This window comes from Rhodopirellula baltica SH 1 (assembly GCF_000196115.1).
In the GTDB taxonomy this organism is placed as follows: domain Bacteria; phylum Planctomycetota; class Planctomycetia; order Pirellulales; family Pirellulaceae; genus Rhodopirellula; species Rhodopirellula baltica.
This window is the reverse complement of the sequence record NC_005027.1, coordinates 4,959,747-5,017,417: the sequence shown is the minus strand read 5'-3', so window position 1 is coordinate 5,017,417 and position 57,671 is coordinate 4,959,747. Positions and strand designations below refer to the sequence as shown.

General features: G+C 55.4%; 34 protein-coding genes (1 of these 34 only partly in view). 16 read left to right on the top strand and 18 right to left on the bottom strand.

The window, feature by feature from the left end; all coding sequences use genetic code 11:
* Nucleotides 1-53: 53 nt before the first annotated feature.
* Nucleotides 54-1,670, bottom strand: a complete 1,617-nt coding sequence (rtcR, locus tag RB_RS19160; RefSeq protein WP_011122266.1) for an RNA repair transcriptional activator RtcR — start codon at nucleotides 1,668-1,670, stop codon at nucleotides 54-56.
* Between the two features lie 184 nt (nucleotides 1,671-1,854).
* Here rtcR and RB_RS19155 point away from each other — a divergent pair, with 184 nt between their 5' ends.
* The 3 genes from RB_RS19155 (at nucleotide 1,855) to RB_RS19145 (ending at nucleotide 5,036) form a co-directional block, all read left to right on the top strand.
* Entirely contained in the window at nucleotides 1,855-3,387 is a 1,533-nt protein-coding gene (locus RB_RS19155) for an RtcB family protein (RefSeq protein ID WP_011122265.1), read from the top strand.
* Nucleotides 3,380-4,462 carry an RNA 3'-terminal phosphate cyclase gene (gene rtcA / locus RB_RS19150; protein WP_164922229.1) on the top strand — a complete coding sequence of 361 codons (1,083 nt, stop codon included), beginning with the start codon at nucleotides 3,380-3,382 and terminating at the stop codon, nucleotides 4,460-4,462. The genes RB_RS19155 and rtcA overlap by 8 nt, the downstream gene beginning before the upstream one ends.
* A gap of 184 nt (nucleotides 4,463-4,646) precedes the next feature.
* Nucleotides 4,647-5,036, top strand: a complete 390-nt coding sequence (locus tag RB_RS19145; RefSeq protein WP_011122263.1) for a DUF1579 family protein — start codon at nucleotides 4,647-4,649, stop codon at nucleotides 5,034-5,036.
* On the opposite strand, the gene RB_RS28170 is transcribed toward RB_RS19145, so the two are convergent.
* Complete coding sequence (locus RB_RS28170) at nucleotides 5,012-5,392, bottom strand: hypothetical protein (protein ID WP_231845793.1); 381 nt, start codon at nucleotides 5,390-5,392, stop codon at nucleotides 5,012-5,014. The genes RB_RS19145 and RB_RS28170 overlap by 25 nt on opposite strands.
* A 108-nt stretch (nucleotides 5,393-5,500) precedes the next feature.
* Here RB_RS28170 and RB_RS19135 point away from each other — a divergent pair, with 108 nt between their 5' ends.
* Nucleotides 5,501-5,665, top strand: coding sequence for a MerR family DNA-binding transcriptional regulator (locus RB_RS19135; RefSeq protein ID WP_011122261.1), 165 nt, complete (start codon nucleotides 5,501-5,503; stop codon nucleotides 5,663-5,665).
* Nucleotides 5,666-5,940: 275 nt separating this feature from the next.
* Nucleotides 5,941-8,106: a PHD finger domain-containing protein gene (locus tag RB_RS19130; protein WP_164922228.1), complete on the top strand. Its 2,166-nt coding sequence runs from the start codon at nucleotides 5,941-5,943 to the stop codon at nucleotides 8,104-8,106.
* 92 nt (nucleotides 8,107-8,198) lie between these two features.
* Here RB_RS19130 and RB_RS19125 read toward each other — a convergent pair whose 3' ends face one another.
* Complete coding sequence (locus RB_RS19125; protein ID WP_164922227.1) at nucleotides 8,199-8,582, bottom strand: hypothetical protein; 384 nt, start codon at nucleotides 8,580-8,582, stop codon at nucleotides 8,199-8,201.
* Between the two features lie 696 nt (nucleotides 8,583-9,278).
* The gene (locus RB_RS19110; RefSeq protein WP_011122252.1) at nucleotides 9,279-13,439 is read right to left on the bottom strand and encodes a DEAD/DEAH box helicase; all 4,161 of its coding nucleotides are present in this window, start codon (nucleotides 13,437-13,439) and stop codon (nucleotides 9,279-9,281) included.
* A gap of 334 nt (nucleotides 13,440-13,773) precedes the next feature.
* Here RB_RS19110 and RB_RS19105 point away from each other — a divergent pair, with 334 nt between their 5' ends.
* Entirely contained in the window at nucleotides 13,774-14,490 is a 717-nt protein-coding gene (locus RB_RS19105; RefSeq protein ID WP_007333417.1) for a HEAT repeat domain-containing protein, read from the top strand.
* A 74-nt stretch (nucleotides 14,491-14,564) separates the two neighbouring features.
* Here RB_RS19105 and fae read toward each other — a convergent pair whose 3' ends face one another.
* The 6 genes from fae to RB_RS19075 all read right to left on the bottom strand — a co-directional run bounded on the left by fae (nucleotide 14,565) and on the right by RB_RS19075 (nucleotide 24,944).
* Nucleotides 14,565-15,113 (bottom strand): formaldehyde-activating enzyme, encoded by a 549-nt coding sequence (gene fae / locus RB_RS19100; protein ID WP_011122249.1) that lies wholly within the window; start codon nucleotides 15,111-15,113, stop codon nucleotides 14,565-14,567.
* A 233-nt stretch (nucleotides 15,114-15,346) separates the two neighbouring features.
* A complete protein-coding gene (locus RB_RS19095; protein ID WP_423816383.1) occupies nucleotides 15,347-20,530 on the bottom strand; it encodes an MSCRAMM family protein in 5,184 nt (1,727 codons plus the stop codon).
* A 158-nt stretch (nucleotides 20,531-20,688) separates the two neighbouring features.
* Nucleotides 20,689-21,849 (bottom strand): WD40 repeat domain-containing protein, encoded by a 1,161-nt coding sequence (locus tag RB_RS19090; protein ID WP_231845791.1) that lies wholly within the window; start codon nucleotides 21,847-21,849, stop codon nucleotides 20,689-20,691.
* Nucleotides 21,850-22,011: 162 nt separating this feature from the next.
* Entirely contained in the window at nucleotides 22,012-23,043 is a 1,032-nt protein-coding gene (locus tag RB_RS19085) for a hypothetical protein (RefSeq protein WP_011122245.1), read from the bottom strand.
* Nucleotides 23,044-23,059: 16 nt separating this feature from the next.
* Nucleotides 23,060-23,992 (bottom strand): 3'-5' exonuclease, encoded by a 933-nt coding sequence (locus tag RB_RS19080; RefSeq protein WP_011122244.1) that lies wholly within the window; start codon nucleotides 23,990-23,992, stop codon nucleotides 23,060-23,062.
* A gap of 148 nt (nucleotides 23,993-24,140) precedes the next feature.
* Nucleotides 24,141-24,944, bottom strand: coding sequence for a hypothetical protein (locus RB_RS19075; RefSeq protein ID WP_011122243.1), 804 nt, complete (start codon nucleotides 24,942-24,944; stop codon nucleotides 24,141-24,143).
* Nucleotides 24,945-25,239: 295 nt separating this feature from the next.
* On the opposite strand from RB_RS19075, the gene RB_RS19070 reads away from it, so the two are divergent.
* On the top strand, nucleotides 25,240-27,849 hold the full coding sequence (locus tag RB_RS19070; protein ID WP_011122241.1) for a hypothetical protein: 2,610 nt from the start codon (nucleotides 25,240-25,242) through the stop codon (nucleotides 27,847-27,849).
* Complete coding sequence (locus RB_RS19065) at nucleotides 27,839-33,607, top strand: protein kinase domain-containing protein (RefSeq protein WP_011122240.1); 5,769 nt, start codon at nucleotides 27,839-27,841, stop codon at nucleotides 33,605-33,607. The genes RB_RS19070 and RB_RS19065 overlap by 11 nt, the downstream gene beginning before the upstream one ends.
* 17 nt (nucleotides 33,608-33,624) lie before the next feature.
* On the opposite strand, the gene RB_RS19060 is transcribed toward RB_RS19065, so the two are convergent.
* The 3 genes from RB_RS19060 to RB_RS19050 are packed head-to-tail and all read right to left on the bottom strand — an operon-like array spanning nucleotide 33,625 to nucleotide 38,341.
* Nucleotides 33,625-35,835, bottom strand: a complete 2,211-nt coding sequence (locus tag RB_RS19060; RefSeq protein WP_011122239.1) for an HlyD family efflux transporter periplasmic adaptor subunit — start codon at nucleotides 35,833-35,835, stop codon at nucleotides 33,625-33,627.
* Entirely contained in the window at nucleotides 35,832-36,956 is a 1,125-nt protein-coding gene (locus RB_RS19055; protein ID WP_164922225.1) for an efflux RND transporter periplasmic adaptor subunit, read from the bottom strand. Before RB_RS19055 ends, RB_RS19060 begins: the two co-directional genes overlap by 4 nt.
* The gene (locus RB_RS19050; protein ID WP_011122237.1) at nucleotides 36,956-38,341 is read right to left on the bottom strand and encodes a biotin/lipoyl-binding protein; all 1,386 of its coding nucleotides are present in this window, start codon (nucleotides 38,339-38,341) and stop codon (nucleotides 36,956-36,958) included. Before RB_RS19050 ends, RB_RS19055 begins: the two co-directional genes overlap by 1 nt.
* Nucleotides 38,342-38,601: 260 nt before the next feature.
* Here RB_RS19050 and RB_RS19040 point away from each other — a divergent pair, with 260 nt between their 5' ends.
* Nucleotides 38,602-40,458, top strand: coding sequence for a TolC family protein (locus tag RB_RS19040; protein ID WP_164922224.1), 1,857 nt, complete (start codon nucleotides 38,602-38,604; stop codon nucleotides 40,456-40,458).
* Between the two features lie 363 nt (nucleotides 40,459-40,821).
* On the opposite strand, the gene prmC is transcribed toward RB_RS19040, so the two are convergent.
* The 3 genes from prmC to rpmE are packed head-to-tail and all read right to left on the bottom strand — an operon-like array spanning nucleotide 40,822 to nucleotide 43,040.
* Nucleotides 40,822-41,712: a peptide chain release factor N(5)-glutamine methyltransferase gene (gene prmC, locus RB_RS19035; RefSeq protein WP_011122233.1), complete on the bottom strand. Its 891-nt coding sequence runs from the start codon at nucleotides 41,710-41,712 to the stop codon at nucleotides 40,822-40,824.
* Nucleotides 41,713-41,715: 3 nt separating this feature from the next.
* On the bottom strand, nucleotides 41,716-42,798 hold the full coding sequence (gene prfA, locus RB_RS19030; RefSeq protein ID WP_007328933.1) for a peptide chain release factor 1: 1,083 nt from the start codon (nucleotides 42,796-42,798) through the stop codon (nucleotides 41,716-41,718).
* Complete coding sequence (gene rpmE / locus RB_RS19025) at nucleotides 42,795-43,040, bottom strand: 50S ribosomal protein L31 (RefSeq protein ID WP_007328932.1); 246 nt, start codon at nucleotides 43,038-43,040, stop codon at nucleotides 42,795-42,797. The genes prfA and rpmE overlap by 4 nt, the downstream gene beginning before the upstream one ends.
* A gap of 436 nt (nucleotides 43,041-43,476) precedes the next feature.
* Here rpmE and RB_RS19020 point away from each other — a divergent pair, with 436 nt between their 5' ends.
* On the top strand, nucleotides 43,477-44,532 hold the full coding sequence (locus RB_RS19020; protein ID WP_164922223.1) for a DUF1559 domain-containing protein: 1,056 nt from the start codon (nucleotides 43,477-43,479) through the stop codon (nucleotides 44,530-44,532).
* 117 nt (nucleotides 44,533-44,649) lie between these two features.
* On the opposite strand, the gene RB_RS19015 is transcribed toward RB_RS19020, so the two are convergent.
* Nucleotides 44,650-45,099: a hypothetical protein gene (locus RB_RS19015; protein WP_164922222.1), complete on the bottom strand. Its 450-nt coding sequence runs from the start codon at nucleotides 45,097-45,099 to the stop codon at nucleotides 44,650-44,652.
* A gap of 390 nt (nucleotides 45,100-45,489) precedes the next feature.
* Here RB_RS19015 and glgX point away from each other — a divergent pair, with 390 nt between their 5' ends.
* Nucleotides 45,490-47,691 (top strand): glycogen debranching protein GlgX, encoded by a 2,202-nt coding sequence (gene glgX, locus RB_RS19010; protein ID WP_011122228.1) that lies wholly within the window; start codon nucleotides 45,490-45,492, stop codon nucleotides 47,689-47,691.
* A gap of 25 nt (nucleotides 47,692-47,716) precedes the next feature.
* Nucleotides 47,717-50,962, top strand: coding sequence for an FG-GAP-like repeat-containing protein (locus RB_RS19005; protein ID WP_011122227.1), 3,246 nt, complete (start codon nucleotides 47,717-47,719; stop codon nucleotides 50,960-50,962).
* Nucleotides 50,963-51,085: 123 nt separating this feature from the next.
* On the opposite strand, the gene ispH is transcribed toward RB_RS19005, so the two are convergent.
* Entirely contained in the window at nucleotides 51,086-52,036 is a 951-nt protein-coding gene (ispH, locus tag RB_RS19000; RefSeq protein ID WP_164922221.1) for a 4-hydroxy-3-methylbut-2-enyl diphosphate reductase, read from the bottom strand.
* A gap of 328 nt (nucleotides 52,037-52,364) precedes the next feature.
* Here ispH and hpnC point away from each other — a divergent pair, with 328 nt between their 5' ends.
* From hpnC to RB_RS18980, 4 genes are all read left to right on the top strand, one after another.
* Nucleotides 52,365-53,264, top strand: coding sequence for a squalene synthase HpnC (gene hpnC, locus RB_RS18995; protein ID WP_011122225.1), 900 nt, complete (start codon nucleotides 52,365-52,367; stop codon nucleotides 53,262-53,264).
* Complete coding sequence (locus RB_RS18990; protein WP_007333441.1) at nucleotides 53,261-54,271, top strand: phytoene/squalene synthase family protein; 1,011 nt, start codon at nucleotides 53,261-53,263, stop codon at nucleotides 54,269-54,271. The genes hpnC and RB_RS18990 overlap by 4 nt, the downstream gene beginning before the upstream one ends.
* Nucleotides 54,268-55,686, top strand: coding sequence for a hydroxysqualene dehydroxylase HpnE (gene hpnE, locus RB_RS18985; RefSeq protein WP_011122224.1), 1,419 nt, complete (start codon nucleotides 54,268-54,270; stop codon nucleotides 55,684-55,686). Before RB_RS18990 ends, hpnE begins: the two co-directional genes overlap by 4 nt.
* An 87-nt stretch (nucleotides 55,687-55,773) precedes the next feature.
* Nucleotides 55,774-57,671, top strand: partial view of an FAD-dependent oxidoreductase gene (locus RB_RS18980; RefSeq protein WP_011122223.1) — the 5' portion only. It continues 616 nt past the right edge of the window; only the first 1,898 of its 2,514 coding nucleotides appear in the window; its start codon is at nucleotides 55,774-55,776; its stop codon lies off the right edge, out of view.

The window sequence follows — 57,671 nt, the reverse complement described above, 5'->3', positions numbered from 1 at the left end:
AGGGCTCACGCACTGTCTTGACGGGGATGGCAGGCTGGAAGCCTATCCCACGTTCAGAGCAGCTCATCCCAGCTCAAGCCGAAGCGTTGCAGGTACTTTCGCAATCGGTCGGCGTCGTTGGGTTTTGCCTTGGCTTTTCTTGAGACCGCGAACAAGGTGCGGCCGGCTTGTGATAGCGATCGGCTTTGGCGGCAAACTCGGATGACCTCGGCGAGCTGCACGCGGTCGAAATGATCGAGCTGTGCGATTTGCGAATCATCCAAGCAACTGGTCAAGACGTCGTCGTCACCGCGAGCGTCCGTTGTTTGCCAGCTTGATCGCAGTCGGGCGATTTCTTCGGTTACCAAGTCGATTGTGATGCGCCCGCCTTCGGCCAGCGTTCCCATTCGGGTCACAGCCGCATTGAGATCACGAAAATTCGCGTTCCAAGGAGTCGCTGGATCCATGGCAAAATCAAGGAACGCTTTGCGAGCCTCTTTGCTGATCGTGATCTTCTGGCCATTGTTGCGAGTGAATTGTTGCAGTTCGTAGTCCAGGTTGGGATCGATGTCAGCTCTTCGTTCGCTCAGTCCGGGAAGTCGAAAGGACCAAAGGTTGATCCTTGCCAACAAGTCTTCACGAAATTTTCCTGCACTGACTTCGGCCATCAAATCGCGATTCGTTCCCGCGATCAATTGAAAGTCGCTGTGGATGCTTTGGTCGGAACCAACTGGTGTGAACTCCTTCTCTTCGATCGCACGCAACAACATGGCTTGTTCATCGAGTCCGAGTTCGCCGATTTCGTCGAGAAACAGCATGCCTTCATCCGCGGATTTGAGCAGTCCCGCACGGGCGGAGTTCGCCCCGGTGAAAGCTCCTTTGGTGTGACCGAACAAGGCGGACATGGCCTGTTCGCCTCGGATCGTTGCGCAGTTGACTTCGATGAATGGGCCGCTGACTTGACGCCGGCTGTGCTTGAGTTCGTAGATCAGTTTGGCGAGTTGCGTTTTGCCTGCACCGGTTGGTCCCGACATCAGGATGGGAGCTTTGGTCGCCAACGTGACTTTCTCGATTCGATCAATCAAGGCATTGAAGGATTCGTCTTTCGTTTCGATACCACGTTTCAGGATCGAGCGTGCTTCATCGTGTTCCTGCCGAAAACGCTTGGCCAGTTCGTCGTAGCGGGACAGATCCAAGTCGATGATTTGGAACGTCCCCTGAACCGAGGCGGCTTCGGCTTGTTTTGACCGGCCTCGTCCCGGTGGCGGCGACGTTTGAATCAGCCGCCCGGGCAAGTGCCGGGACTCCGTCAGCAGGAACAGGCAGATCTGTGCGACGTGCGTCCCCGTGGTGATATGCATCAAATAGTCTTCGGCGTCGGTATCAAACGCGTACTCGCGAGAGAACTGATGCAGTCCCGCGTAAACCTCCTCCAAATCCCAAGGGTCTTTGAGGGTGACCGGATGGGCTCGCACGGACGTCTCGGGTGAGACGGTTTCGATGTCCTGAATCACCTGATTGGCAAGCTTGGAATAGCGGCGTTCGACGATCAGCTCGAATCGATCGACGATCAAGTCCTCTTGCTGGCAGATCGCAACGGTCGGACGCCACGTGGCCCATCGATCACGAGATTTCCGAGGTTGATCCAAATGGACTCCGAGTAAACCGATGACGACGCATTTTTTGTTCATAGATCACAGTATAAGCAGGGATCTGGCAGGATAGGGTTTCTTTGATTTCGGTTGCTGGGTTGGAAAGCTTCGTTGTTCGTAAGTGCTTGATGAGTAGTTGCTTAGTGGAATCGTCGTTGGTTTGGCACAGGCGATGCTTTAGCTGTGTGCAACAACAAGCATCTTTCTTTGATTCGAGATTCACATGACGACTTCGACCAAGACCCGTCCGAACACGGACTCGCGGAACCTGTACTCCGGTCCTGGAATGGTTGCGACCGGCGAAGCGACCGCGTTGCTTCGGACGGAAACGACTCCACCCATTCGCGTCTTCGGAACCGAGTCGATTCGCGAAACCTTTGACGACTTGTGTTTGCAGCAAGCGGTCAACTCACGGTTGGCTCCCGGTGTGACTGATTTGGTTTTGAATCCAGACGCGCACTGTGGTTATGGAGCACCGGTCGGTTGCGTGATGGTTTCGCCCACACACATCTATCCCGGTCCGGTTGGTGTCGACATCAAGTGTTCGATGAGTTTGCTGCAATTGGATCTTCCCGCCGAAGCGATCGAGGACCGCAAGGTTCGTCGAGCGTTGATCTCGGCGATCTGCCAACGCACACCGACGGGTGCGGGCAAGGGACAACGCAGCGTGACCAAAGCACGGCACGTCAACCGAACACTCGGAAAGCAATTGGTGACCGAAGGTGCGAGTGACGATGTGTGTCACGCTCTTGGGATTCCAACCAGTTGGTCACACCGATGTGAAGACTCGTACCATGTTGGACATGATGACACGCAGTTGGCGCTGGAGAATCGCCTCGACACGATCCTAAGCCATCGTCACATGAGTAACTTCAGTGACAAGATGCAGCAATTGGGTTCGTATGGAGGCGGGAACCACTTCGGGGAATGTGAAGTGGTGGAAGTTGGCGACAACGACCGTGCTCGCGAAGTGGCTCAAACGTTTGGGTTGCGTGATGGCAACGTGGCGTTCTTGTCGCATTGTGGATCGCGAGGGTTCGGGCACAACTTGGCGTCGGGGCAATTCCGTACCTTGCAGGACAAGTTTGACCGGTGGGGGATTCCGCTTCCTGCGGGCGATCGCCAATTGGTCTACGCTCCTTTGGGAACAGATGAAGCGAATGACTACCTCGATGACATGGCATTGGGAGCGAACTTCGCGACCGTGAACCATTTGCTGATCAATGCCCTCGTATTGGAAGCGTTCCAGGAAGTGATTCCGGGAACACGCGGGAACCTGGTTTACTTCATCAGTCACAACATTGCTCGAAAGGAAATCGTGGACAATCAACCGGCATGGGTGCATCGAAAGGGAGCCACGCGAGCGATGCCAGGTGGGCATCACTCGCTTGCCAACACTCCGTTTGCAAAATCCGGACACCCGATTTTGTTGCCGGGAAATCCACGCGATGGGTCAGCCGTGATGGTGGCCGATGAAGGTGCGTCGGCATCTTGTTACAGCGTCAATCATGGTGCGGGACGGACGCTCGGACGTCGTCACGCCAAACGTGTGTTGGATCAAGCGACGGTGGATTCGGAATTCGATTCCAACGATATCTTGAGCAATTGTCGCAAGTACCCGATCGACGAAGCGCCTGCGGCATACAAAGACTTCAATGAAGTCCTGCGGTCGGTGAAGTCGGCTGGATTGGCAAGCGAGGTGGCTCGTTTGAAAGCACGGTTCGTGATCAAGGATGCGAGCAAAGCGGATGATTGAAATCAACGGAAGCGAGGGCGAGGGAGGCGGGCAGATTGTTCGCTCTTCGCTCGCCCTTGCGGCGGTGACGGGGCAACCCATCCGACTCACCAACATTCGCGGCGGTCGCAAGAAACCAGGTTTGCTTCGTCAACATCTGGCAGGTGTTCGCGCGATCCAACAGGTATGTTCTGGCGAAGTCAGCGGAGACCAGCTTGGTTCGGGCGAATTGACTTTGGTGCCCGGTCAATTGTCCGGCGGTGACCATCACTTTGAAGTGGGGTCGGCGGGCAGCGCTGTCTTGGTGGCTCAAACCATCTTGCCGGTTCTTCTGCACGCCGATGCTCCTTCCACGATCACGATCGGTGGCGGGACTCACGCCTCTTGGGCACCACCATTTGATTTCTTCTTGCGTTGCTACTTGCCATTGCTGGCTGGGATGAACGCGAAAGTCGAGGCTGAGATTGAATCTCATGGGTTCTATCCAGCCGGCGGCGGTAGAATCGTGATGAAGGTTGAGCCCTCCACAGGGATCACGGGACTGGCACTGACGGACCGAGCCGGTAGCCTGCAACCGAAAGTCACCGCATTGGTTTCCAGGATTCCAGAAACGGTTGGCCAGCGGGAGTGTGATGTGATCGCGAGGAAAACCGGATGGGGACAGAAGGCATTCCAGGTGGTCGATGTTCAGCAGTCCGGCGGTCCCGGCAACGTCGTGATGATCGAGCTGGGGTTTGACAATATCAGCGAACTGATCATTGGATTTGGCAAGGTCGGAGTCAAAGCGGAACAGGTCGCTCGTGCGGCACTTCGCGAAGCCCGTGCGTACTTGGCCAGCGATGTACCGGTTGGCGTTTACCTAGCCGATCAATTGTTGTTGCCAATGGGTTTGGCGGCACGCAATGGACACCGCAGTGAGTTTCGCACCGGACCCTTGTCGCTGCACAGCCAAACCCACATCGACGTGCTACGGAATTTTCTGGAGGTCAACATTCAGTGTGTCTCCAATGAAAATGGTTCCGTCCACGTGATCGTTGAAGGAGGCAACGACTGCATTGGTTGCAGCTCTCCATTGCGGGAAGCGAAGCGAGTATAAAAACAGGCGTTGTTGAACGCGGTTTAATTTCTTCTCAAGAGGTGGTTGCGATGCGAATGTTAAGTGTTTGCTTGATGGTTTTGGTTGGCTGGCAAGGGACGTCGGCATTGGCTCAGGAGATGTTGCCCAAGGATGTTCTTCAAATGGACGCGGGGACCTGGGATGCCAAAGTGACGATGTCGTCATGGGACAGGAAATGGTTTCCGAAGGCACGGAAGAGAACAAGATGCTGGGCCAGGTTTGGCTGGTCAGCAGTTTCAAGGGCGAATTCGGCGGGGAAGTGTTCGAAGGACGGGGCCATGTTGGCTACGACCCTGCATCGAAGCAGTACGTTGGCAGTTGGATCGATTCGATGACGCCCGTGGCCACGCAGATGAAGGGCACTTACGACCCCAAGACTAAGGCGATGACGCTGCAGACCAAGGGAGTCGACATGCAGGGCAAACCATCAACGGGCACGATGACAACGGTCTACCAAGGCACCGACAAACGCACGACAACCATGCACAGCATGATCGATGGCAAGAAGGTCAAGGTGATGGAAATCGTCTACCAGCGAGCAGCGGGCAAGTAGCTGGTTAGGACCGAGCGGGAAGCAATTCGTTGTCGTGGTGAAGAAGTTCCGGGATTTGGTGGCCGCAGACTTCCTGGGCATTCAAGTCTGGAAGGCGAAGGGAGACGCTGACTTCGCGGTCGTAGGCCTTCCGTCTGGCCGATGTAAACGATCGGCTTCGCTTCGTCTTCACCCTCGCCGAACAAAAAGTAGATGCCGGGTAGATCCAGTTCCTTGCGAAGCTTGCCTTGAGCCAGATCGCTACGAGTGATCAAAACCGCTTGCACAATACGCGTCGTGATTTCAGCGATACGAATGCCGCGTGGCTCACCGGTTGGCAAGTAGATTTGAATTGTTTTCGCAGTAGCGGTTGCCATCGATTGCTCCAAGGGTTGGCCAGCCCACCCATGACATCTTTTCGCTGCAGACTTTGATAGACTGCGTAAGCCTATGAAAAAGATCCGCGGGGCAAACGGGATGGTTCCATGACCAAGCTCAGTGACTACGTCAAAACAGCAGAAGCCGCCGAGTTTCTGGGTGGTGCCCAAAACACGCTGCGCAAGTGGGCAGAGGAAGGACAGATTCCGGTTCCGCGAAACCCAGCAAACGGCTACCGACTATTCAAACGAAGCGATTTGGAGAGATTTTGAAACAGCTTGAGCGAGCGGACAAACCAAAATCATGAACAAGCCGGCCAAGCCAATCCAAAGCAACTTTACGCAGTTAGCGGAGCACGGCGAGTAACTTGTTCGCCTCGGACTACTTGCGGAACGCTCGTCCCGCAAGACCCCAGCGACAAACCGGCTAGCGAGTTGTGTAAACGCACTCAAGCAGCCAAGCCGGCCGCCAAGAAGAAGCCTGCGAAGCGGAAAGCAAAGGCCAAATAGGCGTGGGAAGTTTGATCCAACTTCAACAGAGAAATTCAATGGGCAAGAAGACGAAGAACGATCCAGCAACTTTCAATCGCATCGCAGAGTCTCTGCGTCAATATCGACGAGCCGAACTCAAGGAGTTCGCAATTGAATTGGGCGGGAGTCCGATCGATGACCTTTACGTCGACCCGCTTCCAAGCGACGCGGTTCTTACGACCGTTCTGTCGAGCAACACCACCTTTCTCACCGGTCGAAAGGGAACCGGGAAAAGCACAGTGTTCGCTCGTGCGCAATCAGAGATCAGGAAAAGGAAGGATCTGATCTCGATCTATATCGATGTCAAAAGCCTTCATGAACTTGCAGACGGAAGTCAGCCCGTCACAACCGAGCGAACCCTGGGAGACGTCGACCCCGGAATCTTTCGCGCCCACATGTTGCGAAAGCATTTTCTCGGCGAGGTGCTTCGGCAGTTGTTGAAGGAGCTAAATCTTGCGTGCGAATCGATGGGCATCATTGAACGATTCAGCGGTCGTAAGCGAGGCTATCAAGAACTGATCAGCTCGTTGCAGAAAATTGAAAAATCTGTTTCAAGTTGTAAATTGCGTGAGGAAGAACTCCCTGTTCTTCGCCAGATCACAATTAAAGCCCGCAATCGAAGTGAGAATGAGAAACAACGCACTGCGTCCGCGAAAGCGACGGCAAGTGGATCGGCTTCTGCTCTTGGCCTATCAGGAACCGCTTCAGGCGAAGTTGCCGGATCCGACTATTCAAAAACACTGGACGACCGCGAACTGTACGAGGAGTACTCCAATGTCGTACTGAAATCGTTTCCGTTTGCATCACTAATCGAGCAGGTAACGGATTTACTTGATGAATCAAAGCTTCTCCGACTGGTCGTATTCTTCGATGACTTCTCGGAACTTGAGTGGGTAAGCCAACGTCTCTTTGTCGACGTGATTTTGTCACCACTCAACAATGCAACGAATGAACGCATCAAACTAAAGGTCGCTGGATATCCTGGTCGTGTCTACTACGGACGAATAGATCCCGGCAAAGTGGACACGGTCTGCTTGGACTTTTCTCAACTTTATAAATCGAACGAGTTGCAAACTGCCGAAGCTAGTGCAATCGATTACACACGCCGTTTGCTTGAAAAACGATTTAGTGCTTTTGGGCAGAGTATTTCGGATTACTTCGACCCCTCAGCGGATCCCGCAGAACTGTTCCGACTTCTTTTCTTTGTCTCAACGAACTCGCCTCGTTTGCTCGGATACATACTTCACTACTGCTATCTGGACCGTGTTTCCCGTGGGCTTGGAATTACCCCGTCAAGTATTCGACTTGCATCCAGTAAGTATTTCTCAACCGTTGTTTCCCAGTACTTCGATCGCGCAGGACGTTTCGCCCTTGAACCATTCGAGCAAAAGCTTGACCGACACAATCAGCAAAACCTACTTCGCGCGTTGTTAGCAGAATCAATCGAATTGAAGAAACGCATCAACCGCGGTGAAGTTGGTGGGACATATTTCGACGAACTTGGCCACAATCCGCCGGTTAGTCACTTTTACATTGATCCGAAGTTGGAGAGCGTTCTTTCGTCTCTTGAGTTCAATTTCTTGGTTACGAAGTATTCTGACACCAGAGACAAGAATGGGCGTGACGTTTCGGTATACGCTTTTCTGTATGGCCTTGCCGAAGCCGAGAATTTTGCGTGGGGGTATCCCGCAGGACGTGAATACCGAAACTATTTTGTTCAACGCTGCTTCGACTACAACCGGGTGATCCACCAGTTTCTTTCTAAGACCAGCACGATTCGCTGCAACGAATGCGGTTCGTGTTTTTCCATGGAAGACGAAGACAAGATTTCCTTTTACAAGTGGAAATGCCCAAATTGCCAGAGCGGAGTCTGCTCGGTGGTGCAACTAAGCGATGAGTTTGAAACCGAGGTCGCGCAACTTGATGAGGCATTGATGCTCGAAGAGGTTGAGCTCGAGATTTTGGCTGCACTTGAGGAATCTGATCAATGGATGCGAGCGGGCGAAATCTCGCTACTTGTCGATGCAACCTATCAATTGGTCGGAAGCCGAACCGGCAAACTACAGCAACAGGGACTTGTGCTGAAGGAGGTCGTTGACGGTCACCGACGCAGTAGAATCCGAGACGAGGCTAGAGAGATCTACTTTAAGAAGTCTGAGCTTGACGACGAAAGCTCGACGTAACTGCTTGAAGCCGTCGGGATCGCCAACCCCGACGGCGCAAATATGGCCACAACCAAATTGTCAAAGATCTGAGTCGGCCAGCGGGCTGGCGTTTACAGTTCGAGCAGTCGGTCTTCGATTTCCGACAGGCGTTCTTGCAAGGCGTTGACCGCGGCATCTGCGGGCTCAAACTTGGCTCGTAGGTCGGTCAGGATGGCTTCGTGCGTTTTGGCTTGCTCGGTGGAGCGGTTCGCTTCGTTCTTGAACGGCGTCGCCTCGGCTTTTTCTTGGTCTTGCCGCATCCAGCCTTCTCGCTTGTCCATTTCCTCGGCGAGGGAAGCTCGCGTGTGGTCGGCCGCACTGAGCTCATCGACGACCGAATCGTATTCAGCGACCAGTTCTCGGTCCTCGCGGGTGTTGCGTAGTTCCATGCGGGCCGGGGACGCTCGTTTGCGGATCGCATTGATCTCGTTTCGCCGGATGTAGAGTTGCGACATTTCTGATTCGTGCTTTGCCGTCAACGCTTCGAGGGTTTGCTCGGCAGCGTCGATCTGCGTGCCGAGCGTGGTCGCTTTGCTTTCGAGCGGACGGGAGCGCGCCCGTTGCGCGCTGTTGATTCAGTCGCATACCAAATGACAACGATTGGCCGATGGGCGTGCGCCCCAGTGGACGTCTGGTTAACCGCCGCTAACGCGGTGCGGCTGATTCAATCAACAGTCTGGTTGGCCACTCTTGGCCGACATCCGCAACTTGGACGGACAAGAGTGCCCCTACTACATGCGTCAAAACCTTGTTGACGACTCAATCGACAAGCCGCAACGGAAGCGGGCCGCGAATGGGTTGGCGAAGAGAGGCTTCGCTGGTGGACGGTGGGGAGTTGGTGGCGGGGAGGCAGAGAGGCAGAGAGGCGGGGAGGTGATTGAAAAAGTGAAATTGTAAATTGTAAGGTTCAAATTGTGCGGGCTTTCTGGGGGAGGGGAACACGCGTTACTTCTCATGCTCGGCCCTCACCCTCGCGTACGGCTGAACGGCGTCGCTCGAGCTCTCCCCAAACTTCGGTTCGGGAGAGGTGCGTCATTTTAAAATCTGCCGAAATGCGGTGTCAGAAAACTGCACGACCTCGACGCTGGGAAAGAGGTGGCGGATTGATTCGAGTCAGGTTGGCAGGCGTCTTTTGGCGACCGGCGTTCTCTCTACAGAATCAACTTCATGAGTTCTTCGGCGGAGAGTTTCGCGGATGATTCGGTGCCCTCAAGCAGGCTATCGGCGAGGTCGCGTTTGCTTTCATGGAGTTGCAGGATTCGTTCTTCAATGGTCCCTGTGGTGATGAATCGGTACACCGTGACGGGCCGCTGTTGTCCCATGCGGTGGGCGCGGTCGGACGCTTGGTCTTCCACGGCGGGATTCCACCACGGGTCCATGTGGATCACGTAGTCGGCCGCCGTCAGGTTCAACCCCACGCCCCCGGCTTTCAAGCTGATCAAGAACACATCGCCTTCGCCGTCCTGGAAGGCATCCACACTGGTCTTGCGTTTCTTCGCTGGCGTGCTGCCGTCCAGGTACTGATATGAAATCTTTCGTTCATCGAGCCGGTCTCTCAAGAGATGCAGGTGGCCAACGAACTGGCTGAACACCAACACTTTGTGGCCACCCTCGATCAAATCCGTCACGGTATCAGTGAAGCGTTCGAGCTTTGCCGCTTTCAAGCCAGCATCGGGGTCGACTAAATCGGGATGACAACAGAACCGGCGCAGACGCATCAGTTCCGCGAGGATCTTGATGTGCACGGGGCGGTCGTCGTCACTGTCTTCCAAGTTTTGGAGTGCCTTTCGACGCATGGCTTCGTACATCGCGGCTTCGTCTTCGCCCAATTCGATTGGCACGGTGATTTCGGTTCGCGGGGGAAGTTCATCCAGCACCTGAGACTTTGTTCGCCGCAGAATGAAGGGCGCGATCAATTGCTTGAGTTGCCGCTGAACGTCGCGGCGATGGTCGCGTTCAATCGGAATCGCAAAGCGTTCTTGAAACGATTCGGAGGAGCCAAGTAGGCCTGGGTTGATGAATTGAAACAGGTTCCACAGTTCGCCCAAATGGTTTTCCATGGGCGTGCCGGTGAGCACGACTCGGAAATCCGCTTCGAGTCCCATTGCCGCTTCGCTGCGTTTGGTGTCTGCGTTCTTGATCGCTTGGGCTTCGTCGAGAACCAGTGTCTGCCAACGTCGGGATTGCAATTTTTCTGCTTCGTTCGCCAACAAACCATAACTGCATATCAGCAGGTCTCGTTTTCCCAAGGACTCAATGACCGTCTCGCGATCCGCTTCGCTGAACAGGATTGGACGAAGCGAGGGGGCAAAGCGTGCGATTTCGGAAACCCAGTTGGCGGCCACCGAAGTCGGCGCGACCACCAATGCCGGACCTGACTTACCCCGGTTGAGCAGAACGGCGAGGCACTGCAGCGTTTTCCCCAATCCCATGTCATCGGCCAGGCAGGCACCCGCCCCCAGGTGAGCCAAGCGGGACATCCATTTGAAGCCATCGACTTGGTAGTCACGCAGGTCGGCATTCAGCGTTTTGGGCAATTTCGGCCGGACTCGGTCGGCCGATTCGATTCGCTTGATCTGCGACTTCCATTGTTGGTCGGCGGTCAGGTCAGAGTTGCCGGTCAGTTCGGCGATCGCGGTGGCGCGAATGGTGGGGAACCGGACTTGGTCCTGGCGGCGATCGGTGTACGCCGCCATGGTTTCCAGTCGCTTGCGAAAGTGTTCGGTCAACGCCACAAATCGTCCATCGTTGAGTTGCACGAATCGGGAGGTGCTGGCGCTAGCCATCTCCAGCAGGTCCATCATCTCGATGGCCAAATTGCTATCGACATGCAGCTTCCCTGAAGCGGCGAACCAGTCTTGGCCCCCGTTGATCTTGATTTTCCAGTCCGACTCATCTGCGGACCCAGCGATCTGAAAGGCTTGCCCCTTGGGCCAGTGCAATGTCAAACGTGATTCCTCAACGAGCGAATTTAGCTCCAAGAGCGCTTCGAGAGCCTCCGCTGCGGTGGGCAGATCGATGACTTCGGCATCGGCCTGCTGACCCAAGAAGTCGCAATCGTTTTGCACCGCACGAAGGCTTTCTGATTCCGCCTCCAGGTCCCGGCGAGTCGATCGCACCTGACCGTTAATCTTGGTAACAACCGTTCGACTGCCCTGACCTGGAACGAAGAAACCGCCACTGTCACCAAAGGGACGAGTGAAGAATGCGATTTGCAAGCCATGATCGTAAGGTGTCAAGTGAGCGTGAATGGTGTTGTCGGCGACGACTTGCTCTGCACCGTCGGCGGTGACTTCGATCTCCGAATGCAATGGCGCGATCGGTGCCAGTGGCCGCACCGCGTCGAGTAACTGATCGACTGCGGAGTCGGGCACCGTCAGACCGTCGGCTAACATCGACGCCAGTTTCAATTGCGCGTCGCTGAACTGAACGATCGAAAACTTCGATGTGCTTTCTCGATGAACGAGCAGATGACTTTCACGGGACGTTGGTCGAGGTGACAAGGAAATCGTTGCGCCACCCTCGGGCGATCGCTCGACGACTAGGCGAGCGTGATTCTTTTCGATTTCAATTGGCGATCGGGCGTCGTCGTCCATGAACAGGCAGGGGTGACCAATCAGGGCATCGACTAGCAACGCGGTTTCAAAGTAGTAGTGATATTCGGTGTATCCGTAGTGATCACGTGAAGTCTCGCAACGAAGCGAACCGCAAATTTTTTGATCCTCTGGCTTTAGGAAATCAAACTCGGCGAGTCGACTTGGGTCATAGATTCGCTCCAAAGCAATGGGGCGACCTTTGGACCAGCCCTTCTTGCTATAGCTTTGGTGAACCGGCCGACAACCGAGACTGCGGCCACTGGCAGCGATGTTCACCAACCACGCCAGGCGGTCGCTCTCTTGCGGCGTTGCTTGGCCAGCTTGCTGGGCGGGGGATGACGCGGGTTGAAAGCTGGCAGCAAAAGCTTGCAAGGCGCCGAGCTGTTTTTTCCAAATGGGTGATCGCTCGAACTGACCGGCCATCGGTGACGTGCCGGTGGTGTTGTAGATTTTTTTGATCGTTTTCGCAGTCGACTGATTCGGCTTGTGTTCGTTGACTAGCGTCATCGCTTCGGCAGCCAGCCAGTCCAGCCCCGAGGCGAGATACAACTTGCCGATTTGCGCGAGGTTGTTCAGTTCACGAGAAGCAGTTTCGGAGCTAGAACAAATTTCACGTACATAGCCGCTGAGCAATGTTGCTAACGGGCGAGACACATCATCGGTCCAACTGGCTTGGATGTGCTGAGCCAGTCCTGGGTCTTCTAGAAAGTCGCACCCGCTCAAAACGGCGTCGCATCCCAGCAGCAGATCCTGATCCAATTTCTTGATGCGTCGTTGGATGATCTTTTGGGCCGTCGCGGTCGCCTGGGGGTCGGACTGCCGGAGCAATAGCAGCGGGTAATACAATCCGGCGAAGGTTTGACATGCAGTCAAGGACGAGCTTTTTCCAAGCGATGTAGCTGGCATTGCGGTGGCAAAGTGTTGGGTCGCTTGATCTCGGTCACCTTGCAGAAGGCAGACCAGCCCGAGAATTTCGGGGCGTTGGTTTTTCAGCAGTTCCGCCAACGGTTGCAACGTCGAACAACGACCCGCGGCAAACAATAAATCGGTGCCCACGGAAATGGCGACTTCGTCGTCGGGTGACGAACGTTTCAACCAAGCTTCGACGTGATCCATCATCCCCGTCGAGCCATTCGCCGTGTGCAACAGGGAAGGTCCGAAGACCGGCCAGTAGGCGTCTTGAAGTTCGATAGGCAGGCCTTCGTAGACGGTTTCGTCAAAGGGAGTTAGTAAGCCTAGTTTTCGTGTGTGGATCGCTTCTTCAGGGGCAAGGTTGAAATAGCTCTCCACATCGCCTTGATAGAAAGCCAGTCGTTGCCTTTTCTGTTGTTCTGACTGGTGAATTTGTCTCCACGGGAATCGGTTTTGAGTCGCCAGGTTGTTCACGATGAATACCAGATCCGAGAATGTTCCCTCGTGGATGGATGATCTCAGTATCGCATCGGCCACGGACGGCTGAATGTGGAACCGCAGGTTGGATTGAGACTGGATGCAACCGATGTTTTGCAGGTGTTTCAGTGCCGGCTTGATGATTGCCTGGGTAACCTTGGGGGGCGTCGGTTTCCCGACTTTGGTCAAGCAAGGCAACGCGTGCCGCACCATTTTCGTTAAATCCGAAAGGTCGACGGTGTCAAAGGCGATGGCAAGAAGCTGACACGACAACTGTTCCAGCCCATCGAGAGACTCAAACTTTGTTTTCAAATCGTGGAATGACAAAGGTAGGGCTCTAATTCAATCTAGGATCGGTTAGGAATGAAGTGTTAAGTGCCTGTTGCCAAAACGGCACAACGATGGGGAGATGGGGGAACAGAGATCGAGAATCGAAACTTAGGCTCGCTGAAGATATCCCCAAGCGGAAAGAGAATAACGTTCCCACAGGACATTTCCTAACCGTTCCTGCTTTCACCTTTTTGGTGATAGGCTCTGCAACAGGGGAACTCTTTCGTGAAACACTTGCGTGAAACGTTTCGGGGGTGAATTGGGGTTTTTCTCATCCGCTTGGTTTTGTTACGTCGAAGGTTGAAATGTTCAATGAATCTTCCCGTCTCGGATGAACCGCATGGCGAGTCGCCTTTTCCAGTCGATCGTTCCGTTGATGCCTGTCGTCGTGTTAGCACCCGTCTTGGTGCTGTCCGGGGGCTGTCACGATGGTCCCATGTACGCGCTCAAGCACGCTAATCCGTACTTCACGATGCGGCAGTGGAAGGCGGATGAGGCGATCGGTGTGACGGATCACAAACGTCGCGAAGAATTGCAGTCGCTGGCGAATTCGATGTACGCCATGCCCGCCGAGCGGCAACAAACGTGGACACCGCACTTGGAACAGATCTACGAGAACGATCCTAGCGCTGAGATGCGTCGATTGGCAATCTTGGCCGCGGGGCGTTCCAAAGACGCAACCACCATCGATTTGGTCGCGAAAGGTTTGAAAGACGATAACCTGAAGGTTCGCATGGAAGCGTGTCGTGCTTTGGGTGAGCGTTCCGAAGATCGAGCGGCTCAGTTGCTGGCTTCGGTCGCTGGTGAATCGCAAGACCAAGACGTCCGGCATGCCGCGATTGCGGCTTTGGGAAAACATCCCGGTGAAATCTCAACCAATTCACTCAGACTCGCTCTTCAAGATCGAGATCCTGCGACGCAGGACTTGGTGATTGAAACGCTTCGCGAGAGCACCGGAAAAGATTTGGGCAACGATCCTGCTGAATGGATCGCCGCCCTAGACGGTCAGTCGAGTGAAGAACCAGCCAGCGGATCGTTGTTCCGCTAACGGCCGGACGAGAGTTCAAACTCTCGAGGGGCTTCGAACGGGCGGAGCCGATCGGCGACAAGTACACGGACGAATCAAATTTTGCGGTCGAGACCCATCTGGTAATACTTGTGGGTGATCTTGTCTTGGTTCTCGAGCAACCAATCGATCGATGGCTCGTTGTTCATGGCTTTGTGAATCGCCTGCGTCATCGCTTTGCGATGGATGTCGAACAACGCCTTGTGGTCCAAGTTGTCGTCATCGATGACACCAGGGTTCAACCACACGCTGCAGATGATTCCGAGGTCGTTGGCTTTTTCCTTGGGGATGTCGCCGGCGCGAACCGCATCCAAAACGCCGTTGGCGATCGCGGCTTGAACGGTGCCCATCAGGATATTGGTGTAGCGACTGTTTTTGACCGTCACCTTGCTGACGCACAGAGTCACCGGCCGGACTTGGATGTCCGTGTTCAGAATCGCGAAGACTTTTGAGTGACCCATCGATTGGTCACCGGTCAACGTGGCCAGGGCGGTGCCAACGGGGCCATCGAGTTCGCCGATGACGACTTCGGGTTCTGCGGCGGTGAAGGGTGGACCACCGGCGACGAGAGATTCACCAGTGCGAAGGATGATGCGATCCGACATTCAATCAGCTCAATCATTGAGGAGGAGTGAGGCTTCTTTCGAAGTCTCGTTCAAACGGACAGCAGGGTAAGCGAATCCGTGCTCCTGTTCCAGACAATGAAGGCGGCGATTGATGCGAACACCAAACGCCCATTTGTGTGAGTGAATGTAGGATGGACTTCCAAGTCCGTCCAAAGCAGCCGCCACCGACGGACTTGGAAGTCCATCGTACGGTTGGCCGACTTCTTTGGAGATCAGCCGGCGTTGGTGTAGTAGCCAGGGTCGTCCTTGTTGTCGCCGTCGAAGTCTCCGACGATCGGTTGCGAATCAGCGGACTCTCGCATCACGACGATGCGTTTGTCATTGGCTGTCAGCTTGCGGTCGCCATCGCTGTCGATGATCCACACATCACCTCGGACCACACCGATTTCATCGATTCCATCGCCATCGAAGTCACCGACGATGGGTTCGTCACCGGGGCGACCAAAGTTGTGAGGTTTGGTTTTGCCCGTCCAACGGCCATCGGCATCATCATCCAGCAACCATTGGCCGCCGCGGAAAACACCGATTTGGTCGATGCCATCGCCGTTCCAGTCACCCGCGATGGGTGTGTCGACTTGTTCGCCGTACTGGAAGACGTGGTCCACCGCATCCGCTAGTAGTCCGCCGTCTTCACCACGCATCAACATCCGTTGTTGGTCTTCGTTTGCGGTCGTTTCGCGTGGTACCAATTCTTCGCGAGTCAGGCCACGTCGGCGGATGTTGGCAGGGTCGGGCAAACCGGGGTCACGTCGAATCCGAGCCCAGTCGTTTTCCCAACGACGCCCGAAAATCCCGATGTCGTCTTTGCCGTCTCCGTCCCAGTCACCCACCACGGGACGATCGAGTTCGGTTCCCAGGCGGACCCACATGTCGCCAGCGTCCCACTGTCCATTGCCGTTGAGATCAACGAACCATTGACCACCGATGTAAAGGACGGCTTCGTCAACGCCGTCACCATTGAAGTCACCGGTGAGCGCCGTGGCGTCGGGGTGTCCCATTTGGATGTGGGAACCCGTTTCAGGTTGCGATGCCAGCGTTCGAATCGTCGGAGTTTGGATGTGCCAAAGCCCCGCCATCAAATCGTTTCGCAACAAAGAACTGGGCAGCTTGCCTTTTCGATCGCCATCTTCTTCGGCATCGCCGTCGATCCCCAATCGATAATTGGCAGGTCGAATCAGATCACCGTCGCCCGAAAACTCATCTGCTTGGACGATTGCCGAATCGGCACCATCGCCGCGAGGGAAGCCACCGTTGATCACGCTGAGGTGCCAACTGACCTGCCATTCATCGGCGAAGAAAAATTGCTGATTGGGATCCAAGTGGATTCCAAATGCCATCGGTCGGATTGGAGTCTCGAACGTCTCGATGGGCGCCAAAGGGCGAGTGACTGGATCCGGCGTTGGGTATTCTGGCGGTGGGAAGACTGGCGGATCTTCGATTGCAATCTCGCTGAAGTTGTTGTTGGCGCTGGTTTGCCCCGCACCCACAAACAGTTGCAAAATCGCGTCGAACTTTGGATCGGTTGATGCATCAGCCATCAAGTTCTGAACGGATGTTGGGAACGTCAGCGTTCCTTCACCACCGTTGGACACAAAGTCAGCAACATTGATCGCCAAACCACCGAGTGTTCCTGGGGTATCGAGCGAATCGATGAAGCCCGCCGGTTGGACTTGATAGACCGAGTAAACCGTTTCAGGACGTAAGCCGCTGAAGATGTAATAACCATTTTCGTCGGTGGTGACGCGAATGGTTTCGGTTCCATACGTTCCCGCCAAGGCTCCGGTCGAGCTATCAACGGGGCGCCCCAACACGTTTCGCAATTCGAGCGTGACGCCGGACAAACGGGTGTCGTCGTCGGTCAGTTCACCGTCGCGGTACTTTCGCAAATCTTCCGGGCTGGGGGCCGCAACGAGCACCAAGTTTTCGCCGTCTTGGAAGACGTAACCTGAAATCGTTGCCGGCGGCAGTTCCGGGAAGTCATAACCGATCGCGTTGATTCCACCTGGAATGGTGATCTCGCCGATCACGTCATTGCGAAGGATGCGGCCACCGAAGTCGCCGACAACCTGGCCGCCTTGGAAATACCCATCGGGTTGTGATTCATGCACCGAGTAGGTTCCCGGTGGCAAGGAATCAAACGTGTAGCGACCTTCGTTGTCGGTTTGTGTCGTCGCGATGACCTGATCGGTCTCGTCACGCAATTCAATGATCACGTTGGCAAGCGGAGTCTCACCATCGTCAAAGACACTGTTGCGAACGGTGTCCGCCCAAACCATCCCGGAGATTGTGCTGGGCAGGACTTCGCAGAAGTCGTAGTCGGTCAGTGTCTGGCCCCAACCAATCGGGATCGTTGAGATCACATCGTCAATGCTGTCGTCGCCGCCCGCGCTGCCGGCCATCTGGCTGCCTTGGTAGTAGCCTTCGGGCTGCGTTTCGCGAACGGTGTAAGAACCGGCTTGCAGGTTTCCAAAGTGATAGGAGCCGTCTGCGCTGGTCGTGGTCGTCGCAACCAGTTCATCGGCCGAGTTGAACAGCTCGATCAAGACGCCACCCAGACCGGGTTCGTCGTGGTCTTGGAAGCAGTCGGCATCTTTGTCGACATAGACAACACCAGACAGCTCCGATGGCAAACGCTCGCAGAAGTCGTAATCGGTGAGCGTTACACCCCAGCCGATGTCGATGGTTGAGATCACGTCGGCGACGCTATCATCGCCACCGCCCGATCCCGCCATCTGGCCACCGTGGAAGTAGCCTTCGGGTTGCGTTTCGCGAACGGTGTAGACGCCCGATTTCAAGTTGCCAAAGTGATAGGCACCGTTGGCGTCGGTGGTTGTGCTGCCGACCAAGGCACCGTTTTCATCGAACAGTTCGACGATCACGCCGGCCAGACCGATTTCATCCGCGTCGCGGAAGCAATCCGCATCTTTGTCGACATACACGATGCCGGATAATTCGGATGGCAACAGTTCGCAGAAGTTGTACTGGGTCAGGGTTTCTCCCCAGCCCATGTCGATGGTCGAAATCACATCGGCTTGCGAGTCGTTGCCACCGTGGCTGCCTGCTTTCTGGCCGCCGTGGAAATAGCCGCTCGGCTGGATTTCACGAACGGTATAGAAGCCCGCTGGCAAGAAAGTGAATTTGTAGGATCCCGAGGCATCGGTCAGCGTGGTGGCAATGACGTCGCCAGCTTCGTTGACCAATTCGATGCGAACGCCCGATAGACCTTCTTCGCCAGGATCGCGGAAACAGTCGGCGTCACGATCGACATACACGATCCCGGAGATTTCCGAGGGTGGTCGTTCGCAGAAGTCGTAGTCCACCGCGACTTCGCCCGACGTCAACGTGATCGAACCAATGCGGCTGCCGTTTTCGCTGACGCCGCCAGCCGATCCGGGTTTGGCTCCACCTTCGAAGTAGCCTTCCGGTTGCGTTTCGATGACGGAGTAGTTGCCGGGAATCAGATCGGTGAAGTAGTAGCGACCGTCGGCGTCCGTTGTCGTTTGCGCGACTTGATTGCCGCTATCGTCGACCAACGTGATGGTCACGCCTTCTAGGACTGGTTCGTCATCGTCCTTGAAACAGTCTTCGTCGAAGTCAACGTGCACGCGTCCACTCAGTGAAGCGAGTTGGCGCTCACCGAAATCATAGTTGACGCCGTGCAGCCCCTGACGCAGCGTGATGCTGACGAAGCTGTCTGAATCTGACCCCAAACCACCAACGGTGGTTCCGTTGATTTGACCGACCGAGTCAATGCCGTCGATGTAGCCGAGCGGCTGTGTTTCGATGATGCGGTAGGTGTCCGCCGCCAAACCGCTGAATTTGTACGCGCCATCGGGACCGGTGACGGTGGTGGCGACAACGTTTCCGTCCGAACCCACCAGCACCAATTGGGTGCCGGGGATGGCTTCTTCACCGGCGTCTCGAGTTCCATCGTTGTCGCGGTCATGATAGACCTCACCGGACAGTGATCCTGGTGCGGCTTCGCAGAAGTTGTACTCGTGACCTTCGCCGCCGGGTGGCAACGCGACGTTGGTGATTCGGCCGCCGTCGACGGATCCACCCACGGGCACGAAGATGTTCGAAGCGATCGTGCGAATTTCTCCAGGATGTGACCCGCCGTCCAGCAAGCCATCGGGAGTGATTTCGACGATCTCGTAAACACCTGTGCGAAGATCATCGAAGAGGTAGCTGCCGTCCGCACCGGTTCGCGTCGTCGCGACCAATTTGCCTTGTTCGTCGATCAAACGAACTTCGACATTTTGCAAAGGCGTGCTGTCGCCTTCGTCATGATCGCCATCGCAGTCGGCACCCGGAGCGGCCAAGTAGACAAAGCCGCCGATCGATCCCAGCGGGACTTCGCCAAAGTTGTACTCCACCCCGACATCACCGCCACCGAGAACGATGTCGCGAATTTCGTCGCCGGGGTTGATCGCCGAACCAACGACTTGGCCATCGATGGTACCGGCGGCGTCTTTACCGTCTTCTAAATCGGCGGGCTGGTCGACTTCGACGATGCGATAGCGACCCGGCATCAAGTTCGTGAATTGGTACGAACCGTCCGCGTTGGTTTTGGTCTCGAGCTGGTTCTGTGGCGCGATCGTGTCGACGGGGATCAATCGAACGGTGACGCCACCGAGGCCCACTTCGCCGGCGTCTTTGGTTCCGGAGTCGTTGTCATCTCGGTAGACAAAACCCCCGATCGAGGCGGGGATTGGGGTTTGCGTCGCAGTTCCGACCGCGGCGGCGGATCGGTTGGGGCGACTGTCGATGTCGGTGCCTTCGTCCGGCGGCAAATCCAAACCGTAGTCTCGGGCTGGATCCCCGAAGTCGTTCAAGAAGATCGCGTCGGCTTCGGCAGCGTAGTAGTCCGGAGCTTCGAAGAGGGCTTCCAAAATTGAATCTTGAAACTCTTGCCCCGACGTGATCACGTCGAGTCGTTGGTTGAACTCTTCCAGGTCGGGAAGGTTGCGCAGCACTTCGTCCACGTCGATCGTGAACTCCAAGCGATCGCCAGCGCTGAAGCCACGAAAGTTCAGCTTCAAAACTTGTCCACCATCGTCCACCGTTGCGGTCACATCGGCGGGAGTCCCATCAAGGGTCTCGATTTTTTGCACCGTGAATGGATGCGCACCGTTTTTACCGCGGCCGCCCACTTCGGTATCAAAGATCGGGTCACCAACCGAAATTCCGTCGCCGTCTTTGTCCGTGCGGATGATCAATTCCGTCAGCTCGGTGCCGGGGGCTCCGCCGGTGAACGAAAGCAGAAACCGGTCACCTTTGGAGTCGCTGCCGACGTCTTGGTCGGATTCCAAGTAGTCCGTTTCCAGATAGACCAATCCCACATGGATCGGATCCGCCACCATCAAACGACGATTCTCCAGCGACTCGATGCGCATCTTCCGCCCGGTCGAAGCAGAAGTGTTGGGTGTTAGCAATCGTTCGAGACGTTTCCAGATCACGTTTGGTACCTCCTTGTACCGCACATTGATTTCAGTTGGACGCGAGGGAGTTCAGGTCAGCTGAAGGAATGGAAGGATGTGATGGGGTCGATGGGTCAGCGAGGTGTCGGTTCGCTGGCCGGGGTCGACCCGTCGTTGCCGAGTGCAATCTTGCTGTCCGCCATTGCGTTTCGATTCAAATCCCAACGCCGCAAAGTCGCGTCAAATCCGCCGGAGAACACCATGCCATCGACTGCGGCAAGCGTTGCCACTGATCCGACATGGCCTCTGAGTTGCCCGGACACATAAAGCGATCGACCGTCGTCGGCCAAGTCGACCAAGTGAATCACATCGTCGCTGCCGGCCGCCGCAATGCGATGACTGTCGACGATCGCCAACGAGAACAAGCGTCCCGAGGTGATCTTTTGTCGCGAAAGCACTTCGTTGGTCCGCGTGTCCCAGCGTAGGATCACCCCGTCTTCATCGACACTTACCAGCACGTCTGAGTTTGGCATGAACGCCAAGTCGCGAACACGTCGTTCGTGTACGTGCTGGTCCGCGATCAGTTTGCCCGTCTTGGGATTGAACAGGTGCAGGTGCCCGTCGCGACCAGCGATCGCAAGTGCTTCGGCATCGTGGCGGTAAACACAGCAACGCAGATCGTTGCAATCGCACAACAGTCGATCGTTTTGGCTTGGTTCGTTTGAAATCAAGAAGACTTCTTTATCGAATCCAACCGCAACCATTTGGTGGCCGGTCGGTGAGAAATTGACACACGCCAACGCGGGCGCGGATCCGATTTCTTGCAACACGGTGAATTGTTCGTTCCGGTCCCAGATCACCAAGCGACCATCGTTTCCAGCGGATGCTAATCTGCTTCCCGTCGCATCAAAGGCCAACGTGCGAATCATGTCGCTGTGGCCGATCGGTGATTCGCCAGAACGCTGTCCGTCGCCCAAAGTGCGGACGACTTGCAACGTTTCCTGACGAAGCAAACGAATCACATGGTCGTCGCCCGCGACAGCCAACCATTCGCCACGAGGGTCAATCGCCAGTGCGGTCACAACCACCTGTTTCACGCGGTCATCGACCGGTGGAAGACGAACCACACGCGCCGCGGGCAGGTCGTTGGCGGTGATCAATTGAGTGGGCTCGCCCACCAACTGAACGCCATTGACGCCCAACGGCGGTTCCGCCAACGCATTCCAAGCCGGTGAGGCCATGGATGCGGTTGCCAGTGCGACCAAGAGTTGACGTCGATTGATTGTGTTTCTCATTTCGTATGCCCCCGCATGACGAACCAGGGTGAGGCGACGCGTTCCTTGCGTACGCACTCCAATCGGAAGGATCGGCATGATCCGTCCAGGTCGTGAACCGAAATCCGCGCGCAGCGTGTTTCGAGATCGGAATCAGGTGGGGGGAAGGGATCGAGTCCGTATTCACTCGGTCGGGTCAAGAGCCGTTTGGCCACCTGTCATTCGGAGATACGCCACCGCCAACGGCAGACTCGCGATCGGAGTGGTGATCGCTTGGCCGATGTAGAGCAACAAAGCACCAACCGTGGACAGCAAAAAGTAGAACGTGACGACTTTCAGGCTCACCCGCCGATGCACCCACGACAATGCAAAACTTTGTTGCAGACTTTGCCCGAAAGAGGATCGGCCGTCGGCGATCAAGCAAACGCTTGGCCAAAGTAGCCACTGCAACGCGAAGATCAGAACGAAATAAACACAGCCGACGGAAAACGTACCAACCAGCGTCGCAGTTTCACGAGGAAAGGGAAGGACCAACATGAATGCGATCATGACGCCCACTCCCACCACCAGCAGCATTCCCATCATCACGGCAACGAACAACATGAACAAAGTCATGTGAAACAGCACACGCGGGGGAACGGACAGACTTCCACGAGACGGCATCGCGTCCGATCCGGGAGCGAATCGAACGGGGGTCTGGTTTCGGCCACGGCCATAGCGAGCCACGGCCAACGTCATCCTAGCCATCACGGACGTTGTGTAGGCGGTGGTCAAAATACCGACACAGACCACCATCAACGTCGCGAGAACAAAGGTCGGTATCTGAGTCGCGTCTTGTTGAGCCACGGTCCAGAGATCGCTCAGTTTGCTGCAAGGCCATGCAACCAAAACAAACCAGATCAACGTTGTCAGGCAAGACACGCTCAAAAGGACTTTCCAATTGCAGCGAAACAACTGAAGGGCCTCAAACAAAACACTCTCAACCGAGGATTCGTTAGGCTTCAACAATGAGACGGCTCGTTGCCGGTTGGCAAACGAATGCGGGTCGGCGGGGACCTGGTTGCCGGCAAACTGCAAGTCGATCAAATGCGAACAAGCAGCGCATGAGCCGCTGTGGAGCGTTTGGTTGTTCGGTTCGTCGTTGCGTGAAACAACGGGGAATTCGATCAATGCCACACAATTGGGGCAGGTCACTCGCAGTGCTTGGTCGCTCATCAGGAATTCTCAGCATTCATGCTTTGGATTCGTCCGAATCGGCCGTTTCGCGATCGCCGTCCGATGATGCCTTGCTGTTCGAACCGTTATCCGCGGCGGCGTCTTTGCTTTCCGCTTCTTCGGCGTCGACTTCTTCCGATTCGGCTAACCAAGGATTGTCCCAATCGCCAATTTGCGTCATGTAATCAGCGCAGGCCTGGCATGTTTCGCTTTCCTTTTCGATCCAATCACGTGTCTGCTGGACCAGTTCGATCTCTCGTTCCAATTCCAGTTTGCCCGTCAGCACCATGCACCGCAGGAACACGAAGTACGTGTCCAACACATCGCAGCGGCAGTAGTCACTGATCTCCTTCTGATTGCCGGCATCGTAAGACGCTTGGACCTGATCGCCACTGAGTCCCATTTTGCCGGGTTTGTTCAACGTTTGGGCGGCCAAGTTGAGCCCTCCGTTGAAGCGAGCGGCACCGAAGTTGGTCAGCAGTTCCTGCAAATCCAAGTGGGCATGCGTGCTGAACCGGTTGCGACGCGATTTGTAGCCGCTGTCGTCAAACCATTTGGGAATCGAAATTCCATACCGGAACGCTGACAGTTCCATGATTGGGATGTCAAACGATCGGCCGTTGAACGTCACCCACTGGGGCATGTTGTACATCTCCCAGCCTTGCCAGAAGTACTTGGTGATGACATGTGGGCGAAACTCGGGTTCGTCCAGCGATTTGATGTCCACCAAACGAAAGTCGGATGTGACTTTGGCGACCACAACCGCGATGGGAACCTGAAAAGTGTGGGGGATAAACGTCGATCCGGTTTGTTCCAATCGTTCGGCTTGATACTTCGCAATGGCCTCGTCCGGGGACAAGTCTTCACCCGAGTAGCGGACGCGCGAGATGAGATCGCCATCGGCGATGCTTTCGACGTCAAAGATCAGGTGTGAGACTGAGTCACTCATGGTGCTTCCTTTTCAACGATTGCCCGTGACCGGATGGGCCGAGATTGCCTTCGTCGCGGGACATTTTGATCGGTGCAAACAAACTACCACAGACTCACCGAGATTGGGTGTTTCCAGCTGTGGATGAATCGCATCGATCGAGGCGAATTCAGAGCACTAAAAAGGTGAAACCGGCGATCACGGCGGCTTCGGCCAGCACACCTTTCGCGAATTCATGCCGGGTGCCATCGGTATGCAATGGTTCGATCGGGCATGCGTAACGTTGGCAAGTCTTGCAGTCGCCTGCTGAGTTGACGCACTGACAATGCGGTTCGCTACCCATTCGATACGGCCAAACGGCGGTGTTGGTGAGGAACCAGAACGTGGAGACCGCGTTGGTCAAACAGCCGTGTCCATTTCCGCAGCGTTCCAAATTTCGTTCTTCAAAGTGCAATGGTTGATGGAAGAAACAAACCGGGTAACGATCGTAAGTTGGGATTTCATACCAATCGCTTTCGATCACGTGCGATGCCATTGGTGTGAGCAATTCCGCTGCGTGGTTTTCCGGAAACGCCCCCGCGACATCCGCCTGAACCACGCGAATTTCGCGAATGGGTTTTTCGAGTGCCGCAAATCGCGACTGCAGCCTTTTCGCGGCGCGTTGCTGCGGGTCCGTTTGGGTGGCGTCTGATGAGGATGCTCGGTCGGTCAATTGGTGCGAGACCGTTTGGGCGGCTTGCGTGTGGCTTGAATCGCCCTGCAGCATGGTTCGAAACGTGGCGGACTGTGTTGCGGGTGCCAATGACACCGAGTGCGATTGTTGGGCGTTCGCTGTCGCTGAGACGAAAGCAGAACAACCGAGCACCAGCAGCGCGATTCGCCAGGCACGACCGATCCAGAGTGGTCGAGAAACATCGGCGAAGATGATTGCGGTCGATCGCGATTGAGCCATCATTGCTTGGGTGAAGTTCATAGCTTCGCTTCAATTTGCGTCCAGTTCCGGAGGGAACTCACGCAGGTCCCTCATGGTCTGAATCGGCGGAACCCGTTCCTTTCCCCATTTTGATCGCAACAACCGCTAAACCGGGGAGAATCGTTGCAATCGGAACACCTTAACGTTGCGATTTGGGCGGTTTCTTCCACCAGAACCAGTTCTTCGGTGGGGACGAGGCTTTTGAATGTTCCTGAAGCAAGTGCGGATTAGAATATTTCTTCGCGAAATCGTCTCGATACACGTTCGTCACTCGGTCACCAAAGCCTCCTGAATCATGCGATTTCTCCAGTCCAAATTGGCTCGCGATTGGAGGCCGAAGGCGTCGCGAATTTGGTCGCGTTCGTGGGCAAAATGGACTCGAGCCGATGCCGCCGAAGTCAGGCCGCCGGCCCGGTTTGTTCCCAGCATTCGTCCGCTTGAGAAACGATTGGTTCTCAATGCGACTGCCGAGTTGACCGCGTTGGGTGAATTGTTGGTTCAAGGGGACGCGGGGTTTGACACCATCGAATCATCGCTCACTCCGGGCGGCGAACTTCAGTTCACAGATTCGGTAACCGGCATCATCCCCATCACGATTGGCCAAGACGTGATTGGCAATCCGATTCAGGTCGATTCAATCGGCGTCGACGCTATCACCGGTGGCCGCGTTCGAGTGAACTTGGGGGCTGGCAACGATTCGTTGCTCTTGCGATTGCCTGATGGTTTGGATGCGACCGTTCGCGGCGGGCTCGGAAACGACAGCGTGGATGTCGAAGTGCTTTCGCCATCAACCATAGGAAACAATGTCGACGTATCGGCGGAGATGATCTCGGTCCGCGGGAACGCAACGACATCATTCGCGTTGTTGCCTGAGTTGGGGATGTCGGTCGTCAACATCAACGAACTGACCACCGAGGATGTCGGACGCGTCGACTTGGGAGAAGCAACCACCACGGTTCAGGACCGAGTGCAATTGATCGGGCTGCAAGACGATCTGGTTTTGGAATCGCATTTGACCACGCCGGTGTTGGAAGTCACTGGTCAAGGTGCGGTTCGTCAGTTGGCGACCAGTACTTTGGTGGTCGACGACTTAGATGTAACCGCGGATGCGGAAGTGACGTTGAATCAATCCGGCAACCAAATTTCCAACGTCCGAATACTCACGACCAATGCAGATGTGCAATTGGTCAGCCAGTCTGATTTGATTGTGGAGCAGATCGATGCCGGCGACGCGCGAGTCGAGGTGTTTGCGAATTCAATCAACGATTCCGCCGTGGACAATTTGGCTGATTTTATTGCAGACGATCTTCTTCTTGAAGCAAACGACGGCATCGGCAACATACGAGAGTTGGAGTTGCAATCGGTGACTCAATTGGACGTTGATGCCGGTGATGGAAACGTGGACTTGGTTTGGTTGGCGGTGGACGAACCGGTGGTTGCGCGCGTCGAGTTTGGCGCGGGCGACTTTCGTTTGGAACAATTCGGTGGACTTGATCTGACTCTCGAAAAAGTAATCGTTCACCAAGGTTCCATCTGGGTTCGCAACGATGGTGATGTGATCATCAAAGACGTGATGGCCGGCGATGGGTTCGTTGACGTGCACGCTGAGGGCGATTTGATTTTGATGGATGATGAATCCGTCGAGGATGGACCCGATCGCAAGTTGGATCCCGAAGTCGTGGCACTTGGGACCGACGGCCGAGTGCGGTTGTCATCCTCACAACGGATTGTGGCGTTGGATGATGTGCAGATCCAAGCGGCATCCATTGAAGCCGGCGCGGTGACACTTTCTGCACCCGCGATCGAACTCGGTCGGCAATTCGAAATCAATACCGGGGATGGCGTCGGAATCGCGAGACAATTCACACCGCGACCGGTACTCGATCCCGAAGACCTTGTTCCACCCAATCCCGATTTGCCGCCCCGTCCGGCTGCTCCTCCGGTTGCGCCGGAACCTGGTGAATTGACCGAAGCGTTCTATCAGCATGACTCCATTCGCACGAACATCCTGTCACAGTTTGATGTCAATGACGCCGAGGGAATTCTGTCGGTCAATCTCGGAACCGAAGGTGAAAACGGTTTGACATTGATTGTTGACTGGGGAGCCGAAACGGAACGGTTCCAACGTGTCGAAAATCTTCCTGGATCGTTTCAAACGACCAGTGTCAGCCATGTGTATTTAGAAAACGATATTCTCGAATCGACATTGAATGGACGCGGAAGTGCCACCGACCCGTTGAACGTTTTGTTTGCGGTGGAGCATCATGAATCGATCCAGTTGATCGGCGAATCCATCACGCAACCCAACACGGACGGACTTCTCGTTTCGTTGGATGTTCCCGGAAGCGTGATTTCATCAACGGACAATCCTTTGACACAAACCTCAGCTGGTCCGATTCTGGAATCAGGGGCAGCGTTCTTTGTCATTCCACGCGTGAATGTTCCGCTTGCTTTTTTGCCTGTCCGAGATGTGATTCCCGAGCCGGTTGATCCGGTGACCCCCGTCGTGATAACGACCACCACAACGCTCACGAGCGTGACGTTTGAAACGTCCGAAGCTTCGTCCAGTCCAACAGCGATTCGGGAGGAGTTCTTTCAGCTTCGTGCTCTTTCGCCCGATCCCGAAGCGGCGGATCTGATCGAACCGGTGCGTTTGCCGGACCGATCCTTGGAAAGTGATTCCTTGAACCGACTCTTTTCGAAACTTCCCGATGGCGAGTACGAAATTCAATATGTGATTGGCGAGTCGGATGAACGCACGATTCTGCAGGTTGAACTGAGAGATGGACGTCCGATTCAAACCGGTGATGACTTGGAAGCGGGAACGCTGCGTTTGATTCCGCTCGACTTAGAAGAGTTGGATTCGGATCAACTCCCAAACAAGGAGCCTGATCGTGACGAATGATAAAGATCGACAAGGCGAACCAGATCACGGTTTACCGGAGGATGAGAATGCGACCGAAAACCATTTCAGTTTGGATGAGACGGTTGAGGAAACCGATTCGATTGAACGAAACGATCATCGCGGGCTGAGCGAAACGGTCGATCATGTCGACTTGTATGCAACCTTGGACGAAGGCAATATCATTCCGGTCGCTCCTTCAAACGATCCGGATGCGACGGTCGCTGATTTGGACAAAACCGTCGAGGAAACCGACCAGACGGTGCAAGATACCGATCAAACCATCATTGAAAATTCCCTGACCGTAACGGACGCCGATGCAACGATTGCGGATGCGTCTTCGACGGTTTCAGATGTGAATGAAACGGTCGCGGAAGACGCTGACTTTGACCCAGATGAAACGCTGCTTGAGGCGGACCAAACGGTATCGGACTCCAATGTCACGGTTGTCGACGAAACATTGAACGATGTCGACGCAACCGTCCAAGAGTCGGACCTGACCGTGGTGGAAACAGAGGCCACCGTTGATCTCAATGCGACGTTGGATGAAACGGCGGAAAAAACGATCCCCACCATCCACGCCAATTCCAAGACTCGAGAGGATGCGAACGAGGCGACCGAGGGAACCATCCTGACCGACGAAGACATTGGTCAAACCATCAACCCTCGCGAATTGACATCCGAGGACGTGAGTTATTGGTCCAAACTGTCGCAGGAATTTCACACCGGTGCGGCGACGGTTGCGTCGTTTAGTGAGTTTGGATCGGCGGTTGCCGGTTCGTCGTTGCCTCTGCGTGGGCGGCAAGTCACGACTCCGCAGGAAAGCGAAACCGAAGCGTCGGACTACCGATTGGTTCGGTTGCTTGGCAAAGGTGGGATGGGCAATGTTTTCGTTGCTCGGCAAGGATCTTTGGATCGATTGATCGCGGTCAAGATCATCAAGCCGTTGGAAGAAGACAAACGCGACGCACTTCGGAAACAGGGGAGATTGGAGTCCACTGAGAACAGCCGGCGTCAGCAGTTCTTGACCGAAGCGGTGATCACCGGCGACTTGGATCACCCCAACATCGTTCCCATTCACGACGTTGCGGTGACTGGTGAGAACACTTTGTTCTACGCCATGAAACGTGTCGTCGGCACGCCTTGGAACAAAATCATCGGCGAGAAGTCGCGGGATGAGAATCTCGAGATTCTCATCAAAGTGGCCGACGCAATCGCGTTCGCTCACACGCGAGGGATCATTCACCGAGACATCAAACCAGAAAACGTGATGTTAGGTGACTTTGGTGTCGTGATGGTGATGGATTGGGGAATCGCGTTGGCGATGCCTCAGTTTGAAAAACTCAATTCAATCACACCCGCGAAAGGATTGGGTGGCACACCATCGTTCATGGCGCCTGAAATGGCGACGGGACCGTTAGAGGCGATCGGTCCAGCGGCGGATATCTATTTGCTCGGCGCAACGCTGTTCATGATCGTCACCGGCAAGGCGCCGCACCACGCAAAGAATGTTCGAGAGTGTTTGCGAGCGGTCGCGACCAACGAAATTCGCGAAGTGGACCCACGGCACGAAGGCGAACTGCTCAACATTGCTCGCAAAGCGATGGCGACTCGCATCGAAGACCGCTATTCGAGCGTGATCGAGTTCCAAGAAGCCATTCGCGAATACCGATCGCACTCCGAAAGCATCTCGTTGGCGGCCAGGGCGACAGATGATCTGAACAAGGCCGAGCAGACGCTTTCGTACACGTTGTTCTCACGAGCGACGTTTGGGTTTGAGGAAGCACTTCATCTGTGGGATGGAAACCAAACAGCGCGAGAGGGCATCGCTCGGGCGCGGTTGGCTCACGCTTCCGCAGCTCATGACAACAAAGACTTTGATCTTGGTTTGTCGTTGCTGAAACCGGATGGCTTGTTGCTGCATGATTCGCCCGAGCACGAAACCCTGGCGACGAAGCTGGAACAATCCATTCAGGATCGCAAGGCTCGTGAGTCGCGGTTCAAGTTCTTGAAGCGTGCCGTCGCTGCGATGTTGTTGTTCATCTTTGTCGGCGGTGCGTTCGCATTGGTGACGATCAACGCGAAAGAACAAGAGGCACGGCAATTTGCAGAGAATGCGGAGCTGAGACGCAAGGAAGCTGAGGAGCAAAGGAAAATCGCAGAAGGTGCGACCAAACAAGCGAGAAACAATTTGCAATTGGCCGAGGATAACTTGGATCGCGCTCTGGCTGGGGAAGAGTTAGCGAAAAAAAACGCGGAGAAGGCGGACGCGAATGCAAAGGAAGCCGTCGAAAACGCGAAGCTCGCTGTTAAGAATGCGAAGGAAGCGGAACGCAACGAAAAACGCGCCGAGTTAAATGCAGAGGAGGCTCGCATCAGTGCAAACGCCGCCCTGGTTGCTCAGGAGAAGGCCGAGATCGCTCGAGCCGAGGCGGAATATGAGTCGTATGTTTCGCAGATCGGGCTGGCCAAAGCGCGTGTGGATCGGAACGAGTTCTCCGACGCTCGACGGATTCTTTCGGAGTTGACCGAAGACTATCGACAGCGGTTTCCCAACGATCCATTACCGTGGGAACTGCGCTGGTTGTCAGCGACCGTTCATCAATCCAAAACAGTCGCTTCGCTACCTGTGATCGCGGATCAATTGTTGTTGGCTCAGGCTCCAACGAGTGAGTCTCGGCGTGGTTTGATTGTTCAAGATAATGGGAAGATTGCGACGTTTTCTCTTGCCAATACTGGTCGATTGGCGATGGCGGAAGCATGGAGCGATCCCAATGGTGGATTCGTCACGGCTGCGGCGATGAATGAATCAGGTGAACAAGTTGCACTCGGAATGCTCGACGGAAAAATCGAAATTTGGAACGAGGATTTGTCCGTTCGCGTTTCACGATTGCCGGCGCACGACGGACCGGTTAGCGATCTTGGTTTTGCCGACTCGAATACTTTGGTTTCGTCATCCACAGATCGCACCATTCGGCTTTGGAACTTGAATTCGAGAAATGAAAGCGACATTCCTGCTTACAGCGAACACTGGCACGTCGGTCCGGTCACGCAGGTCGCTGCTGTTCGCGATGGTGAAACGGTTTGGGTTTCTGCGGCGGTAAACGATTCGGCACGTGGCCGTGTGGCGGTTTGGAACATCGGTGTCAATCGAGACGGAGCGGGGACGCGGGTTGGCCGTTTCATGCAGCATGATTCGGAGGTCTCTGCGTTGTCGGCTTGGATGGAGGATGACTCTCCCGTGTTCGCAAGCGGTGACACCGATGGGAATGTTTTCGTTTGGGGGCAAGGCGATTTGGTTGATGCGGATCCGAAAAAAAGCATTGAAAGTGCGGTTCAGGATTTGGCTTCGGTTGATGCATCTAATACCCGCATTGATGAACCCAAAGCGTCAGCCGAACCCGCACCAATTCATCGTGGCGGGGTGCAGGCCATTCGTTATGACAAAACGATCGATCGCCTGATCACCGCTGGCAAGGATTACGTGGTGCGAACTTGGAAGCTCGCAGACATTCCGCACGAGGCTGAACTCGGGCCATGGGCTCGCGAACGATCTTTGCGAGGTCACGGGGGTGCGGTGAAGGCAGCTGTGTTTGTTCCTGCATCAGGTGGGGACGTGCTGTCTTTGGGCGACGATCAAACGCTTCGATATTGGGAATCGGAAACGGGTCGGTTGGACAGCAGATTGGAAGAGGATCTCACTTCCGCTCGGGCATCGAGCAATCAAGATTTAGCGGCGGATGGTTTGGACGCCTTCGAAACGGCCGCTCATGACGATGAAATTTGGTCGGCCCGATTCAGCCCCGATGGAACGAAGGTCGTGACATCCAGTCGCGATCACACGGCGCGAGTGTTGTCGATAGATCCCGGCACCTCCCGCTTCGACACGCGACTGACGATCTCATCGGATCAGTCGTCGTCGGAGGAAGATGGTGGAACACTGGAAGAAGGCAGCGCGTTCGGTGCAATGTCCATGCGAATGGACCCTGTGCATCGCCGGTTGTTCCTCGGCAATGCCGACGCGACGGTCCGCATTTGGGACATCGATCGTGGGACAGAACTCGGCAGCGTTCGTGGCACGGGGCTGAACGATGTGTTGGCGGTTTCGAAAGATGGAAGTCTTCTTGCTACCGGTTCCAGTTCCGCCGAATCGGATGTTTTGGTCTGGAAGTTGGACCCGTCCAAGCAAGTCTCTCCTCGGTTACTGCATCGTTTGAATGGGCATGAAGAATCCGTCGCCGCATTGGCGATTTCTCCTGATAGCCAGTGGTTGTTCAGCGGTGATCGAGCGGGCCGAGGCCGTGTATGGGATTTGCAAACAGGTGAGCCGGTTGGCGAACCAATCGACGATCTTCTTGGCTTTCGCATCAACACGGCTTCGTTCGCCGGTGATTCAAAAAGTGTTTGGGTTGGATCAGACAATCAGTCGTTGATGCGTTGGCGTTGGTCTGACAGGACTTGGGTGGACCGCCATGACACCAATGGTTTCGTGATGAATCTTGTCGTCTCACCCGATGGGCGGCAGGCGATCACAATCGATCAATCGAAGCGAACCGACCGAACGATTTCCAATGTGACCTGGTGGGATCTTTCCAATGGCAAACAACAGCGGTTGCTTTCGGAAACATTCTCGAATGATCAGACCAGTGCCTTTGGTGGTCGTCCCAACTTTGGCGGAGCGGCTTTCTCCACTGATGGTCGATTAGCTCGTTTGGTCGTGACTCCGGCTGGCGGACGATCCAGTCGCGTTGAGACTTGGGATCTGTCCGGTAACGTTGGGACGGCGAAGCGAGTCGCGGCAGTTGAGTTGCCAGAACGCATTGGGGAGTGCACGGCGGTGGCGTCGCTGCAAGGTGCCCGTTTTGTGACCATGCATGGCAATGCGGCGTTTCGATGGGACGGGGACTCCAACACCCATTTAATGAGCTATCGAGCTCACGGTGCGGTCACGCGAGCCACATTTGCCGGGGGTGATCGCCGGGTAATCACAGCCAGTCGCAGTGTCAAAGTTTGGGACGCGGAGTCGGGAAAGACAGTCGGCAAATTGGAGTCGCCTCATGAGGGCACCGTTCGTGCGATTGCAATTTCACCGAAGGAAACGTTTCGCTTGGTGACCGGCGGCGACGATTCGCGAGTTCGTGTTTGGGACTTCGATGAAGAAACCGGATCATTCCAGTCCGTTCGTCAGTGGAACGATCCGATCTTGCAAGGTGGGATCGCTTCGTTGGATTTCAGCCCGGATGGTTCGTGCTTGCTGGCGACGACCAATCAAGGTGCGGCAACGTTGATGCGGATGGACGGGAAGGCGACGCTCAATCTGGTGGCGGATCCGTCGCTGGGTAAACTGAACGTCGGTCGCTTTTCCAATGATTCAAGATGGGTCGCGGTCGGTGGATCCGACAACGTCGCGAGGATGTGGGATGTGTCGAAGTGGTTCAAAAACCCGAGGCTGGGAGGGGCTGATATGAAGGCGCCGATCCAGCTAATTGGGCATGCGGAACCGATTGCCGATTTAGCCGTGCTGTCCAATCCGCTTCGGTTGTTTACAGCTAGCGAAGATCGATCGGTGAGAGTTTGGGATCCGATTGCTCAAGGAGCGAATCATGACGAGCAAGCGAGATTCGGACGAGAGCTGCTAGAGCTGCGTGGTCACAAAAATGCATTGTCCGCGTTGGATTTGACCGACAAGGGTGATCTGATGATGACGGCATCCGAAGACGGCACCGTGCGGTTGTGGCCGGCGATGGTGGATCCTGACTGATGACCAAGTTAGTGTTGTCAGCTATCCGCACGGAAGTGGGTGGCCAGCCAGTGCTTGGTTCGTTTCCACAGCGAAGAAGGCTCAACGTGCACGCTCACGCTGGTTGTCCAATTGGATGGTGGAGCAAAATTAAACGGTCGCTTGTCTGAATCCAGTGCAACAGTGACTTTGTAAGTCCCATCATTCTCGGACGGACGCGTGCCCACTTCTGTGACATTTCCCGTCCATGTGGTGCCTGAAGGGAACGACGTGACGGCTGATTGGCCCTCTCGTATCCATCCGATCTGCGATGCGTCAACGGACACAGAAACCTTGTGTTGATCGTTTGATACGACGTTGCAAATGGGAGTTCCGCTGCTGATCCAAGCTCCTCGGTTGATCGCTTCAGTTGGCTGGCCACTCCATCCGATTTGGGATCTTGATCGCTGCCAGGGTGTGATGGGATTGGCCGAAACCGCAACGATCTGACCCGCGTGAGGTGAACGAATCTCAAGGTGCTCCGATTCCTTTTGGATCGTCAGCAGTTCTTCGCGTTTGGCTTGCAAAGCGAATTCATTGGTCGGGATATTGGCCAAAGTGGTAGTTCCGGCGTCCGATTGGATGCGGCTCATGCGAGTGCCCTTCAGGCGAGCTTCCAACTCAGCAATCTCGCCCTCGAGGCGTTCGATTTGGAGGGTGGTTTTCCAGTCTGACAGCCTGACGAGTGGTTCGTTGACTCGCACCAACTGTCCCGTTGAGGCAATTGATTCCAGGCGACCCGTGGTCAATGCAAAGATCTTTGATTGCTGGATCGGTTGAACCTTCGCCGTTGCCTTCACGCGGTGAGGAATCGGTGTGAAGAGAATCGCCAGCAACAAGACGGCAACCATGCCAATCATCAACCGAGAACGGCGACGAGCTTTCCCAGGAGCGAGATCGGATGGAGTTCGCACGATGGGAGCGGTCCAAGCTCGCATCACGCGATAAAGGAGAATCACGATTGCGACAATGCCAATGGCGGTCGCACCGATCGACGCGAGATGGTTGAGTAGAAGCCAACCGATGGCTCCGAAGACCACCAAGCGATAAGCAGTGCTTGCAAGTGCGTAGGCGAGCAATCCGATAGAGTCGCGATCGTCTTGCACCGTGGTTGGTTGGGACTGTAATTCCGTTTGAACCGAAGATAGACCCCAAAACCATGACCGCAATCGCATTTGTAAAACGCTGCGCGAACGTGTTGCTAGATTGGGAACGGAAGCCGCGTCGGACAACAGGTAGTAGCCGTCATAACGCATCAATGGATTGCCGTTGAGGATCAACGTGTTGACCGATGTGACCATCAATACAAACAGCAATATGTTTTGCGGCAGTCCTGGCATCGAATGAGTCCAGGCGACCAGTGCGAGTGATCCAATCACGCATTCAGCCAGGATTCCTGCGGCGGAGACGAACATTCGTTTCCAAGGTTGCTGCATCAACCAAGAGTCACTGACATCGCAATACAAACAAGGTATGCCGAATAACAGCATGACGCCCATTTCGTGACAGCTTCCTCCGAACCATTTGCAGGCGATCGCGTGGGCGAGTTCATGGATCAGCTTGACTCCCGAAATCACAATCGCCAAAACGATCCAAGTGGATGGGGATTGCAACGCCTCGGTGCTCTGACCGATCGCCGGAATCAATTGCTCCCAGTGCTTGAGAAGAATGGCTCCTGCGAACACGGTCCACGCTGAGCCAAAGATCACGCAGGCAGGTCGATTCCTTGCAACAAAGTTTCGAACGAATTGAACCGGTCGATCAAGCCATCGATCGGGATCCACCAACGGGATTCGAATTGCCAAAGGATTCTTAATCGCACGTTGCCAAAAAGACTTTTTCAATTCGCATTGCTGGGTTCTCGCTTCACTTTGCGAGATGGCTTGAGTGGCGACAGCTGACGCGGTGGTGAGCCAAGTGTTTTGATTGGCTTGGTTGATGAATGCCGCAAAGTCTTCTCGCGAAAGTTTGATTGGTGCGAGCAGACGTTGGCAATGAAGGTGAGCTTGCTCGAACGTTCTTCGTCCATCCAGGCTTTGCAGAACCGCAAATTCTTGCTCATTGACCATCCACTGCGCTGAGGAGCGATCGTGGGAGCCTCGCGTGGATACCACGGGATCTCGGATGACCCACTGAAAGGTTTTCCCAACGCGGATGATCCGGCAGATCAAATCCGGACGCAATCGAGGTTGGATGGCCACGGAATTCATCGTGTTGTTCCGTGATCAATATTGGGAAGCAACAGTCGAGCCGGTGACCCGGGGAGCAATTTTCCGTCGGCGTTGTCAACTTCAATCCAGAAGCGAGTTTCTCGGGTCAGTGGATCGACTTCGGGGCTGATGAATTTTGCTTCGCCGGTTCGTTCGGTTGTCTCACCTGTCGCAAGCTCGACGATCAGCTTGGGTTCGGATTCGTCACGAAGCCAATGGATCCATTTGGCGGGCAGGTAGCCTTCCACTCGCAGGCGATCCAGTCGCACCACACGTGCGATCGATTCTCCGGGTTGGACCCAGTCACCCACTCGGTGCGAAACCTCAACCACGATTCCATCGATCGGCGACTTCAATGAGTGTTGTTCGACGTTTACCCGTGCCAGTTCGAGTTGTTGCTCCTTGAGCTTTTTTTTAAGCTGGACTACGTTCGCCGCTGCCTTAGCTTGTCGAACTGCGACGTCGGCCGATCGGATTTTGGTTTGCAGAGATGCCGCGGTGGCCTGGTCGACCGATTGTTCCAAGCGAGCGTTCTCTTGTTCAAAGATGGCTTGCTGGGTTTCCAGACTTCGTTGTTCATAAGCAAGGCGGAATTGATCGATCTCGGATTGCGAAACCGCGTCGTCGAAATCTTTCTTCGCGTTGACCGCACGCGTCCATTCGCTCTTGGCAACCGCTTCGGCTTTTTGGGCAGCCTGCACACGGATGTCGTTTTCGGCGAGACGTTTTTGAATCGCTGCGCCGGCGTCGTGTTCCCTTGCCGCACTCTTCTGTTCTTCAAGGAATGCGAGAGCGGCGTCGAGATCCAAGGTTTGGTCACTTTGAAATTGGATGATCGCGAGATCTTGTTCAGCGGACTGATGTTGTAGGCTGGCTACCACATCATCGAGGCTGGCCAGCAATTCACCGAGATCAACAGCGTCACCTTCGGTCACATGAATTTTGACCAACCGTCCGGGATGCACGGCGACGGCCGATCCTGACTGCGCAGCCGTGACAATCAGATCGCCGATCCAAGTTGTTTGTTGCGAGTCGTTCGAAACTGTCCGTTGCGAGTCTTGGGCGAATACGGGGAAGGCGACGACAAGTGAAAGTCCCGCTGCGATCATTGCTCGGTGCATTACCAAATCTCCCGAAGGGAATCGAAGAAGGGACGAAAGAGGACGAATGCGAGACTGCGTCGTCCTGCTGCTACATCGCCAACGACCGTCGAGCCCATCGACTGGTCGGTGACACCTTTTAGAGTCGACGGTACGGTGGCGCCGAGTCGGATGACAGGTTGTTGTTCGGCATTGGGATGCACCGCAGATGCGATATCTTGAACTTCACCGGTCCAGCTGACATCAGGCTGAGCCCGCAGACGCAAGCGGCAGATCAAAGGCTGGCTTTCTGATTGGGCCTGCAGGACATGTCCAATGTGTTGCTCGGCCAGTTCCAGGTCGGCGATCATTCCGGCGGATGAATCCACCACGTCAAAAAGCCATTGACCTTGGAAGACGTCACGTCCCACCAAGGTTTCTTTTTCATCCCAGCGTCGGATTTGGCCTCGGACTGTCGAGCGAATCGACATCGATTCTTGCACGGCCTGCAGTAGCTCAAGTTGTTTCTCATACGATCGAATACGTTCTCGAAGAACCAATTCGTTCGTCGAAGATTGCAGCCCGCTCGACTCGGTTGATGTGTCGGACGAACTCGATTGGTTCGATCGGCCGGATCGAATCGTGCGACGCCCGGCCAGTTCTGCTTTCGCTGTCGCCAAGTTTCCCGCGACCATTTGGGTTTGCAGGTCGAGTTCGTCGCTTCGCAGTTCGAGAAGGAGTGTGCCCGGTTCGACTTGTTGTCCATCTTCGACGTGTACCGTGACCACTCGGGCCGCAGTCGGTGCAAAGAGACGTTGTTGGTGGATCGGTTCCAGGCTGCCTGCCACGGGGAGTCGCAAGGGAACCTGGACAAAAGCCAGGACCAACGTGACGGCGGCGAGGACGGTCGCCCAAATTGCTCTCGAGAATCGACGTTTGGGGCGTGGCGGCGATGTTTGAAATTGGTCGACTGCACGCTGGAGCGCGGGGGCAAGTGTGCTGCTGATCGATTCCCAGTCCGCTCTTAGATCTGCCGAGTCGACTTGTTGTGCTGACGAGTCGAACGTTTCAAGAATTAAGAACGACGTCGCTTCGGTTGCCTCTTTCGCACGAAGCGGCAGAATCAATATCGTTTGCGCACCGGAGTTCTCGCGATAACGATCCAGCTGGTTTTGAAAGAACGTGTCAGTTCGGGGCTCGGTCGATTCCTGAATATGCGAAAGGATCGAGGACCAATCGCGAGCGACGGGCGAATCCACCGCGGTCTCGGATTGCACGGAGGAACCCATCGGAACCCATTGGTTCTCTCGCCGCGCGAACCACAACGCTCGGTCAGCGCGAGTGCGAGCGACGATGTCGTGACACAGTTGATACGGTGTCAGTTCATCGGTCGGCGCGGCGGATTGAGATGGAATGGTGGCTGTCATGGTTGCGATTGGGAGCCGGTTTCACGGTTGAAACCAGTTGCCTAGTTTAACCAGCCGTCGCAAAGTCTCTGCGTCGTTGTTTGGGTGTACTTGGAAACCCTCGCTGCTCCATTTGATTGAGATTCGCTCAATCTCGATGCATCGATCAGTCGAAGAATCCGGATAGTGCGGGTTGCATCAGTTGTGCCTCCTGCGCCCTCATTTAGCGGATTCATCGAGGGGAAAGTGTGACCAAAGGTCGACCCAGTGCAGGTCGTTCGATGGTTCGATGGGCATTGGGTCATCGAGCTCGGCGGATTTTGTGCGCCGGCGGAATGGTTCTGACGATGGCACCGGCCATCAGTTCGTTGGGTTGCCGTGCGTCAAGGGCATTGCCTGAAACGATTGGCAATCGCACGGCTCATGTCGATCAGATCATGTCTCGCGTTGACGCCGGGGCACCGCCGGAAACGCTCACGACACCGGTGATTGCACCGCTGACATTACGAGATCCCGAGGCATTGGCCAAAGCGGATTACCGAGACCTGACGCTGCAGCAAGCTCTCAATCAAGCGATGAGCAACAGTGAGGTCTTGCGGGATCTCAATGCAACCGTGCTGCGGGCACCTGAGACGGTGACGACCGATGAGAGCCCCGGATTGGTCCAAACGGATCCACAACTTGGAATGGAAGCCGCACTCTCGGCGTTTGATGCGCAGCTCACTGCGGTCGGCACTTGGCAAAACAACGACCGTCGGTTCAACAACCGATTCTTTGGCGGTGGTGCTAACGCGTTCAAGCAAGATGTGCATGACTACGTATTGCAGTTGTCCAAGCGAACGGCAACGGGTGCGGAGATCAGTCTGCGAAGCATCACGGATTACGACGCGAACAATGCGACGGGCAACCTGACGCCTAGTGCCTGGCAAACGCAATTGCACGCTGAATTGCGACAACCATTGCTGCAGGGCGGCGGGTTGGCATTCAACCGGATCGCCGGGCCAGCGGCTTTGCCGGGTGTGTACAACGGTGTCTTGATTGCGAAGACGAATAGCGACATCTCCAACGCTCAGTTTCGCGAAGACGCCCGCAACTATCTCAGCAACGTGATCAATGCGTACTGGGATTTGTACTTTGCTTATCGCGATGTCGACGCCAAGCAAGAAGCAGTCGCTCGCAGCTTAGAAACATGGCGAAGCTATGACGCACAGAAGTCGTCCAACCGACGCGGCGGATCGGCGGAAGCTTTGGCAAGAGAGCAGTACTACCGATTTGTGTCAGAGCTGCAAGACGCGATCGCGGGCAAACTGATTCAGCGAACCCAAACCAACAACTCCACCTCTGGCGGCACCTTCGCGGGCGTCACGGGAGTTCAAGCGGCGGAGCGTCGTTTGCGTTTGTTGATTGGTTTGCCGATCGCCGATGGGCAACTGCTGCGTCCTGTCGACGAACCCTTGTCGGCTCCGTTGATCTTTGACTCTCAATCGTTGGCGGTTGACGCGTTGCGAATGCGGAGCGAATTGCAGCAACAGCGGTTGCTGGTCAAACGTCGCGAGTTAGAAGTCATCGCGGCGAAGAACTTTCAACTGCCAACTTTGGACCTTGTCACCACGTATCGACTGCGCGGTCTCGGCAAGGATTTGGCGGGCAGCGATTCCGCGTTCAACGAACTTGGGACCGGCGACTACCAAGAGTATGAAGCCGGAGTTGAATTCCGTATGCCGGTTGGTTTTCGCCAAGCACACGCGGCGGTGCAGCATGCCAAGATTCAGGTGGCGCGTGAACGGGCGGTGTTGCGAGAGCAAGAGCGGCAGATCACCCATGACTTGCTAGCGGTGGTCGCGGAGACGGATCGAGCATACGCCCAGATGGAAACCAACTTGAATCGCTACCTGGCCTCGAAGGATGCACTGGATGCTCTCGAGGCCAACCGCAAGGCGGGGTTGCCGATCAGTTTGGAGCAATTGCTTGACGCCCAGCGACGGCTCAACGAGTCACAGTCTCGCTATCACTTGGCGATGACCGAGTACATGATCGCGGCCAAAAACGTGTACTTCGAATCCGGGACCTTGCTCGAAAACTGCCACGTCGGAATCATCGGCGACACGGTCAAAGCAGTGCCGGTTGCTTCTGAGTAGCCGGTTCGTGGCTGTCAGGTGAGCGGAAGATCTTCGACCCCGTTCAGGGTCGGCGCCACGGAATCACCGCGGAGCGGTGACAGACGGACGCCATAAGGTGGCAGCCAACTTCTCATCATTCGCGGCCAGCGCCTTTGCAACACTTGTACCCGACAGAAGGCCTCTGTCGGGTACACGATTGCCGTACTACCTGTAGCCGACGGAGGCCCTGCGTCGGCATGAGCGCAACCCAACGCGGAAGCGTTTGGTTTCCCCGCAGGTCGGGGATGATGAGTTTGCCGATGTCTGCTGCTTTGCTGGCGTGTTTTGCCGACAGAGGGCCTCTGTCGGCAACATGATCAGAGAGCCTCAGCGCGGACCGGTTCAGGCTTTTTGCATCGAGAGAATGCGTTCGTGGCCGGCGAGGTCTTTGATCAGGTGGATCTCTTTGTAGCCACCGTTTTGCTCGGCCAACGTCTTGCTGACGCCCGCGATCATGGGGCTGAGCTCGATGATCAGTTGGCCGCCATCATTCAGACGCTGGACGGAATCGTTGAGCAACCGAGCGATGATCTCGGTTCCATCGGGACCCGATAGCAACGCGCCGCGAGGTTCGAATTCACGGACGGTGGTTGGCAATTCGTCGTACTCGGATTGGCTGATGTAAGGTGGGTTGCTGCAGATCACGTCGAAGGTTTGGTCGGGTTCCAGCCCATCGAACAAATCGCTTTGCAACAGCGTGACTCGATCGGAGAGCTTCAGGTTCTCGACGTTCCATTTGGCGATGTCGAGAGCGGTCAAGCTGATGTCGACGGCGGTGACTTGCGTCTTGGGCAGCGACTTGGCGATTGCAACCGCGATCGCTCCGCTGCCGGTTCCGATGTCCAGCACCGTTGGGCTGGGGCGGTCTGACAGACGACCTTTGATTTGGTCGATGGCTTCGATGACCAAGTGCTCAGTTTCGGGCCGGGGCACCAACACGTTCTCGTCGACGCGAATGGAGATCGAGTAGAACTCACGGTAGCCGACCAGTTGGGCGACGGGGGCGCCTTCACCGCGTCGTCGAACGAGTTCGCGAAAGGCGACGCGTTGTTCTTCTTCGGGGACTTTATCGAACGACGTGTAGAGCTCAATGCGTTGGCAACCACGCGCATGGGCGAGCAGGATTTCCGCATCCAATCGCGGCGATTCGCTACCCTTTTTCCGGAAGAAGTCCGTGGTCCATTCCAGCAGACGCATGACGGTCCACGGGGTGTCGTTGCTGGTTTCAGCCATAAATTAGTCAATCATGTCGCCGCGGAGTTGATCGCGATCATATTCGATCAACGCTTCGGTAACAGGATTGAGATCGCCCGCGATGATTTGATCGAGTTTGTAAATCGTTAGGTTGATGCGGTGATCGGTCAACCGATTTTGCGGGAAGTTGTACGTTCGGATGCGTTGGCTTCGGTCGCCGGAACCGATCAATCCTTTGCGTGCCTCAGCTTGCTTGGCAGCTTCTTCTTCACGCTTTTTCTCGTAGATCCGAGCCTTCAAAACGCGGAGGGCTTTCGCCAGGTTTTTGTGCTGGCTTTTCTCGTCCTGGCATTGCACGACGATGCCTGTTTCATGGTGAGTCAGTCGCACGGCCGAGTCGGTTTTGTTGACGTGCTGGCCGCCGGGGCCGGAAGCACCGAAGAAGTCTTTGCGGTAATCGTCTGGTTTCAGATCGATTTCGACATCTTCCGGTTCGGGCATCACCGCGACAGTTGCGGCGGAGGTGTGCACGCGACCTTGTGTTTCCGTTTCAGGAACGCGTTGGACACGGTGACCACCGGATTCGTACTGCAGGTCACGAAAGACATTGTCGCCTTCGAGGGTCAACGTGACATCTTTGAAGCCGCCCATTTCGGTGGGGCTGGCGTCCATCAGTTCGGTCTTCCAACCCACTTTTTCGGCGTAGCGGGTGTACATTTCGAACAAGTCACGTGCGAACAGGGCTGCTTCATCGCCGCCCGTGCCGGCGCGGATTTCCATCACGCACCGCGTGCGGTGAGAGTCTTCGCCGCCAACGGTCAGTGAAAGCAGATCTTCCCAAACGGTTTCGCGTTCCTTCCGGAGCGATTCCATCTCGGATTCCGCCATTTCTCGTTCATCGACATCCTCAGCGTCCGCGACCATCGCCACGCACTGATGGATTTCGTCCGTCAGGCGTTTGAAGGTCCGGTATTGGTTGGCCAAGCGGTTCAGTCCACCGTGTTCTCGGGCCGTCGCGCTCATGCGAGCACCGTCGGAGAGAACTTCCGGGTCGGACATGTCGTTTTCGAGTTTCTCGAAACGCGCCAGTTTTTCCTCGAGGATGTCGCGGATAGATCCGCTCATTTGGTGGCTTTCTTAGCCTTCTTCTTTTGCAACGATCCGTAGGTACCAGCAGCAAATTTCTTCTGGAACTTGTCGATACGACCGGCGGTGTCAACGTATTTCAGTTTGCCGGTGTAGAACGGATGGCACTCGCTGCAAATGTCGATTTTCAGCTCGGGACGCGTGCTGCGGGTGGTGAAAGTGTTGCCGCAACCGCAGGTGACGGACGTTTCTTGGTAGTTGGGGTGAATGCCGTCTTGCATGACGTTCAAACTCGAGCCAATGAGGGTGTTACGACGGTGGTTTTCGACAGAACCGTCGGTCAAGTGAATTCGCTGTCGGTCGAATCCCAGATATTACGTTAAACCAGGTGGAATGTTCAAGGGCGAGGGGCTCAAACGCTGGCGAAATCCCCTCCTACCAGTTGGCGGCCAGTCGGCATTGCCAGCTGAGAACCGAAAGAGGGGGATGTGTTTTGAGCCTTCTGGCCATGAAGGGTTTGATAATGCGAGTCGATCGCATTAGAGTCCCCCGGATCACCTTCAAAAGCTAGCCAGCCATCGAAGAACGCCCCGATGCCTCACGTATCTGACAAGCAAACGAAATCGCGTTCGTTTGCCAGATTGCCCCTTTCATCGGCCGCGACTTCTCGCCAGCCATGCTTGTTCTTCAACGAAAACCTGTTTTCGGGACAATTGCATGCGCTCGCTCGCACCATCGAAACTCATCACCGCCCCTTCGACGAATCAATCCCCCGCGACGATGCGGCCTGGGTTCACTTTGGTGGAACTGTTGGTTGTGATCGCCATCATTGGCGTTCTGGTCGGATTGTTGCTGCCCGCCGTTCAAGCCGCCCGCGAGGCCGCCCGGCGGATGAGCTGTGGCAACAATCTCAAACAAGTCTCTCTCGCAATCCACAACTACGAGTCGGCCTACAAAAAGCTGCCGCCGGCTTGGACGAACCCGGGGCAGGGATCGGGGTGGTCAATGCAGGCTCGCATTCTTCCGTTTCTCGAGGAAGCCGCTTTGTCCGAAGGGGTCGACTTCAGCCGTGATTACGGAGAGTCCTATTTGACGATTGACGGCGTTCAAGTTCCCACATCGTCGTTTCGGGTCGCTGCATATCAGTGCCCCAGCGATCCGCGGGATAACCCTCGCTTTGGATCGTCCGGCCCACAGTATTACAAACTGAATTACGCCACCAACGAGGGTGTTTGGTTTGTGCTGGATGAAGCCACGAATCAGGTGGGCGATGGGATGTTCGTTCCCGGTCGCTACCTTGGATTTCGCGATTGTTTGGACGGGACCAGCAACACAATGGCTCTGGCGGAAGTCAAGGGTTGGACACCGTATGCTCGTGACGCGAAGCACAGCGGAACGATGACGATGCCGATCAACACGGACGAGATTTGTGCTCTGGGTGGTGATTTCAAAACTGAGACGGGACACACCGAATGGATTGATGGCCGTGTGCACCAGGCCGGTGTGACGACAGTCTTTTCACCGAACAAAAAAGTTCTGTGCGAGATCTCTGGCGTGGAATACGACATTGACTTCACCAACATGCGGGAAGGCAAGTCGCCTCCGGCAGGTGTTCGCACCTACGCAGCGGTCACTTCTCGAAGTTATCACCAGGGTGGTGTTCACGTGTCGTTGCTGGATGGTTCGGTTCGCTTCATCACGGATTCTGTTGAACTTGAGCTTTGGCAGTCCATGTCGACACGAGCAGGGCACGAAGTGATTCAAATTCCTTGATCGTCGAGAATGGGTTCGCTTCACTCGGTCAGGCAGAGGATGGGCGAAAGTTCCCAGGCTTTCTGCCTGGAATGGTCGTTTGCATCAATGGAGGCAAGGTGGCTAAGCGGTGAGGCATCACATCGAGAAGACGAAGAAAAACATTCCGATGAAGCCTAGCAACATGATAAACAGCACCAGGCCAATGACCTTGCCCGCGGTGTCAAGTGTTTTGGTGTCTGCGTAGCCTTCCGGACAGACCATGCAGCGCAGGAAGACAAAAAGGTTGACCAGCGGGATGATCGTCGCGAAGCCCCAAAAACCGCTGCTGCCCTGATTGATCATTCGGTACCAAGACAGAGCAATCGTGGCCACTCCCGCAATCAGCGCCAGCGGGACATCAACCGCAACCACTCCGGCTTCGGTCACCGAATATGCCACTGCGGCGAGAATCCACTGCATGGCCGTGATCCCAAAATAGCCGAGTGCAAAAGCCAGGCGGCCGATCCCGCCGTACCGCATGCCTGCGGTGCTGTACGAGTCTTCGGCAATTTCAATGGTTGTTTGGTACGGGTTTTGTTCGTTCATAGACCTGTTCAATGTGTCAGGGCGGAATCTGGACCTGTATTTGTTTGCAAGGGGAGATGCACGACAGGGCCGCCTGCGGGTGGTCGTGTTTGTAACTCTGACGCTTGGATGCACGATATCATGGTGCAGTCACACGATTCTAAATTTCCTCTTTGGGAGACGTTTGAGAGCGACTGAAATGAAAGGTTGTCGGATTCATCCAATCCTTTTGGCTGAGCCCGGAATAGTGTTCTGATCTGCATCATAAGTGGTGCCGGAACAGCTTGCCTTGATGAATCGATCGATTCGTTTGATGCAGGGAGTTTCGTCCATGGTCAGATTTGATCCGTGGTGGTGGGTTTCGCCTGCCGATCCGTGATCGAGTGCTAGGGTTGAGCGGACAACTGGAAAATGCCTGACCGGTTCGTCACATGTGGGTTCAGCGAACTTCGCCGAGCACACGATGGTCTCGAAGGACCACGACAGCCGAATCAGGCCAGCGACTCAAGGAGCGATCTCTACATGCTGATGCGACAACCGTGCCCCGATCTTCAGTTCGCCTACTCCCCGCCATTCGGAGCGACGCTCACGGAGAAGGGAGTGCAGTTTTCGGTCTTCAGCCGTTCCGCAACCGAAATGCGGTTGTTGCTGTACAACAAGGTGACCGATCGCGAACCAGCTCAAGTCATTGACTTCGATCGGGGAACCGACCGTTGGGGTGACGTTTGGAGCTTGCACGTACCGGGCCTCGAAGCAGGCCAACTTTATCATTTCCAAGCCAGCGGACCCTGGGAACCTGAAAATGGTCACCGGTTCGATTCCACGGCTCGGTTGATCGATCCTTATGCTCAGGCGTTGGCGGGAACCTACCAAAAGCAAACCGATGGTGTCGTGCGTCCGCCAAAGTGCGTGGTCGTCGATGGCACGTTTGATTGGGAAGGCGATCGTCACGTTCGTCGTGACGTCAGCGAATCGATCATTTATGAAATGCACGTTCGTGGTTTCACCAAGAGCAAGACCGCCAAAGTCAAAGCTCCTGGCAGTTACCTCGGTGTGATTGAAAAGATTCCATATCTGAAGTCATTGGGCGTCACTTCGGTTGAATTGATGCCGGTGCACGAGTTCCCCATTCGGGACCCGCAGGGCAAAAAGCTCTCGCGACCAAACTATTGGGGGTATGACCCGATGGCGTTCTTCGCGCCTCATCGCGGTTATGCACACGACTCGGCTCCTGGTGCTCAGGTCAACGAGTTCAAGCAGATGGTCAAGGCTCTGCACTCCGCGGGGATCGAAGTCATTCTTGACGTTGTGTTCAACCACACCTGCGAAGGCAACGAACAAGGTCCGACGCTGTCATTCAAAGGACTTGAAAACCAAGTCTATTACATCCTTTCGGAAGGCCAGCATTACTGCAACTACAGCGGTTGCGGCAACACGATCAATGGGAATCACCCCGTCGTTCGCGAGATGATTTTTCATTGCTTGCGACACTGGGTCCACAACTACCACATCGATGGCTTCCGGTTCGACCTGGCCAGTATTTTGAGCCGCGATAGGAGCGGGAACTTGATTCCCAACCCACCGATGGTGGAACTGATCGCGGAAGATCCGATGTTGGCCGACACCAAGATCATTGCTGAAGCCTGGGACGCAGCGGGTGCCTACCAAGTCGGTAGCTTTGGCAATCACCGCTGGGCGGAATGGAACGGTCGATACCGTGACGATGTGCGAGGTTTTTGGCGTGGTGATGCTGGAACTCTCGGCCCGCTGGCAACTCGATTGGCAGGCAGCAGCGATTTGTATCAACACGCCGGACGTCCGCCGTCTTGCAGTGTGAACTTGGTGACCACGCATGATGGTTTCACCATGAACGATTTGGTTTCGTACAAGGACAAGCACAACGAAGCCAACGGTGAAGACAACAACGACGGTGACAACCACAACATCAGTGACAACTATGGTGTGGAAGGCCCGACGCGAAAGAAGGCGATCAGCACGATCCGCAGCCAGCAAGTTCGCAACATGTTGGCGACGTTGTTGACCAGCCAAGGCGTGCCAATGATCGTCAGCGGTGACGAGGCTCGCCGAACGCAGAAGGGTAACAACAACGCCTACTGCCAAGACACTGATATCTCGTGGTTCGATTGGCGACTCGTCGAAAAGAACGCTGACTTGGTCCGCTTTGTCAGTGCATTGATTGATTTCCGAAAGAACCAACCAACGATCCGTCGTCGCGAATACTTGACTGGTCAACCGGTTGATGGTCGGAAGGTGCCGGACGTGTCTTGGTACGGTCCATCGGGCGACCCGTTGAATTGGGATCAAGGTGAATTGGCGATGGCGGCATACATTGCTGCCCCGAGCCGAATCGATGATCCGGAAGGTTTGGGACGAGACGTGATCTTGATGTTCAACAGCACCGGCGATCACCGCGAATTCCACTTCCCGGCGATTGCTCGTGGAACTCAGTGGAATCTGTTTGTCGACACCGCGGCAGCACCGCCAGAAGACATCTACCCTGATGTCGATGGTCCAATGCCTCCGAACAATCGAATCGTCGAAGTTGGGCGTCATTCAATGCGGATCTATGTCTGTAACGCGCCGCCAAAGTAATCCGGTCAAGAACTCAGGGTGAAATTTGAATCCACCTTCCGCGGTTGAGTGCCGGGAAGGTTGGAGGATTGGCCGCCAGTTGGCTGCACTTTTCTTCGATGCTTATCGCAAGCTTCTCAATGATCCGCGGCGGGAGAAAACCCGTCGCGGATCGCTTCGTTTGTGGCCATTCGGCTATGATCAAGGCATGCAGCCATTGATCCTTTTGACGAACTTTGCCAAGGCGACTTTCACGCGTCCGACGACGTTTGCTCATCGCAATGATGGTTGGTGCTGGCTGTTTGGTTGGTGTTTGGGGCTGTTGTGTCTGTGTTGTTGGATCGGTTGCAAGCCATCTGCACCGGCCAATTCGGTCGTTCCGAACGAGGAACCCAAGCCCGTCGTCAACGAACCTTTCAGCCTACGAGAACAGATTGCTCAGCAGGTTCGAGATGGTCGACCAGCGGAAGCGATCAAGTTGTTGGATGAGTTGATCGCTACCAAACCAGCCGAAGAAGTCGCACTCGCATCGCAGGCCGCCAGCTTGGCTTTTGAAGCTGGCGATGCGAGCGAAGCGATGAGGCGGCTACGGGAGTTGATTCAGGCTCATCCGCAGAATGTAGAATTGCGACGAGACTACGCCGGTTTGCTGGCTCAACGCGGTTACCGCTTTGATGCCAACGTGCAATACCGATTGCTGGCCGGACGAGTTGGCTTGAGCCCACCGGAATTGATCGGGTTGATCTACCCGCATCGGCCTCAGGTCAATTTTGAATCCAAGCCGGATATCAAAGACCGAGACGCGGTGGATCGCAAAGGAGTGCTGAGCGTTGTCGCCGCGCTTCGCAGTCGTGGCGATTTGCAGGAAGCCATCGATGTGTTGGCGACCAGTGACGAAATCAAACGCAATGATCCCGCCGCCGTCGCGATGCTCGGTTGGTTGTATGCGTCGGCTCAGCAAGAATCCCAGTGGATTGATTGGGCGATTGAGACGGACGCTAAGCGGCTTCGTCGTTACCCGGCCTATTGGTTGTCATGGGGCATCGCACTGCGCGATGGAGTGCTCGCATCGCAAACGGACGTGAAGCCAGCAACTCTCAGCCGCCGAAACGACTTTGCGGCTCGCTGTTTCTTAGAAGCGATCCGTCGCGAACCGCACAGCCAAGTCGCCTGGGATAGCCTTTCCGCCACGTTGGAAGTTTTGGACGCCGAGTCGAAGGTCGTTTCTGCGAGGGAAGGTTCGCTCAAGGATGCTCGCGAACGTCTTAGCGAGCGATTGCTGCAATTGGACGAGACTCAGTGGCTCGCGAATCAACTTTGGAACGCACAATCCAGCCCAGTGTCGCGAGAGGAGCAAGCAGAGATGTTCGACCGTTTGGCGGACTTGCTTTGGAAGCAAGGTTGTCTCGGGGAATCGCTGGGTTGGCAATCGCTTCTGGCGTCCATGCATCCGATCAGGGACTGGAGCACCCTCAGGCGAACAACGCAGGAAACGTTCACGAAACACCCCAAAGGAATCGACGAACGAGTCTTGTTGGTGGGATTGGATCTCGAGCAGTTTGCGGATCAAAGTTCCGTATGGATGGAAGCACTCGCCAGGCGAACACGCAGCGAAACTGCGACCGGCAATCCACCGCCAACCAGCATCGAATCGCCCCAGGCTCGCTTGGTGGATGTGGCGTCAGAGGTGGGCATCCACTTTCAGTGGTTCAATGCGGTTGATCCAGTCGAGTCGGAATTTCGACTGCATGAGCCTTTGGGTGGCGGGGTGGCTTGTTTGGATTTCGACGCGGATGGACGAGTTGATTTTTACTTCAATCAAGCCGCCGGCGAGGCGACCACGCGTTCGGGTGTGAAGCCCAATGCCTTGTATCGTCAATTGGACGGAAAGTTCACGAACATCGTCGATGTATCGATGAGTGATGATCGCGGGTACGGGCATGGGGTGACCGCCGGCGACTGGAACCAAGACGGTTGGCCGGATCTTTTGCTGGCCAACTTTGGTGAAAACGCATTGTTGATCAATCAAGCCGACGGGACGTTTGAAAAACACCTGCTTTCGGAACTAAGCGAAACAGAATCGGTGTCATCCGAATCGTTCACCCTTTCCGCAGCGATTGCTGATGTGACCGGTGATCAATTGCCGGATATTGTCGAGGTCAATTACGTCGATGATTCTGCGGTCCGAAAGCCGATCGAAAGAACTCCGGATGGGACGCCGGTCAAGTTGCCGGGGCCTTTGCATTTCCAACCGGCATTGAGTGAGGTGTTGGTTTCTAACGGAAAGGGTGCAGGACGGCGACAATCATTGGGCGATTCAGCGCAATCTCGCAGCACTGGCATGGGCGTGATGATCGCCGACATGGACCAGCAGCCAGGGAACGAAATCTTTGTCGCGAATGATCAACGAGCCAACCACTTTTGGTTTCAAGCTGGCGATGCAAACGAGGAGCAAGAATGGCGAAACCAAGCCGCGATACGAGGCGTCGCGGTTGGGCCTGGTGGAGACAAGAACGCTTGCATGGGCATTGCGATGGCGGACTTCAATCGCGATCAGAAGCTGGATTTGCATGTCAGTAATTTCTACGACGAATGGGCCAATCATTTTTGCCAAACCAGCGCGGGCATGTTTGCTGATCGCGCCGTTGCGTTTGGAATCGATCAATTGACGTCACGCACGACTGGGTTCGGCGTGCAGGGTTTGGACTACGACAACAATGGCTGGATTGATTTGTTAGTTGCCAACGGGCACGTCGAGGATTTGACCGACCGTGGGACACCCTTCCGGATGAAGACGCAGTTGTTGGTCAATCAAGGCAAACGCTTTGAGCTTGCAAAAATGGACGATCCCGACGGCCAATGGGAACGTGAACGTCTTGGTCGCGGAGTGGCAACATGCGACTTCGATCGCGATGGGCGTCTGGACGCGGTTGTGACTTACGCGGATTCCGCAGCGGAACTGTTGCGAAACGAAACGGAGGCCGTTGGCAACTACATCCAATTGCGACTGATTGGCACACGATCCGAGCGGGATGCCATTGGGGCTCACATCGAGTTGACCGCGGGGGACCAAGTTTGGACAAGTGTGGTCACGGCGGGAGATGGCTACGCCTGTCGCAACGAAGCCATTTTGCATTTTGGCTTGGGTGATGTTGCCACGCTAGATTCCATTGCCGTGCAATGGCCAAGCGGGGAAGTTCAGCGCTGGGACACGATCAACAGCAAGCCCATTGATGTCAATCGACGTGTCGGCATCGTGGAAGGTTTGAAGGAACCGTTCGAAGATCGGTGAGAGAGAGCTCAACGGTTTCGATCGTTTGGTGAAGAGTGGGGCCGTTTGAGTAAAGTCTGGCTCAGGCTTCTAGATTGTGGGGATCCATCACAGGCTGGAAGCCTATGCCACTGATTCAGGCACTCATTTCGCTGCGGCTTGTTCGGCCGCGAAAGCTCGCAGGGGTTTGGGCAGTGGGAATTGCACGTCTTCTTCCCGGACGACTTGTGTGTCCACTGACGCATCGAAGTTCTCTTTCAGCCAATCGATGGTTGACTGAACCACTGATTCGGGAGCACTGGCACCCGCGGTGATCAGCACTCGGTCGTCATCAGAAAATTGATCGACCGCGAGGTCTTGTGGGCCGTCGACCAGCATTGCTCGTTTGCCTTGTTCAGCCGCGAGTTCCTTAAGTCGTTGACTGTTGCTGCTGTTTTGGCTGCCGAGGACAACGATGACATCGGCGTCCTCTCGAAGCAGTTTGACGGCCTCCTGCCGGTTTTGTGTCGCGTAACAAATGTCGTCCTTCGGTGGCGAATGAATTTCAGGGAAGCGTTCGCGAAGACGGCGGATGACTCGGCCGGCATCATCGACAGACAGAGTTGTTTGGGTGAGGTAGGCCAGTTGGGTGCCCGGTTCGAATTCCAAGCGATCAACATCGGCTTCGTCTTCAACCAACACAATCGCTTCGGGAGCTTCACCCATCGTGCCGAGCACTTCATCGTGGCCTTCGTGGCCGATCAAGATGATTGTGTAACCGGCTTTGGCGTACTTGATTGCCTCCAAGTGCACTTTGGTGACCAATGGACAGGTGGCATCGAGTGCGTGCAACTTGCGGGCTTGGGCAGCCTTGCGTATCTCGGGCGACACTCCGTGAGCGGAGAACAGCAACACGCCGCCCTCAGGAACTTCGTCGATGGTATCGACAAAGACCGCTCCTTTTTCGCGAAAAGTCTTGACCACGAATTGGTTGTGGACGATCTCGTGGTAAACGTAGACCGGCGGCCCAAATTTCTGCAGCGTCAGATCCAGCGAATCAATTGCCATGTTGACCCCGGCACAGAAACCTCGGGGAGCCGCCAAAATGATTTTCATGGGTGTCAATTTTTGAGGTCGCTGATGGCGTCAAAACGGGGGCATCAGCCTGTTTGTTCTTGATGAGTTGGTCATCCGCTAGAATAACCGCAGAAGCCCCAAAACGTCCAACGGCCCAATTTCACGTTGACCTCAGCCAGGTATCTCGTTGCCCCCAGCCACCACCTTCGATCGCACGGATGAGCCCAATCGAGGTTCGGGGTGCGCCGATTCGGGACGCTCAGAGTCTGGGGGCACCGAATCGGAAAACACTGGGTCGGGGCGTTCGGCGGCAAAGAGCACCTCGATCATTCACGGAGAAGACGGACGCGGATGCTTTCGCGACGGTTTGGCGGATTCGCGAGCCGAATGCCGGGCGATTGCGAAAGCGAGCCGGGAGAATTTTCTCGTGGCGACTTGTTTGTTGCCGCGCGCTGTAAGGCAGCCTTTCTACGATTTGTATGCCTTTTGCCGCACGGCAGATGATCTCGCCGATGAGTCGGGAACGCCAGAAAAAGCCGTCCAAGCGTTGGCGGAGTATCGGCAGGCGGTTGCGGCGATGTATTCGGCTAAACGGCAAGACGGCCAAATCGCCGGCATTTTTGTGGCGTTGGCGGACACGGTGCATCGATTCTCGATTCCTAGGCAATTGCTGGATGATCTCTTGGACGCATTTGTCCAGGATCAATCGGTCGTGCGTTACCGCGACGAAGAACAATTGCTTGATTACTGTCGCCGGTCGGCCAATCCGGTCGGGCGAATGATCCTGCGACTCGCGGATGCGGATAGCGATGAAAATGTGTTGTTGTCCGACGAAATTTGCACGGCGCTTCAGTTGGTGAATTTTTGGCAAGATGTTTCGCGGGACCGCTTGATCGGTCGGGTGTATCTCCCGCAGTCGATCATGCACCGGTTCGGGTTTGAAGAAGAAACCATTCGCCGGGGTTTGGATTCGGGGCAAACCACTCCGAGCGAAGTTCGCGAGGCGATCAAGTTCCTGTGCGAACGAACACGAGAACGCTTTCACCGCGGGGTGCCCTTGGTGGATCTGGTTCCGGGTTGGTTGAGTGCGGACCTAAAGTTATTCGTCGAGGGCGGTCTCGCAACCGTCGACGCGATTGAAGCGATTGATTTTGACGTGTTAAGAGTTCGTCCGGTCGTTCGTCGTTCAACGCAACTGCGATTGCTCGGTCAAGCGATGTGGCAACGGTTTAGGTCAGGACGTGTTCGTGGAGAAACATCGCGATGACATCTGACCACAAACAACTGATGTCCAGCTACGCGGCGGTGCGAAGAATTTCGCGTCGGTCGGGAAGCAGCTTTTATCGCTCGTTTTGGTTGTTGCCGCGAGCGAAACGCGACGCGATGTCGGCGCTGTATGCCTTCGCGCGCGTGACCGATGATTTGGGTGACTGCGACGAACCGCTTGCTTTGCGTAGAAGTTGGCTGCAATGGTGGCGTCAAACCACGGCGATGAATCTAATCGGAGAAGGAAGCCAGCCGATCCGATTGGCGGATGGTGTCGAGAACATTCCTCCCAATTCGTCCGTCGATTTGGTTCGACATGCCACGGAGATCATGCCAGCACTGCGGCATGCGGCAGATCGCTATCAAATACCCTCTCGATATCTACTCGAGATTATCGATGGCGTGATGGCGGATCAACAGAAGAACCGGTTTGATACGTTTGAGCAACTTGAACACTATTGTTACTTGGTCGCTTCAGCGGTTGGAATCGCGTGTTTGCATATTTGGGGCTTCCGTTCGCCGTTGCCGATGCAAGCCGCCGTGGACTGCGGTTTGGCATTCCAGTTGACCAATATTTTGCGAGATGTCAGTGAAGACGCCGCGCGGGGACGGATTTATCTTCCTCGTCAGCACTATGAACAACATGGTTTAGAAGAAGATGATCTGTTGAATCCGCGAAAAGACGCGAGGCTGCGTTGTTTGTTGCTCGACGAAACCCGTCGCGCGGCGGAGCTGTTTGATTCAGGGTGGCGTGTTTGGGATTCGTTGCACGACGATGGTCGCCCAATGTTCAGCATGATGTGGCGGACGTATCGGAAACTGTTGCAGCGGATCATTGATGATCCGGATGCTGTGGTCTCTCGTCGTGTCTCGCTCGGGATGCGGGATCGAATTGGCATCGTGTCTCATCATTTTGTGGGGCCTTTGTACCGACGTCTGCCCGTTCCACCGCTTGAGTTGATGACGGTCGAAGAGCCAGTTTCAACTCGTGGTGATGAACCGGTATGACGAGTCGAGTCGTCATTGTCGGTGGAGGAATCGCTGGACTATCTGCCGCCGAAGCACTTTCGCGGACCGGTGTTTTTCATCGTGGTGAAATGCAGGTTGTGGTGGCAGAATCGCGACGCAATACGGGAGGCAGAGCGGGATCATTTGTTGAGTCTCGCTCCGGTCAAACGGTCGACTATTGCCAGCACGTTGCGATGGGGTGCTGCACGACTTTGTTGGATCTGCTCCAGCGGATGGGGCTGCTGGATCGCTTTCAGTGTTACAGCGAGTTGACGTTCTATCATCCGCAGCATGGATTCAGCCGGTTCCGTCCAAGTCGTTGGTTGCCCCCGCCGTTGCATCTTTCATCAGCGCTCTCTTCATTGAAACATTTGTCGCGAAAGAACCAACGCGAGATTCGGGCTGCCTTGTGGCGTCTGATGAGGACGCCTGAGTCCGAGTTGATCGATGTCACCGCTTCGGTTTGGTTGCAAGCCAATGGGCAATCCGAAGACACGCTTGAAAGATTTTGGGACGTGATTTTGATCAGCGCTCTGGGCGACATTCCAAAACGAGTCTCCATGGCCGCTGCCAGGAAAGTGATGATCGATGGATTTGCGGGTGCGAGGCATGCGAGTGATGTTTGGGTGCCTCGGCGTCCTTTGTCTGAAATCTTTGGCGATGGGTTTCGAAAACCATTGGATCAGCGCGGGGTCGCGTTTGAGCTTGGGCATGCTGTTCGTGAATTGAACTGGAATGCCGAATCCAACCGGTGGACCATCGAACGCTCTGGTGCCGAATCTCTGCTTGCTGACCATGTGATCGTGGCAACGCCCTGGCATGTCAGTCGCCGATGGTTTCCGGAGATTTGGGGTGAGCAATCGACATCATTCTCATCCTCGCCAATCACCGGGTTGCACCTTTGGCTCGACCGTTCATTGACACCCATGCCTCATGTGGTGATGGTGGGAACGTTGGCCCAATGGTTCTTTCAAGACCCGATCCAAACGATCGGAAATGCGTCGCCTACGGAAGGTGTCTATCATCAAGTGGTGATCAGCGGTCAGCATGCCAGGAGTGATTGGCCGAAAGAGAAATTGGTTTCTCAAGTGGTGCGGGAACTGTCCGAGGCGTTTCCCAAAGCGGGAATGCCGAAAGTGTTGAAGAGCCGTGTTGTGACCGATCCGCATGCCGTTTTTTCCGTTAGTCCAGAGACTCAGGTGCGGCGGCCCGCATCGAAGACGTCTTGTCCGGGGCTTCATTTGGCGGGAGATGCAGTTGCGACGGGATGGCCGGCGACGATGGAAGGAGCGGCGATCAGTGGGCAATTGGCAGCCAACTCAGTGTTGGAATCATTGGTCGCGAGGGGGACAGAGGAGCTGAGCGTTCCAAAGGAATTGAAGCGAGGTTGGCTGGCCCGTCAAATGATCCGGTAGCCAGGGTGATTGGAGGCTGAGTGCCTTCGTTTGCCGTGCGTCTACCGTATTGAATCGACCGACCCATTTTTTCTGGAGTAAACCATTGTGGATCAAATGATCCCCGCATCTTTGGCTGAGCGCCGGCGTTGGGTGGTTGCACCCAATCAAACCGATCACCCGCCAGGTGAGATGGTGCTGTACTGGATGCATAACGCTTTGCGGGGGCATGAAAATCCAGCATTGGACGCGGCGATTTGGATGGCTCACAAAACCGGTTTGCCACTGTTGGTTTATCACGGGTTGTCTGAAAAATATCCCTACGCGTCAGATCGCCATCACGCGTTTATCATGCAGGGTGCCCGAGACGTTCAGCGAGAATTGCAGGCACGGGGGATTACCTACGCGTTTCACTTGGAGCGTCATGGGCAGCGTGGGCCACACCTGAGGGATTTGTGCCGCCGGGCTGCGGTGTTGGTCAGTGAGGAAATGCCTGTTGCACCAATAGCATGTTGGGTCGAGCGGCTGCGTAGTTTGGTGACAACACCGATCATGTTGGTCGACACGAGTTGCATTGTGCCATCTCAGTCTGTCGATGCCGTCCCGACGCGAGCGTTTGAGTTTCGACGATTGATTCAAAGTGAGCTCGAGAATCGTCTGTCTCGTCCGTACGAAGAATTGCCAGCTAACCTGCTGCCAGCGAAGTTCACCGGGCCATTGGGGTTCGCCCCGATTGATCTGCAGGATGTCGACTTGGCTGAATTGATCAGCCAGTGCAAAGTCGATCATTCGGTCGGCCCGGTCGCGGATACGCCCGGGGGCATGCGGGCTGGCTACGCTCGTTGGGATCGTTTTCGTGAAAAGTCTTTGACTCAGTACTCCAGGCAACGCAATCATCCCGACGATCCGTTGGGTGTCAGTCGTTTAAGCGGTTACTTGCATTACGGGATGATCAGCCCATTTCGCATCGCACGAGAAGCCGCTGCGATGGGAGCGAGGAAGTACGTCGACGAACTCGTTGTATGGCGTGAAATGGTGTTCCGATTTTGTCTGGAGCATGTGGAAGACCTCGACACCATGGCCGTGCTGCCGAAATGGTCACGCGAGACGCTCGAGAAACATGCTGAGGATTCTCGAGACGAAGTCTTGGATTGGGAGACACTTGCACGCGGGAAGTCGTCGCAATCGTTGTGGAACCTGGCGCAGAGGAGTCTGCTGAGACACGGAGAGTTGCATCACAATCTGCGGATGACTTGGGGCAAAGCTTTTTTGGCAATGACATCGCAACCCTGTCAGGCACTCGCTCAGTGCATTGACTTGAACCATCGGTATGCGATCGATGGGCGAAGCCCAATCAGCTACAGCGGAATTCTGTGGTCCTTTGGTCAGTTCGATCGTCCTTCTGAACCAGAACAACCGATTTATGGCAAGGTGCGTTCACGTACCATCGAAGAGCAGGGCAAACGCATCGATCAGCCTCAGGTTGCCGAATGGATCAACCGTCCGGTCGCAGCAGGATTGCCGCGAGTTGCGATCGTGGGTGCGGGGTTGGCCGGGCTGGTCGCCGCACGCACCCTGCAGGATCATGGATTGGACGTTCAGGTGTTTGAAAAATCACGCGGCGTTGGCGGCCGATTGGCGACGCGACGTAGCGATTCGGGTGGGGGATTCGACCATGGAGCTCAGTACTTCACCGTTCGTGATGATCGATTCGCCAGACACGTGAGGAGTTGGATCCAACAGGGGTTGGTCGAGCCTTGGCTTCAGCCGATCGTGGAACTGCAGCCCGGCGGGAAGGTTGTGGAGGAAAAGTGCGGAACGCCTCGGTATGTAGGTGTTCCTGGCATGAGTGCGATTGGCAAACACTTGGCAGCCGACCTCGATGTTCGGTTGCAAACCACCGTTGGTTCGTTGCATCAAGTCGGAGAACGTTGGAAGCTGCAGATCGAGAATGCCGGTGGCAATTCCTCCGGTGCGCAAGCAAACGAAGTTGATAGTGGTGAATT

Bases quoted from the DNA above. Each gene is read 5' to 3' on its own strand.
- rtcR (WP_011122266.1), bottom strand. From the start codon at position 1,670: ATGAACAAAAAATGCGTCGTCATCGGTTTACTCGGAGTCCATTTGGAT.
- RB_RS19155 (WP_011122265.1), top strand. From the start codon at position 1,855: ATGACGACTTCGACCAAGACCCGTCCGAACACGGACTCGCGGAACCTG.
- rtcA (WP_164922229.1), top strand. From the start codon at position 3,380: ATGATTGAAATCAACGGAAGCGAGGGCGAGGGAGGCGGGCAGATTGTT.
- RB_RS19145 (WP_011122263.1), top strand. From the start codon at position 4,647: ATGGGACAGGAAATGGTTTCCGAAGGCACGGAAGAGAACAAGATGCTG.
- RB_RS28170 (WP_231845793.1), bottom strand. From the start codon at position 5,392: ATGGCAACCGCTACTGCGAAAACAATTCAAATCTACTTGCCAACCGGT.
- RB_RS19135 (WP_011122261.1), top strand. From the start codon at position 5,501: ATGACCAAGCTCAGTGACTACGTCAAAACAGCAGAAGCCGCCGAGTTT.
- RB_RS19130 (WP_164922228.1), top strand. From the start codon at position 5,941: ATGGGCAAGAAGACGAAGAACGATCCAGCAACTTTCAATCGCATCGCA.
- RB_RS19125 (WP_164922227.1), bottom strand. From the start codon at position 8,582: ATGTCGCAACTCTACATCCGGCGAAACGAGATCAATGCGATCCGCAAA.
- RB_RS19105 (WP_007333417.1), top strand. From the start codon at position 13,774: ATGAACCGCATGGCGAGTCGCCTTTTCCAGTCGATCGTTCCGTTGATG.
- fae (WP_011122249.1), bottom strand. From the start codon at position 15,113: ATGTCGGATCGCATCATCCTTCGCACTGGTGAATCTCTCGTCGCCGGT.
- RB_RS19095 (WP_423816383.1), bottom strand. From the start codon at position 20,530: ATGCGCATCGAGTCGCTGGAGAATCGTCGTTTGATGGTGGCGGATCCG.
- RB_RS19090 (WP_231845791.1), bottom strand. From the start codon at position 21,849: ATGAGAAACACAATCAATCGACGTCAACTCTTGGTCGCACTGGCAACC.
- RB_RS19085 (WP_011122245.1), bottom strand. From the start codon at position 23,043: ATGAGCGACCAAGCACTGCGAGTGACCTGCCCCAATTGTGTGGCATTG.
- RB_RS19080 (WP_011122244.1), bottom strand. From the start codon at position 23,992: ATGAGTGACTCAGTCTCACACCTGATCTTTGACGTCGAAAGCATCGCC.
- RB_RS19075 (WP_011122243.1), bottom strand. From the start codon at position 24,944: ATGAACTTCACCCAAGCAATGATGGCTCAATCGCGATCGACCGCAATC.
- RB_RS19070 (WP_011122241.1), top strand. From the start codon at position 25,240: ATGCGATTTCTCCAGTCCAAATTGGCTCGCGATTGGAGGCCGAAGGCG.
- RB_RS19060 (WP_011122239.1), bottom strand. From the start codon at position 35,835: ATGAATTCCGTGGCCATCCAACCTCGATTGCGTCCGGATTTGATCTGC.
- RB_RS19055 (WP_164922225.1), bottom strand. From the start codon at position 36,956: ATGCACCGAGCAATGATCGCAGCGGGACTTTCACTTGTCGTCGCCTTC.
- RB_RS19050 (WP_011122237.1), bottom strand. From the start codon at position 38,341: ATGACAGCCACCATTCCATCTCAATCCGCCGCGCCGACCGATGAACTG.
- RB_RS19040 (WP_164922224.1), top strand. From the start codon at position 38,602: ATGGTTCGATGGGCATTGGGTCATCGAGCTCGGCGGATTTTGTGCGCC.
- prmC (WP_011122233.1), bottom strand. From the start codon at position 41,712: ATGGCTGAAACCAGCAACGACACCCCGTGGACCGTCATGCGTCTGCTG.
- prfA (WP_007328933.1), bottom strand. From the start codon at position 42,798: ATGAGCGGATCTATCCGCGACATCCTCGAGGAAAAACTGGCGCGTTTC.
- rpmE (WP_007328932.1), bottom strand. From the start codon at position 43,040: ATGCAAGACGGCATTCACCCCAACTACCAAGAAACGTCCGTCACCTGC.
- RB_RS19020 (WP_164922223.1), top strand. From the start codon at position 43,477: ATGCGCTCGCTCGCACCATCGAAACTCATCACCGCCCCTTCGACGAAT.
- RB_RS19015 (WP_164922222.1), bottom strand. From the start codon at position 45,099: ATGAACGAACAAAACCCGTACCAAACAACCATTGAAATTGCCGAAGAC.
- glgX (WP_011122228.1), top strand. From the start codon at position 45,490: ATGCCTGACCGGTTCGTCACATGTGGGTTCAGCGAACTTCGCCGAGCA.
- ispH (WP_164922221.1), bottom strand. From the start codon at position 52,036: ATGAAAATCATTTTGGCGGCTCCCCGAGGTTTCTGTGCCGGGGTCAAC.
- RB_RS18990 (WP_007333441.1), top strand. From the start codon at position 53,261: ATGACATCTGACCACAAACAACTGATGTCCAGCTACGCGGCGGTGCGA.
- hpnE (WP_011122224.1), top strand. From the start codon at position 54,268: ATGACGAGTCGAGTCGTCATTGTCGGTGGAGGAATCGCTGGACTATCT.